The organism is Rhodococcus sp. AC861 (genome assembly GCF_979256035.1).
Genome location: NZ_CEEDMW010000007.1, coordinates 113,979 through 171,032, shown reverse-complemented (window position 1 = coordinate 171,032; position 57,054 = coordinate 113,979). Strand labels below are relative to the sequence as shown.

Below are 57,054 nucleotides of genomic sequence, written 5' to 3'. Positions count from 1 at the left end.
GGACGGCACTCACGTGGCCAACGGCCGGAAGTTCTACTCGACGGGGGCCCTGTTCGCACAGTGGCTGGTCGTCCGCGGGGTCGTCGGCGATGCGGCCGACCCGCAGTCCCAGCACCGAAAGGTGTTGGTGTACATCCCCGCCGATACACCCGGAGTGCGTATCGACGACGACTGGGACGGACTCGGCCAACGCACGACATCGAGCGGAACCGTCACTCTGACCGATGTCGTCGTGCCGAACGGCGCCGTGGTTCCGTACTCGGCGATCTTCGACACCAGCACCACCTACGGCGCCAGGGCCCAGCTCCTGCACGCCGCCATCGATGCGGGAATCGCTCGCGCCGCTGTCGACACGGCGCGCGACGTCGTCGTTCTGGCGCGGCCCGCGGTCGATGCCGGCGTCGACTCCGCGGATCGGGATCCGTTGCTGATCCAGCAGTTCGGCGACATCGAGATCGCGGTGCGCAGCGCCGAAGCCTTGGTGCGCGAGGCCGGAAGCGCCATCGACGACGCCGAACACACCCTCACCGCGGACACCGCGGCGGCAGCATCCGTCGCGACCGCCGCGGCGAAGGTGTCGTCCACCCGCGCCGCTCTCGACGCCACCGCGGCAGTGTTCGATGCGGGCGGAACACGCAGCGCCGCAGCGTCATCGAGACTGGATCGACTCTGGCGCGACGCTCGGACCCACACCTTGCACGATCCGGTGCGGTGGAAGACGCAGCACGTCGGCCTCTACGCACTCACCGGCGCTCATCCACCTCGGCACGGCCTGGTCTGACCGGTGTCGCGAGGAACGGCCGTCCGAACTGGGTACGGACACCGTCGGAGTAGAGCACCGAGTCGGGTGGCCGAGTGGCGAGCGCACCCAGACCGGCGGCGGCGATCAGATCGTCGTCGCACCGCACCAGGGACGCGTCGCGAAGAGGCCACCGTCGGTGGGTATTGGGAACGAAGACGGGTCGCCCGGCGACGGATGTGTGCATTCCCCAGCGGGCGGTCAGGAAGACGGACAGCGGATCATCGGACATGTCGCGCGTTCCCGGAGCCACGACGAAGTCGGTGGTGGCGTTCCGATGCGGCGGCGCGAGACGTCGGGAGCGATACCCCACCGTGCGCTCGGGATCGTCGACGCCGCTGTCGAGGATGTCGATGTGCGACCACCGGTAGCGCACTCCGGCCGCGTTGGTGGCGAGGACGACGGCCGCGCGCGTGGCGTCCAGTGACCGGAAGACCACCCCTCGCCGACCGTCGCCGTCGCGGCTGTACAGGCGGACGTTGATCTCCCCGAACGTGCCCAGGTGCGGAACCGGCCGGCCGTACCCGAGACCGGCACCGACCATCTCGAACCCGATCAGCCCCACGTACGTGTGTCCGTCGTGGATGTCGGGGGTGATGCCGCGCGGCAGCAACGGCGCCACGACATGCGGTTCGACACGCCAGTGCAGGAACACCAGCCGTTCCCACCGTTGGTCCATGACCACCGGTCGCGGAAGGACAGGAGGTCGCGGCCAGAGGTCGACGCTCCGATCAGCCACCGAACAGATTCTTGGCCTTGAGGATCAGCTCGTACACGCCCCAGACGAACGGCACACCGACCCACAGCCACGACACCGCTACGACGGGTACACGTGCACCCTGCTTCGCTTCGCTCATACCTTCGCCTCTTTCGTGTCCGCCGACTGTCCGTCGGTCGCGGCCGATCCCGGATCTTGTGCTGCCGGATCCGGCTCCGAGTACTTCGGATCGACAGGCTTGATCAGTTCGTTCGCGACGAAGCCGACGGCCAGCAACACGATCATGACGACGAAGGCGGGCACGTACCTCCCGGTGCTGCCCTCGTCCCCCATGTCCGCGATCGCGTTGACGATCAGTGGTCCCAGCACACCGGCCACGGACCATGCCGTCAGCAGTCGCCCGTGGATCGCACCCACCTGGTAAGTGCCGAACAGGTCGCGCAGGTATGCAGGAGCCGTGGCGAAGCCGGCGCCGTAGAAGGACAGGATGACCATCGCGCTGACGAGGAAGAGCACCTTGTTCGTGTTCGTGAACAGGGAGATGTAGAGGTACAGGAGTGCACCGACGCCGAGGTACAGGCGGTAGATGTTCTTCCGTCCGACGAGGTCCGAGACCGACGACCACACGAAGCGGCCGAGCATGTTGGTGAGCGAGAGGAATGCGACGAAACCTGCCGCGGCGGTCACCACGGACTCCGGTGAGGTGGGGTCGGGGAAGAAGTCGGTGTAGATGCCGGCAGCCCGCTCGAGGATGCCGATGCCGGCGGTGACGTTGAAGCACAGCACCACCCACAGCAACCAGAACTGCGGAGTCTTGACCGCGCTGGCCGCGGACACGCGGGCCGTGTGCTCACCTGCCGGAGTCTGCGGGGGTGTCCAGCCCGCCGGCGTCCAGTCGTCGGCCGGGACGCGGATCAGTACGACGCCGAGCGCCATGAAGACGGCATAGCCGAGACCGAGGGTGAGGAACGTCGTGGCGATCGAGGAGTCGGTGTTACCGCCGTAGGCGGACAGGAGCTTGGTGGTCAACGGTGACGCGACGAGTGCTCCACCCCCGAATCCCATGATGGCGATACCCGTCGCCATGCCCGGGCGGTCCGGGAACCACTTGATCAGTGTGGACACCGGGGAGATGTAGCCGATGCCGAGACCGATGCCGCCGACCAGTCCGTATCCGACGATGACCAACCAGAACTGGTCGAGGCTCATGCCGAGGGCGGAGATGAGCAACCCGGAGCTGAAGAAGATCAGCGACATCGTCATGGCCCAGCGCGGGCCGTGTTCCTCCACCTTCGTGCCGAGCACGGCGGCAGAGAGGCCCAGCATCACGATGGCCAACTGGAACGGGAGGGCGGTGACGGTCCCGCTCAGCCCCATCGCGGTGTCGGAGGAGATCGCGGCCTTGAACACGCTCCACGCGTAGGCCTGGCCTATCGCCAGGTGGATCGCGAGCGCCGCCGGCGGGACGAGCCAGCGGCTCCATCCCGGTGGCGCGACGATGCGGGCACGTTCGAGTACTGCTGGCATGGAGTAGTCCTTCCGGCACGGATCACGCGCTCGGACGACGACCGCGTACTACGAGGAATGGACCGATGGGACTCGATCCAAACAAGCGCGGCGCCGGGTACGGACTCAGAGCGTGTCGCGGGAGATCTGATCGGAGACCGAATGGGTGTTGTCGGCCGAGATCTCGCGGGTACCGGACCGCGAGATCAGGTCGTCTATCCGGTGGTCCAGACCCACTGCCCTCTGCATCGCGTCCAGGCTCCGGTGCTCGACCTCGGCGACGGAGATCTCGTCGACCACGCGCGACAGCGCCGCGACCCGCTCGATGACCTGGTCCCAGACCGGGATCAGATCGGCGCGGCGGGTGAGCACTTCCCGACGTCCCTCGTCGTCCACGGTGTCACCCTGCGCGTCGAACGCCTCGGTCAACTCGGCATCGAGCTGGGCGAGCGCGACCACGTCCACCGCGATCTGTACCAACTCCAGGCCCGGGTCCAACTGCGCGCGGGCCACCGCGAAGAGGTCCGACCGCCAGATGCGGGACGAGATGATGCGGTCGTGGTAGCGACCTGCCAGGAACAGGATCGTGTCGTAGCGGTCGGCGAACCGGTCGGCATCCGCCCCGGCGAGAGTGCGCACGACGTCCGCGCCGCGAGCGTTCACCGCATCGAGTCGTTCCGCTGCTGCGCCGCCCAGAATTTCCCGGGCCCGCGCCAGTGGTCCGGGGCCTACTCCGAGCGGTGTCGGCGTGTCCGTCAGTGCCTCGAAGAGTGCGGTCCTCTGATCGACGTCGAGATGGATGCCCTCACGACGCTCGCGGCGGATGGCTCTGACTCCCGATGCGTACTGCGCCGAGTTCATGACGAAGCGGGTGCGCAACGATCCCAGTCGCCGTTCGAGCAGGACACGCCGCTGCAGCAGAGCGAGCTTCGTCGGCCCGGTACGCAGGCCGCTCAGCCGCTCGTCGATCCATCGGAGTTCCTCGGTGATCAGGCGCAGCACGCCGAAACCGCCGAGCGCTGGGAATGTCCGACCCGCGCGCAGGCGCGCGAGCGCGGTCTCACGAGTGGTCTCGTCCAGACGGCCGATGGCGATGAGTACCGCAGCCCTGTCCGACAGCGGCTCGGGTCGGTCGGTCGACCGCTCCACCCGTGTCGACTCCGTGATGGTCCGCACCGTGTCCGCTCGGCGTGCACGCTCGTCCGTGGGGTCGCTCGTCATGTCCGACACCTCCTTGCTCTCCACTGTCCCAGACACGGGAGGGTAAGTGGCTGCGCCCGGCCCCCGGAATCCCCGACCCCTAGAATCGTGGAGTGACGAACATCGAACGACTACGCCACCTCGCCGGACTGCACGGCGTCGCCACGTCGTACGAGGGCTGGGACAAAGCCCGTCGTGACGTGCACGAATCCACGCTGCGGTCCGTGCTCGGCGCTCTCGACGTCAGCACCGACAGCGACGACGACATCGAACTGGCGATCTCCGCGCATGCTGATGCTCCGTGGCGCCGCAACCTGCCGCCCGTCGTGGTGGTGACGTCGGACGTCACGAGCGCGGACGAGTCGTCGCGCGTCCGAGTCCACGTACCGCACGGAACGGCCGTCACCGTGACCGTGGAGGTCGAGGACGGAACCACGCGCGACGCCGAGCAGATGGATGTGTGGGTCGACCCTCGGGAGGTCGACGGTGCGCTGGTCGGCAGAGCGACGTTCGCGGTCCCCGAGGGGCTTCCCCTCGGATGGCACACCCTGCGCGCTCGCGGCGACGACGGCCTCGACGAGTCGTGCACCCTGGTCGTGACGCCGGCCCGTCTGTCCACCACCCGGGCCCTGTCCGACCGTCAGCGGTGGGGCGTCCTGGCGCAGCTGTACTCCATAAGGTCCGCACAGTCGTGGGGAATCGGCGACTTCGCCGACCTCGCCGACATGGCGTCGATTCTCGGCGCGGATCACGGCGCCGACTACGTGTTGGTCAACCCTCTCCACGCAGCCGCGCCGCGGCCCCCGATCGAAGCATCGCCGTACCTGCCGACGACGCGACGGTTCTTCAATCCGCTCTACATCAGGATCGAGAACATCCGCGAGACAGCGATGCTCCCGCGTGACAAGTACGCACGGATCCGCGACACCGCGCGTCGACTGCATCGCGCGAACTCCCGCACCGACGACCTGGACCGTGACAAGTCGTTCCGCGCGAAACTGCGCGCGCTCGAAGCGATCTTCCTCGTTCCGCGGAGCGCCTCGCGCCAGGCCGCCTTCGACGAGTTCCGGGAAGCCGAGGGGATCGGCCTGCGGAACTTCGCCACCTGGTGCGCACTGACCGAGAAGCTGTCGCCCGGTGACCCTCGCTGGCAGGACAAGGCGGTCGGCCCCGGCACGCCGTGGGTGCGGCGTCAGCAGGAGAAGCTGGCGCACCGCATCGAGTTCTTCTCATGGCTGCAGTGGATCTGCGACGAGCAACTGGCCGAGGCGCAGGCCACCGCCCACCGAGCCGGCATGGAGATCGGCGTCGTCCACGATCTGGCTGTGGGAGTTCAGCTTTCGGGTGCGGACGCCTGGTCGCTGGGTTCGGCGCTGGCCGACGGGGTCACGGTGGGCGCGCCACCGGACGACTTCAATCAGCAGGGCCAGCAGTGGAATCAGCCTCCGTGGCGCCCGGATCGCTTGGCGGAGTTGGGGTATGCGCCTTACCGGGACATGCTCCGCACCGTGCTCAAGCACGCAGGCGGACTGCGGGTCGACCACATTCTGGGTCTGTTCCGCCTCTGGTGGATCCCCACCGACGCCGACAGTCCCGCCGACGGCACGTACGTCACGTACGACCACGAGGCGCTGATCGGCATTCTCGCCCTCGAGGCGGAGCTGGCCGGGGCAGTGGTGATCGGCGAAGACCTCGGAGTCTTCGAGCCCGTCGTCCAGGACTACCTCGCCGAGCGCGGGGTTCTCGGGACGTCCATCCTGTGGTTCGAACGGGACGAGGACGGCCCCATCGCTCCCGAGAAGTATCGCGAGTTGTGCTTGAGTTCGGTCACGACTCACGACCTTCCGCCCACCGCCGGCTATCTGGCGGGCGAGCACATCGATCTGCGCTCGCGACTCGGATTGCTCGAGCGGGATGTGGAGGACGAACGCGAGCAGGACGAGGCTCAGCGCGAGGAGGTGCTGGATCTCGCGCGTGAACGCGGACTGTTGGCGGACGACGCCGACACGGGCGAGACGGTGTCTGCGCTGTACCGGCTGATCCAGCGCAGCCCGTCGCTCTTGATCGGAGTCGCACTGGTCGACATGGTGGGCGAGCACCGGATCCAGAATCAGCCGGGGACGGACGAGACCCAGTACGAGAACTGGCGAATCCCCCTCGCGGACGGCGCGGGCCGCGCCGTCCGCGTGGAGGATCTGCGACGTGCAGACCCTCTCGTGGAATAGAGGTCAGATCGTGCCGAGCAACGACGCCGATTCGCGGGCGTCGTTGCTCGCCAACAACTCCCGAGCTGTGTCGAGCCCCTCCCACACGTTCCACATCAGCACTCCGCGCACGATCTTGTCGTCGTCGAGGTAGTAGACGACGCCCTCCTTGCCGGGCGTCTTCCAGTCCTCGACCATCGTGAGGTCGGCGCTCATCGTTCCCACGGCCTGGTAGCCGTTGTCGAACACGTCCGAGTAGAAGTACGGCGTGTACGTGTACGGCTCGGTCGATCCCGCCATGATCTTTCCGACGGTCTGTCCCATGCTGTTCGCGTTGTCCACGTGCTCGATACGGCGGCGCCCGAGGAGCGCGTCCGGGTAGCTGGCCACGTCGCCGGCGGCGTAGATGTCCGGGTCCGCGGTCCGCAGGAACTCGTCGACGACGATGCCGTTGTCGACGGCCAGACCTGCATCCTCGGCCAACGTCGTGTTCGGAGCGACACCGAGGCCGAACACCACCGCGTCGGCGTCGATCGTGGAGCCGTCGCTCAGAGTCAGGGAGACCGAGTCACCCTGTCGGCGCCCCGAGTCCACCTTCACGCCGGTCTTGACGGTGACACCGTGATCCTCGAAATCCTTCTGGAAGGCCTGCGCGAGGTCCGCGGGGAACATGTGTCCCCCGACGACGTCGTCGCTGCTGACGAAGGTCACGGTCGCGTCGTTCTGGACCAGCGCTGCCGCCAGTTCGGTACCGATGTATCCGCCGCCGACCACGACGACATGGGTGCCGGACGTCGCCAGTGCGCGCAGTCGCCGGTAGTCCTCGAAGGTGCGGAAGTAGATCACGCGGTCCGACGGCTCGAGATCGAGCTGCCGAGGCGATGCCCCCGTGGCGAGCAGGAGCGTCGAATAGCGGTAGGTGTCCCCCGAGTCGGTGGTCACCGTGTGGGCGTCGCGGTCGATCGCCGTGACCGTCGTCGACAGGATCAGCGTCGCACCGGTATCGGCGGTTCCCAGCGGCACCTCGTCCCGGCCGAAGTCGGAGTCGGTCCACAACTTCTTGCTCAACGCCGGCCGTGTGTACGGACCGTCGGCGTCGGAACCGATGATGGCGATGCTGCCGTTCGAGTCGAGTTCCCGGATGCCTCTGGCCGCGTTGTCCGCCACCATTCCGCCGCCGACGATGACGTAGTCGTAACTGCTCTCGGACACGTGTACCCCTCTTCTGTTCATGCTTCGGTGCGCACGAGGCCGAGATGGGCCGTGCGTCGCCTGAACTGCGGATAGCCGAACGGTCTCCCGGGGAAACGTGCGGTGGTGGGGGCCACGTTCGTGTCGGTACCCCGTGCTGTGATGAGTTTCCGCGCTGGGCCGAGTCCTCACCTCGAACGCTCACCGCGTCGTTCGTCCGGAAGGGATCTCACATGGCTGCACGTGGACCGGGAGGCCCCGCCATCACGGCGGTAGGTCTGACGAAGCGCTACGGGAACGTCGACGCGCTCGACGGCCTCGACCTTGAAGTACCGGAGGGCACCGTGATGGCGTTGCTGGGCCCCAACGGTGCCGGCAAGACCACCACCATCCGCGTGCTGACCACGTTGCTCCGGGCGGATTCGGGCACCGCACACGTCGCGGGGCTCGACGTCGTCGCCGATGCCGCGGAGCTCCGCTCACGCATCGGGGTGTCCGGGCAGTACTCGGCGGTGGACGAGTACCTGACGGGCTTCGAGAACCTCGACATGGTGGGCCGGCTGTACCACCTGGGCAAGAAGCGCAGTCGTGACCGCGCCCGCGAACTGCTCGAACGCTTCGATCTGGTCGACGCGGCGGACCGGCCGGTCAAGGGATATTCGGGCGGTATGCGACGCAGGCTCGACCTGGCGGGTGCGCTGGTCGCCGACCCGCCCGTTCTGTTCCTGGACGAGCCCACGACGGGGCTCGATCCACGTGCGCGGCTCGAACTCTGGTCGGTCATCGAGGAACTGGTCGAGGGCGGGACCACGTTGCTGCTCACCACCCAGTACCTGGAAGAAGCCGATCAGCTGGCCGATCAGATCGCCGTCATCGACCGCGGGCGCGTGATCGAACGCGGCACCGCCGACGAACTGAAGTCCCGAGTCGGAGGCTCGCGGCTCGACTTCGTCCTGGCCGACGAGGCAGACCTCTCGACCGCCGCGTCGGTGATGGAGCGGTTCGCCCCCGGTCAGGTCACACAGGACGCCGCGTCCCGGCACCTGACCGTCGGCGCCGAGGACGGCACGACGACGTTCGTCGACGCTCTGGTGCTTCTCCGTGAGAACGGGGTCACTCCCGTGGACGCGTCGCTGGGCAAGCCCAGCCTGGACGACGTGTTCCTTTCCCTCACCGGACACGACTCGAGCCGACCCGACACCACGAACCCCGCGACGACGAAGGAGTCGAGATGACCAGCTCCGCAGCAGTGGCACTCAGCGACGGAGCCACCATCGCGAGGCGAAACCTGATCAAGATCAAGCGGGTACCGGACCTCATCGTGTTCACGCTGCTGTCGCCGATCATGTTCGTCCTGGTCTTCGCCTACATCTTCGGATCGGCCATCGAGATTCCCGGCATGTCGTACCGCGAGTTCCTCATCGCAGGCATTTTCGCGCAGACGGTGATCTTCGGGTCCACGTGGACGGGACTCGGGCTCGCCGAGGACATGCAGAAGGGCATCATCGACCGGTTCCGCTCGTTGCCGATGGCACCGTCCGCAGTCCTGGTAGGGCGGACCAGCAGCGACATCATCATCAACGTCATCAGCCTGGTGGTGATGTCTCTGACGGGCCTTCTCGTCGGATGGCGTATCCGGTCGTCGTTCTGGGAGGCAGTCGGCGGTTTCGCCTTGCTCCTGCTCTTCGCCTACGCGCTGTCGTGGGTGATGGCGGTGATCGGTTTGTGGATCCGGACACCGGAGGTGTTCAACAACGCCAGCTTCATCGTCATCTTCCCGCTGACCTTCATCGCGAACACGTTCGTGCAGAGTCAGGACCTGCCGGGCATTCTGCAACCGATCGCGGAATGGAATCCTGTCTCTGCCATCACCCAGGCCAGCCGCGTGCTGTTCGGGAACACGAATCCGACCATGCCGCCTCCCGATGCGTGGCCGCTCCAGCATCCGGTTCTGGCCACTCTGGGCTGGTCGATCCTGATTCTGGTCATCTTCGTGCCCTTCGCGATCAACCGGTACAAGAATGCTGTCAGCCGCTGATCCAGCATCGGCTACTGCAATCACGGCCCGATAACCGCGCAGTCGTGTAATACCTTTGATTCGTGACGGCTACATCTTCTTCCGGTGTCGTGGCTGCGGAATCGTCCGCGGCCGCGTCTCGTCGTCGCCCGTCCGTCCGCACCGCGGCAGCCCGCGTACGCCGCGCAGACGTCGCGATCCCGGCCGTCGCCTTCCTGCTACTCGCCCCGCTGTACTCCGCGTTGTCCGTCGTCGGCCAGCATCAACTCCGCACGTCGGGCTTCGACCTGGGGATTTTCGTCCAGCAGATCGCGTCGTACTCTCGGCTCGAGGCGCCGACGTCGGACCTCCTCGGCACGGGCTACAACACGCTCGGCGACCATTTTTCCCCGATCACCGTCCTGCTGGCACCGTTCTACCGCCTCGTCCCGAGCCCCGAGACGCTGCTCGTGGCTCAGGGAGTTCTCTTCGCGCTCGGCGTCGTGCCGCTCACTCGCTGGGCTCTGCGCAGCCTCGGGAAGACCGCGGCCGTCGTCGTCGCGCTGGGGTACGGGTTGTCCTGGGGACTGCAGTCGGCCCTCAATTTCGATTTCCACGAGATCGCGTTCGGCGTGCCACTCATGGCTTTCGCGATGGCCGCCCTGGGCGAAGGTCGATGGCGCACGGCGCTGGCGTGGACGCTGCCCCTCGTCTTCGTCAAGGAGGACATGGGCCTGACCGTCATCGTCATCGGCGCACTCGTGGCGTGGTGGACGACCGGTCGAACCCGCGTCCTTGGGCTTGCAACGGCGGCGTGGGGTGCAGCGTGGACCGTTCTGGCCGTCGGAGTCATCATTCCGATGCTGAGCGCGGACGACGAGTACGGCCAGGGCTCCAAACTCCCACCTCTCGGCGAAGGCATCGCCGATACGACGCACGGCCTGGTCAGCGGTGATTCCCGCGCTGCCACGGTGTTGCTGCTCCTCGCGATCACCGGGTTCGCTGCGCTGCGATCACCGCTCACACTCGTCGCCGTTCCGACGGTCGCGTGGCGGTTCCTCAGCGACAACACCAACTTCTGGAAGCCGATCTTCCACTACAACGCCCTCTTGATGCCCATCCTCTTCGCCGCACTGATCGACGCGCTGGTGCGAGGCCGGCGGGACATGCATCTGTCGAAGCGAGCCGAGCGCGTCGTGTTGGCGACCGTCGCCCTGGTCGCCGTGGTCGCGCTACCGTTCCAACCACTCGCGAGACTCGCCCACTCCGACGGCTGGCGGGTCGACCCCCAGGTAGTCACCATGCAGTCGATCTCGAAGCAGATTCCGCCCGGTGACCGTGTGGCGGCCTCGAACAACCTGGTCCCTCAGCTGGTGTCGGATCACCCCGTCACCGTGTTCCCCCAGCGAGCCACCGACTCCACGGTGCCCGACTGGATCGTCGTCAACATGGGTCGACCCCCCGGCTGGCCGAAGGATCGCGCCGGGGACAACACGGCCATCAGTGCCGCGCTCGCCGACGGCTACCGCGTGGTGTCGGACGTGAACGGCATCCTGCTCCTGCGTCGATGACGCGCTAGCGACCCGGCACAGGGTTCGTCCAGCCGGGATTCGTCCGGTCGGAATTCGGCGAGCTGCTGCGGTCGGACGACGGGTGCACCGACTGTGCGCTGGTGTCCGCCGTCGACGGGGGCGGCGACGGGTTGCTCATCGTTGCCGCGCGACCCGCGTCCTGCGGCACGGTGTCCGTGTCGTCGTCACCGGGCGGCGGCGACGGAGGGTCCATGGGATCGCGGTCGGGGTCCGGCCCGGAATGGGGCGTCGGTCCGCCGGAATGCACCTGAGGCGTGGCCGGGAGTGGGGCCGGGCCCGGTCCGGGAGCCGGCTCGGGCCGGTCCGGTTCGCGACGGCGCTCGGGCTCGGGTGTCACTGCTGCCGGCGCTGTCTCCGGCGCCGGCTCGGGCACCACGACGCGTTCTTCCTCTGCGGGAACCACCGGCGCGGGAGCCGCCGGGGCGGCATCGGTCGGCGGGGTAGCCGTCGGCGGGGCAGCGGTCGGCGGTGCAGCGTCGACGGGAGGCGCGGGGGCTACTGCTGCCGGGGGCGGGGTGATGCCGGGGATCTCGAACGGCAGCGGCGGCAACTGCCAGACGAAGGGGGCGGGCGCCGTGCCGTTCTGAACTGCGGCAGCCTGCTCCTCCCGTCGCTCCTGACGGGCGTCGGCGTCCCTCTTCTCCTGCGCCTCGGCCTCCGCGGCGGCCTCGTCCGCTGCCTTCTGCTCCTTCTCGCGCGCTGCGTCCTCCGCGGCAAGTTCCTTCGCCGACAGGTCTTCGCGGCGACGCTTCTCCGCCAACTTCTCCGCCGACGTCATCGACGCGTCGGGCGAGGTCGAGGTCGGCGCGGCAGACGCCGTGGGCGCGAGCGTGACCGACGCGCACGTCAGCAGGCCCCACGTCCCGACCACCATCGCGCCCGCCATCAGTCCTGGCACGACACCCGGTCGACGTGTGGTGGGAAGGCGGTGCGTCATGACTGGTGGTCTCTTTCGACGAGAGGTCGGAGGGATGGCGTACGGGCGGTCACGAGGGAGGACACACGCCCGTGCAGTCGATCTTGCGCACGATCTCGAACCCGTCGACACCGTCCCTGACGGTGAACTGCTGGTCGTACCGGAAGTCGCGCCCGTCGGGAAGCGTCAGGGTCAGCACGGCGTCGAACACCGAGGCATTCGCCGTCGCCGTGATGTCGATGCGGTGACGAATCGCCGGGTCGACGGCGTCGATGGAGCGTTGCAGGTCGGCGACGGCCGACGCGTCCCCACCGGTCTCGGACAGATCCCACAACGCCGCGGCGGCCGTGGCATCTCGGTCGCGGTAGTACAGATCGTCGTAATGGGTGATCACCGCGGGTCCGCTGGCCCGTGTCGGGTCCACTGCCGGAGCGGCAGGTGTCGACACCGACTGCGATGTGGTGGCGGCAACCGGGTCGGCCTGCCGCAGCATCACCGTCGCAGCGAGACCTCCGACCACGGTCAGTGCTACCAGCGCTGCGAGAACGGGAAGTCGGCCCGACCGTCGCCGGCGGACGGTGTCGGACGAGCGTGCCCGCAACGTCGCCGTGGTGACGTCGAACGACGACGACGGTGCCGCGACATTCGACAGGGTGTCACCGGACCGGTCGATATCGTGATCCTCGCGCCGAACGGGTCCCCGCGGACGGGTGACGACAGCGGCGACGTGCGACCACGCGCGGCGGACGTCGGCATCGGTCTCGCGGCGATCCGGCGAGGCAACCGGAGGCACGTCGAGCACGGTCCGGACTCCGGCTTCTCCGAGTGTCCGGCGGATGTCGGTGGATCCGGGACTCGACATCGACTGTGTCGCATCGTATTTGACGACGATGACGCGCTCGGTCCAGTGAGCGTGTCCGGATTCCCTCAGCTCGTCGAGGACGGTGACCACTCTCTCGGCGGCGTCCTCGGCGTGGGGCATCGGAAAGACGACGACGTCGGCCCCGTCGAGGAGACGCAGGAACGACGGCTGGCCATGACGGGCGTGAACGACCACGGTCTGACGATGGTGCGTCAGCACGGTGAGGACATCTTCGATCTCGAGGTCGCCCAGCGGGGGTGCGTCGGCGGACAGGACCTCGTGCCCGCGCGCGCCGTGGTCGAGATAGAGGGACAGCGCGCGGGGGTCGCATTCGGGCGACAGGAGATCGTCGGCGTTCGCGGCGATACGGCGGGCGGGCGAGTCCGACTGCTGCTCACCGGCGAGATCCCACGCGACGACACCACCGGGGCGATGCTCACCGACAGCGGCGGCCAACTCGCGGAGCGTGTCGACGCTCCAGTTCCCGTGCAGACCCAGTTCGGCGACCACGATGCGATGCCGAACCGGGAGAGCGCCGGCGAGGATCCTCGAGTCGTTCCGATCGATGCCCGAGTCGGCAGAACCGGACGGACTGGCCAGTGAGGCGAATCTGCGCACGCGGTCGTGCCCGGCGCCGCGAGGAGACTCCCTGTCGAGAAATGTCGCCATCAGAACCCGGACGCCGACGCCTGAGGGCCGAGCGCGGAAACGTTCGATCGACCGTGAATATGCGTCATCCGCCGAACCCCCGTCCCGTTCCCACCCCTGTAACGGTCTCCCCGACCGCAGTCGTGGAGAATATAGCGCACGCGAACGACGTGTGGGCCGGCTCGCGATCTACGAACGAGCGGCGGGTGTGGGCGCGTCTCCGAAAGGAACGGATGGTTCTCTGCGTAGGCCGCTCGCGCGAAGCACCCGGCGACGAACTCCGGCTCGAACCGCGGCCTCGCTCCCGATGATGCGCACCGTCGACCGGGACCGCGTGATCGCCGTGTACAGCAGCTCTCGGGTGAGCAGGGACGACATCTCGTCGGGGATGATCACCGACACGGTGTCGTACTGGCTTCCCTGGCTCCGGTGAATGGTCATCGAATAGACGGTCTGGGCCGCGGACAGCCGACTCGGGTGCACCAGGAACGGATCCGAGCCGCGAGCGAAGGCCGCGACGATGCCACCCTTGCCGTCGTCGACGACTACTCCCGTGTCTCCGTTGTAGATCCGGTTGTCGTGGTCGTTGACCGTCACCAGCAGTGGCTGACCGCGGTACCACTGCGAGGAGTCGAGAAACGTTCCGCTGTCGGCTCCGACTCGATCCATCGCCCACCGAGCCCAGTGGTCCACACCGAACGGGCCCTCCCTGTGCGCGCACAGAAGTCGGTGTCCCTCCATGGCCGCCAAGGCGCCGCCGGCATCGCCCTTCCGGGCCGCGTCGGTGACCTCCCGCGCGGTGCTCACCACGTCGTGCTCCAGGCCGCCCAGCTCGGATGCGGGCCCGAAGACGACAGCAGGGTCGCCGCGTTCCAGCAACCGCATCACCTCGTCCTCGTTCCCATCGCGCACCGCGACCGCGAGGTCGGCGATGGCTCCACCGAATCGGCGACCACGACTCAGCCGCACGATGCCTCCGGCCAGACGCCGAATCTCCCTCTCGGACAACGCACGTTCCAGCGAATCCGCCGCGGCCGGCACCGAGTCGATGTCCGATCCGACCAGATCCGACACCACGGCGGACACGGTTCCCGACACGGGCCGCGCCACGAGGTCGGCGAGCACGGCTCCCGCGTCGACAGACGTCAACTGATCCGGATCTCCGACGAGAATGACGCGGGTGTCGGCGCGTACCGCTTCGAGGAGTCGACTCATCAACGTCGACGACACCATCGACGTCTCGTCGATCACGACGACGTCGTACGGCAACCGGTTGTACGCGTCGTAGCGGAAGCGGCTGCGGCTTCCGGGTTGCCATCCGAGCAGACGATGCAGCGTCATCGCAGTCGTCGTCCCGTCGAGTCCGAGCTCGAGGGATTGTTCCGACACCGATTCCTGCAGACGAGCCGCGGCCTTGCCGGTCGGTGCCGCCAACCCGATGCGCAGTCCCGGACCGTGCAGGGATGTCAGCAACGCCAGGATGCGGGCGACAGTGTGGGTCTTCCCGGTTCCGGGGCCACCCGCGATGACCGTCGTCCACCCTGTCGCGGCCAGTGCGGCGGCGATGCGTTGGCGGTCCGGTGCCGTCGCGTCGGGGAAGTAGCGGTGCAGCGCCGTCCGCACGGCATCGACGTCGACCGTCGGCGCCGACATCGCACGTTCGGCGAGGACGTCGCGAATCATCTTCTCCTGCAGGAAGTAACGCTGGAGGTAGAGCAACGGCCCTTCCGCGGTATCGATCAGGATCACGGGACGCAGCGGTCCGGTGCTGCCACCGACCACGAGCGGACTGACCCGCAGAGCCGCGACCACGGCCGCATCGTCCGGCCACGGCAGCGCCTCGACATCGACGCCGTCGTTCACGGTCACGTCGCGCAGTCGGTTCAGGTCGAGACACACCGATCCCGCACGCACCGCTCGCACGACGAGTGCGACCGCGAACAGCACCAGTTCGTCGGGCTCGTCGCCCAGGATTCCCAGGCGCACGGCCACGTGGACGTCCGCCGCCGTGAAGGCTCCCGCGTCGTTGAAGTCGCGCAGGACTCCCCTGCCTCGCTGCGCGATGCCGCCGGCCGTCATGACGACACCCCGGCCAGCAGGTCGGATGTCTCGGCCACCAAGTCGGCCGAGGGATGCCATTCGAAGACGCCCCGCCGCGGCGGGGTATCGGGTCCGATCATCGCGCGCACGAAGTGGTACTGCACACCGCCGAGATGGGTACGCGGATCGTAGTCGGGCATTCGCCATCGCAGATATCGATGTACCGCAACCGAATACAGCAACGCCTGCAAGGGATAGTGGGACTCCATCATCTCGGCCGCCATGGCGGGAACAGTGAAATCGTCGACGGTGAGGTCGCCGCTCTTGATGCGGTTCGTCTTGTAGTCCACGACGACGAATCGGGGATGCGCACCGTCCTGCACCCTCAACACCGTGTCGATGCTTCCAGTGAGGTAGCCGCGAAGCCGGCGGTCGTCCAGTCGCCGCATCCGCTGTGGGTAGGGCGCGAGGACATGGTCGGGTTCGAGGTGGCGAGCCAACAGGTCGGCGATCGAGTGCACGGTCACGACGGCGGACGCGGGGGCGTCCCCACCGGTCAGGGGCAGTTCGAAGTCCATCTCGGCGAGCCGGTCGGCGGGCGTGAAGTCCGCCAGTGTCCCGAAGCCGAGAGGGGTCCGCAGAACCGAGGTCAGGGCCGTGGCCAGATGAGCAGGGTCGAGGTCGGCCCCGTGTGCATCCGCCGCCTCGAGGCACCGACGAAGCACCTCCTCGTCGAGGTCGGGTGCCGCCGTGTCGACGTATTCGAGGATCTCGTGGACGAGTGTTCCGAATGCCGCGCCGGCCGGGAGACCGTTCATCGGCGACGGAAGACCGGTGGACTCGGCGGTGGCGAACGGATCGTCGGTCGGCTCGTCACCGATGGTGACCTCGTCCGACTCCGCGGCCTGCTCGTGGGCACCGGCCGTCAACGCGGAATACGACGTGCGTCGCCACGATGTATCCAGAACCCGGTCGTAGGACGCCGCCGCGAGCGGTTCGCTCTCGCGCGCGAGTACGCGCGCCGGACGCTCGATCACAGGTACGCCGACCACCTGCTCGACCACCATCGACGAGCCCGCGCGGGTCTGCAGAGCGGTCAGCGTCGCCGCGTCGTCGACCAGTTTCACTTTCGGCTCGGGCTCCGAGACGCCGGGCGCGCGGCCCAGCAGCAGCCGGTGCAGCGGAGACGTCTCGGTGGTGGCCGTCGGCGCCCACCACAGCACGATGCGCGACTTGGCACGAGTGAGCGCCACGTACAGCAGTCGTAGCTCCTCGCCGTCGGCCTCTTTGTCGTGCACCTGCTTCCGTGCGTGATAGCCGGGATGTTTCACCCCGCCGACATCGAGGATGCGACGGCCGTTCTCATGGAACAGCAGGGACGACGGCGTGAACGTCCCGAAGGGGCTCCAGGAGTACGGGATGTAGACGACCGGAAACTCGAGTCCTTTCATGGCGTGGACTGTCGCGATCTGGACGGCCTCGGCATCACTGTCCAACCGGCGGCTGCGGTCGGGAACGGAACCGCTCGACGGTTCCCGCACACGATCGCCCAGCCACCTGGCCAACGACGCCACACCACGCCCGTCCTCGAGCGACTGCCGCTGGAGGAGTTGAGCGATGTGGCGGAGGTCCGTCAGGTCGCGCTCCCCCGTCTCGGTGGCCAACAGACGTTGCTGCAGGCCCATGGTCGACGTGAGGTTCTCGACCATCGCCGCGAACCCGGCACGGGCGGCCAGTCCACTCCATTCACGGAACCGCGCACTCAACTCGGCCGTCGCGGAGTCGCCGCGGTCGTCCAGGTGCTGCGCCGTCCACCCCACCAGAGGGGACAGGGCGGCGCGCCGCACGACGTCGGCGCGATGCGGCTGCTCGAGCGCCTGCACGACACGCAGCCAGTGTCCCGCGGCATCGGTCTCGAACACGGACGAGCCACTGGAGAGCACCGAGGGAACACCCGCTCTATCGAGCGCGGAGCGCACCATGTCCGCCTGGCGTCCTGTCCGCACCAGCACGGCGATGTCTCCGGGTGCGATCGGGCGGATGCCGTCGCCGTCGTCGAACGTCGTCCCGCTGTCGAGGAATTCGACGATGTCGCGCGCCACGTCGTCCGCGATCCGGACACGGACCTTGTCCGTCGCCGGCAACCCCCTCCCGTTGAGAGGACCCGATCCGGAGCGCCCGAACACTCTGAGCCGCAACGGAACCAGTGGACCGTCGGGACCGGTGAGCCGGCGCTCCGAGTGCGAGGCAGTAACCGGCGAGACGACGATGTCGGGATGACCGAGCGCAGCACCGCCGTACAGATGGGCGAGTGAGTCGATCAGCGCGGCGTCACTCCGCCAGTTGGTGGACAAGGCCATGTGCCTGTCGGCGACCGCGACGGCATCGAGGTAGCTGAGCACCTCGGCCCCTCGGAACGCATAGATGGCCTGCTTCGGGTCGCCCACCAGAATCAGGGCTCCGTGACCGTGGAACGCGCGCCGCAGGATCGTCCACTGCAGCGGATCGGTGTCCTGGAACTCGTCGACGAGGACAACACTGAACTTCTCCCGCACGCGCGCGCACGCAGCGTCCCCGTGGATCGGGTCCGTGAGGACGTCGTGGAGCAGGACGAGAAGGTCGTCGAAGTCGCGCACACCCAGGCGACGCTTGCGGCGCTCGACCTCGGCCCGGGCCGCGCCGGCGAGACGGACGCGTTGGCCGCCGACGGTGTCCGCCGAAGCGTCGGGACTCAGTTCGGCACGGCGATCTCGCACGGCGTCCCGCGCGATCGATCTCGCGTCGGCGAGTGTCATCGGGGGTGACCCGTGCTCCCTGCTGTAGCGGCTGAGATAGAGATCGTCGGCAACGTCGACGACCACGTCGTCCACCGATTCGACGAACGTCGCAGTCGGCTCACGCTCACCGGCGATTCCCAGCCCGTCCAGCATGCGCTGGCAGAAGCTGTGCGTCGTGGCGATGGTTCCGGCATCGAACTCCGACAGCGCGGTGAGCAGACGTCGACGGCGTTCCTCCACCACGACGTCGTCGGCATCGGCGAGATAGGCCACCAGTTCGTCCCGATCACCGCGTGCCGACGCCGGATCGGCCAACGACGCGGCAAGTCCGGTGAAGCGGTCGCGGGTGCGCTCGCGCAGCTCGCGGGTGGCGCCTCTGCTGAAGGTCACCAGAAGCACTCCTGCATTATCGGTGATGCCCTCGGCCACGTAGCGTGCGGCGAGTCCGACTATCGCATAGGTCTTTCCGGTTCCCGCGCTCGCTTCGAGCACCGTCGTGTCGAGCGGAAGGGGGCCGGTGAGGTCGAAGGAACTCATGACACCTTCTCGTGGTTCAGGAGCGGAGACCAGAGACGGCGTGCCAGCACACCGAACCGCGTGGTGTCGGGCGACCACGTCGCTTCCTCGTCGGTGGGTCTCGCTGCCGACAGGACCGAGAAGTCCACCCCGGCGCCGTGCACCAGCACGATCCCCGCATCGGTCACGTCGCCGAACTTGCCCGAGAATTCGTAGCGGGCGGCATCCAGCGCCATCTCCTCGCTGACACCTCGCGCAGCCTTGTTCGCGTACGCCTCACCGGCTTTGAGCGCGGCGGGCAGCGGTTCGCGCAGTCCACGTTCACGAAGGTCCACCAGGTCGGCGAGGACGCGCCGAGGGTCGTCGGGCGCATGCAGGAGCGAGCGTGCCACCGGGCGAGACGACCTGCCTCGCGCCGTCGTGATCGCCGTCCAGTCCGAGACCTGATGGGGCGGCGACTGCGCCGTGACCGCGAGCAGGTGCACCCATGCCTCGAGGCGACGCTTCGGAGCCATCCGTGAATAGCTCGTGCGGGCGATGGTGGTGCCGTGAACGCCCGGCACGGTGCCCGTCAACCGTCGGCCGTCGCCGAGGTCCACCACGATGTCGACGGATTCCGGTGGCCCGGTGTGCACGTCGGCGGCCGCGGTCGCGATGGGAACCACGGCCTCCTCGATCGCTGTCAGCAGGCGGACTCCCTGCTCGAACGGGGGCAGCGTGCCGCGTCGCCACTCCGCCGCCTTGAAGTCGGTGATGTCCACACCTTTCAGCAGTGCCGTCAGCATCCGCTCGCCGATGTTCCACGTCGTCAAGGCATCCGGATCTACGGCGAGCGCGTCCTCGACATCGTCGTTCGACTCCGACAGTCCGATGGTCAGGCGCTGGCGCAGGAACGCGGTGACCGGGCTCTGAGCGAAGGAGACCAGCTGCGCGAGATCGATGTCGGACGAGGGCTTCGCCGGCAGTGGCCGGTCGAGGAAACCGACACGCTCGTGCGGTGCCCGCGTGGCCGCGACGGCGCCGGCCAGTGCCGCGGTGTCGAACCCGAAGGGATTGCGCCCGTCGAACAGCGAGGCATCGAACGGCTGCAGCGGATGCCGAGTCACCGGGTCGACACCGGCTGTGACAGCGACGACGTCGATGAGCTCCGCCAGCGGAATGGCAGGCGGCTCGTGCGCTCCGGTCACCGGGTCCGCGCCCGTATGGAAGAGCACCAGCGTGTCGCCCGCCGACATGACCGCGTCGAGAAGCAGTTGGCGGTCCTCGCTGCGGACGTCGCGCTCACCGATGAGGGGATCGCGGCCCAACGCGTCGTCTCCGTCGAGGTGACCGGCGCGGGGAAATACCTCGTCGTCCAGCCCGAGCAGCACCACGACCCGGTGGGGCACGGACCTCATGGGGACCATCGTGCACACGGTCAGCTCGCCGGTGCGAAAGTTCGACCGGGTGGGCCTGCCGGCGAGCCTGTCCCGCAGCATGGCGCGGACATCGGCGATCACGAGCGGTACGTCGTCGCCGTCCTGGAATGCGGACGACAACTCTCTCGATGCGTCGACTCGCTGCCAGGAGTCGGCCGGGCGGACATCGGTGAGCAGGTCGACGACGGACAGCAACCGCTCGCGCCACACGCGTCCGGGATGCTCCCCCTTCATCTCGTGCAGAACCTTCGACACCCGGTCGACGAGTTCCGCATAGCGGCCCACCAGGTCGATGTCGTTGCCGTCGACGTCGTCCACGGGGAGGGCCAGACCCAACCAGTCCCCGGTGGTCTCGTCCGCAGCCACGCCCAGCAGCAACCGATCCATCGCGAACTTGAAAGTGTTCTGAGGAAAGTCACGGAGCCCGAACGCGGTGCGCTGCAGTGTGTCGATTCCCCACCGCGCACCCGACACCCGCGTCCATTCCCGTAGCCGCTCGAGGTCCTCGTCGGCGAAGCGGAAGCAGGTCCGAACTGCTTCTGTCGCAGCCAGATCGAGCATCTGCGTGGCGGTCACTCGGCCGCCGGCCATGTCGATCGTCGCGGCGACGACATCGAGAACCGGATTGGTGCGGCGCAGCCCCCGATCGGCGAGCCGAACGCGGAGGCCGTGGGCCGGGTGGACCGGCCCGTCCTCCGTGGTGCCCGTATTGCCGAACGCTGCTCGCACCAGCGGTGCGAACGTCTCGACATCCGGGCACATGATCAGAACGTCCCGCGGCTCCAGCGTCGGGTCGTCCTGGAAGAGGTGCAGGAGGGTGTCCCGGAGTACGTCGACCTGACGCGCGGGCCCGTGGCAGGCGTGGATCCGGATGCTGCCGTCCATGCCGGGGACGGCCGGTGCTGCGGGTGCACGATCGGCGACGATGTCCCGCTGCAGGCGGCCGAGCACGGTGTCGGGCAGGTCCGCTGCAGGAAGGTGGTGGTCGGAATCCGCCAGCGGCACGAGGAGCGGCTGCAGTTCGCGGACGTCGCGAGCGAGGCTGACCAGGAGCGGATGCCCCGTCGTGATGGGAACCCGGCTGTGCGACCGGCGCGCGTCCAGCGGGGTATCGGCCGGTGCGGCACCGGACCACAGGGCCGGGCTGGGGTGCGGAAGCCACAGGTGGACGTCGCGCCGAACCGCGACCGCGCGAAGAACGAGCCGTTGCATCGTGGACAGTCGCGTGGCGCCGAACAGTGACAGACGGGACGGCAGGCCTATCTCGTCGGGTCGCTCGGCGAGTGCGTCGCACACCTCGTCCAGACGCTCGGCCGGGCTCGGAACGGCGACGGCATCGCGGATCTGCCGCCACAAGAGGGCCTGCCACGCGAGGTCGGGAGCAAGGGGGGCGCCGGCGCCGTCGGTGTCCCGGCCGTGCGCCCAGTCGAGGATCATCTGCGGGCGTTGCGCCTGATAGGAGCGGAACAGTGACGAGACGTGCGACGCCGTGGACCAGCGCCGGCCGCGGCGGTGATCGTCCGGCGCGGCGCCGACGCCGCCGATGCTGTTCGCGAGCACCGCACACCACGACTCGCCGATGCATGCGTCGATGACGCGCAGAGTCGTCCACAGCAACGGACCGGCGGCCCAGGGGTCGGAGTCGACGCTCACTCCGGACATCACGCTCACGGCGTCCTCGACCAGCGCCGACGGTGACGGGAAACTGATGTTGGCCGCGATCCCGTCCGATCCGGACTGCGTTCCCAGAGCTCCGGACAGGCTCTGCTGCAACCACCGCTCGACACCCTTGGCGGGGACGGACACCACCTCGGGCGTGAACGGGTCGGCGAGCGGCTCGCGCAGCAGGTCCGCCAACCCGGCCGCCAATGTGCTCGCGCGTTCGGCGCGGTGAAGCACGAGCACGTCGATCTCCCCTCGGGTCGGTTCCGGACCGACCGTAACGCGTGCCTCCGACACCCGACCGTTGACAACCAGTGTGCCGTGGTTCACACTTCACCTGTCAGACAGCCTGACAGGAACCGAAGGAGATCACCGTGGCCGCCACGCGTACGGAACACGACCTGCTGGGCGACCGCGAGGTGCCTGCCGACGTGCTCTGGGGAATCCACACGCTGCGCGCCACGGAGAACTTCCCCATCACCGGACGACCGATCTCGTCGAACACGAAACTGATCCGCGCGCTCGCCGCCGTGAAGTACGCGGCCGCTGCGGCGAACATGGAACTGGGTCTCCTCGACCAGGTGCGTGGCGACGCCATCCTGCAGGCCGCCCGGGAGATCCTCGACGGTCTGTGGCACGACCAGTTCGTCGTCGACGTGATCCAGGGCGGCGCCGGCACGTCGACCAACATGAACGCCAACGAGGTGATCGCCAACCGCGCACTCGTCCTCCTGGGCCACCGCCCCGGCGAGTACACCCACCTTCACCCCAACGAGCACGTCAACCTCGGACAGTCCACGAACGACGTCTATCCCACTGCCTGCAATATCGCGACGATCCTCGCGGTGGCCGAACTGTCCGAGTCGATGCGCATCCTGCAGGACGCCTTCCGCGCGAAGGCGGAGGAGTTCCGCACCATCGTCAAGATGGGCCGGACCCAGTTGCAGGACGCCGTGCCGATGACACTGGGCCAGGAATTCGGGACGTTCGCCGTCATGATCGACGAGGACCGGGCCCGGCTCGAGGAAGCCTCGATGCTGGTGCACGAGATCAACATCGGTGCGACGGCCATCGGCACCGGTCTCAACGCCGCCCCCGGCTATCGCGAGGCGGCCGTGCGCCATCTCCGTGAGATCACGTCGCTCCCTCTGATCAGCGCGACCGACCTCGTGGAGGCCACCCAGGACGTGGGGCAGTTCGTGCATCTGTCCGGGGTGCTCAAGCGGTGCGCCGTGAAGCTGTCGAAGGTGTGCAACGACCTTCGACTCCTCTCCTCGGGACCGCGTGCAGGGTTCGGCGAGATCGACCTGCCCGCAGTTCAGGCGGGCTCGTCGATCATGCCCGGCAAGGTCAATCCCGTGATTCCCGAGGTGCTCAACCAAGTGGCCTTCCAGGTCATCGGTCAGGACGTCACCATCACCATGGCGGCCGAGGCAGGTCAGTTGCAGCTCAACGCATTCGAGCCGATCATCATGGAATCTCTGACCTCCGGGATGACTCATCTCGGCGCGGCCTGCCGGACTCTCGCCGACAAGTGCGTCGTCGGGATCACCGCTCATGCGGCCCATCTGCGGGACAGCGTCGAGCATTCGATCGGACTCGTCACCGCCCTCAATCCCCACATCGGCTACCAAGCCGCCACCGAGATCGCCAAGGAAGCACTCGAGAGCGGACGCGGCGTCGCCGAGCTCGTACTCGAACGAGGCCTTCTCACCGCAGACCGACTCGAAGAACTCCTTCGCCCCGAGCACCTGGCGAACCTCCAGAACTGAGGACACCATGACGATTCCCACCACCGAGCACCAGGGCGCCGACGAGGCCCTCCACGCCGCCGAGAACGACGGCTATCACAAGGGTTTGAAAACGCGGCAGGTCCAGATGATCGCCATCGGCGGCGCGATCGGAACCGGCCTCTTCATGGGTGCAGGTGGGCGTCTGGCGCAAGCCGGCCCGGCACTCGTCATCGCCTACGCGGTGTGCGGATTCTTCGCATTTCTTATTCTGCGCGCACTGGGTGAACTGGTTCTGCATCGTCCGACGTCCGGGTCGTTCGTCTCCTACGCCCGTGAATTCTTCGGTGAGAAAGCAGCATTCGTCTCCGGATGGCTCTACTGGCTGAACTGGTCGATGACCGCCGTCGTCGACGTGACCGCGGTGGCGCTCTACATGAACTTCTTCGGCCGCTACTGGGACCCGATCGCCTCGGTCCCGCAGTGGGTCTTCGCGCTCGCCGCACTCGTGCTGGTTCTGTCCCTGAACCTGGTGTCGGTCAAGGTCTTCGGCGAGCTGGAGTTCTGGTTCGCCTTGATCAAGGTCGTCGCCCTGGTCGCATTCCTGTGCATCGGGCTCTTCCTCCTCGTGAAGGGGACACCGAACCAGGAGCAGGGCTTGTCGATGATCGCCGACAACGGCGGTCTGATCCCCAACGGTCTGCTGCCCGCCGTCGTCATCATCCAGGGCGTCGTGTTCGCCTACGCCTCCATCGAACTGGTCGGCACCGCCGCGGGCGAGACGCCGAACCCCGAGAAGGTCATTCCGAAGGCGATCAACACCGTCATCATCCGTATCGCCGTCTTCTACGTGGGGTCGGTGCTCCTGTTGTCGCTGCTTCTCCCCTACTCCGCCTACCGGGCCGGTGAGAGCCCGTTCGTCACGTTCTTCGGGTCGATCGGCGTCGAAGGTGCCGACACGGCCATGAATCTCATCGTTCTCACCGCGGCCCTGTCGTCTCTCAATGCCGGTCTGTATTCGACCGGACGCATCCTGCGGTCCATGGCCGCTGCCGGAAGCGCGCCGCGGTTCGCGATGAAGATGAGCAAGGTCGGCGTGCCCTACGGCGGGATCCTGCTGACGGCAGCGGTTACTCTGCTCGGAGTGGTGCTCAACGCCGTCGTTCCGGAGCAGGCTTTCGAGATCGTGCTGAATCTCGCGGCACTCGGCATCGTCAGCGCATGGGCCATGATCGTGCTGTGCCAGCTCAAGCTCTGGCACCTGTCGAAGGAGGGCGTGGTGGCGCGGCCGTCCTTCCGGTTGTTCGGCGCCCCGTACACCGGCATCGCCACCCTGGTCTTCCTGGTGGTCGTCCTGATCCTGATGGGCTTCGACTACCCGATCGGCACCTGGACGCTGGCGTCCCTTCTCGTGATCGTTCCCGCGCTGGCCATCGGCTGGCGCGCGGCGCGCCCGGGCATCGAGCGGCTCGCCCGCGAGCGCGCTCGTGCGGGAGGGGGAACGGTCGCCCGATGAGTTCACCCGCACTGCCGACGGTCGCCGTCCTGACCACCGGTGGAACCATCGCCAGCCGCGTCGGCCCCGACGGTGTCAGCACCACGGGCCGTCACGCCCACGACGTCCTGGTGGATGCCGGACTCCGAGTGGGCGTCCGGGTCCGAGTCACCGACGTCCTGTGCGTCGACAGTGCCGCGATGTCGCTCCTCGACTTGTACACGGTCCGCGGCGCCGTCACCGAATCACTGCGTGACGACGCGGTGAGCGGTGTCGTCGTCCTGCACGGCACCGACTCCCTCGAGGAGACGGCGATGCTGATCGATCTCTCCCACACCGACGTTCGCCCCGTCGTGTTGACCGGCGCTCAGCGTACCGCGGATCACGTCGAGAGTGACGGCCCGCACAACGTCGAGTCGGCGCTCCGGGTGGCCGCCGATCCCGAGCGACGAGGGCACGGTGTGCTCGTCGCCTTCGGTCCGCGCGTGCTGCGCGCCCGCGGGGTACGCAAGTCGCACACGACCGCACTAGACGCATACTCCGGAACACCGGCGATAGATCCGACCGCTCGGGAGACGCTGCCGGACAGTCCGATCGACGGGATCCGGGTCGACGTGGTCGCGCTCTACCCGGGTGTCGACGGACTCGTGATCGACGCACTGCGGTCCGCCGGCACCGACGGAATCGTCCTGCAGGCGATGGGCGCGGGCAACGCGAACGCCGCGGTCGTCGACGCGGTGCGCCGGTGCACCGATGCCGGTGTCCCGGTGATGCTGTCGACACGAGTGCCGTCCGGCGGCGTCGTCACCACCTACGGCGGCGGGGGCGGGGGCGCCGACCTCGTGCGTGCGGGCGCGGTATCCGCGGGCGACCTCAGCCCCGCTCAGGCACGAAATCCTGCTGTGCGCGTTGCTGAGCAACCGCCTACCCGTCACAGCGGACCTGGCCTCGATCAGTACTGCTCGGTGACCATCACCGCAGTCGTCCCGTTCTCCAGCGCCTCGAACACGTGGGGCACGTCGCCGGGATACGACAGGTAGTCCCCCTGTCCCAGTTCCTCGGTCGCGTCCACCGGCCCGCACACCGCCCGGCCGGACGACACCACCACGTGTTCGATCACCCCGTGCATGTGCGGATCGGACAGCCGCGGCGTCCCCACCTCGGCCGTGAGCAGGTACAGGTCGCGGCGTGCGGTCGGTGGGCAGGACGACAGCAGTGTCGCGGTGTAGTCGGACGACTCCGCCGCGATCGACGGACCCTCACCGCGTCGCACCAAACGAACTTCCTGCCGCGGCGGTTCCACCAGGCGCGCGAAGGGCACGTTCAGGGTCACGCTCAGCGCCCACAGTGTTTCGACGCTGGGATTTCCCGTTCCCGACTCGAGCTGAGAGAGGGTCGACTTCGCGATACCCGCGCGTCGGGCCACCTCGGCGAGAGACAGTCCCGTTCGTCGACGCTCCCGCACGAGGGACGCAGCGATCGCGGCGATGGGTGCGCTGTCGGACATGACTGCATGATGCCACAGTGTTCGTCACACACTGCGCTCGTTCGTCTTGACGAACGGCCTCGCGACCGTTCACCATGAGCACCATGCGTTCGATATGGCGAACACCTCTGTGGCTCACGCTCCGGGACGATCCCGACGTGGCGGTGCGGGACATCGCCGTGGTGTGCCTGGCCGACGCCCTGGTCGGTGCCTCGCTCGGGGCGATCGCCGTCGCGTCCGACCTGCCGTGGTGGCTCCCTTGCCTGCTGTCGATCGCGGTGTTCGCCGGAGCCTCACAGTTCGTCTTCGTCGGAGTACTGACCAGCGGGGGCAGCGTTCTGGCCGCAGTGTCGAGCGCACTCCTCATCAACGGCAGACTGCTTCCGCTCAGCTTCTCGGTGGCACCGCTGCTCGGTGACCGACCTGCCGCACGATTGCTCGGTGCCCATCTGGTCACCGACGAGTCGGTCGCCTTCTCGATGGCCTCGACCACCAGGCGGGGCAGGACCCTCTCGTTCTGGTTCTGCGGGGCGTTCCTCTTCGTCGCATGGAATCTGGGTGTGCTGGCCGGGGTGGGCCTCGGCGCCGGTGTGGAGAGCGCGGAGTCACTCGGACTCGACGCCGCCTTCCCTGCCGTACTTCTCGCCCTCGTGATGCCCTCCCTGCGCGATCGGGTGACGCGAATCGCCGCGGGCGTCGGCGCCGCCGTCGCCGTCGCCGCGGGCGTCGTGGTGCCCGCCGGTGTCTCCGTGGTGTTCGCCCTGATCGCCGTCATGCCGTTCGTCCTGCGACACGGGCGTAGAAAGGATGCGCCGTGAACACCGCGGCCATTCTCGTGGGCGTTGCCGCACTCGCCGTCGGAACGTTCGCGCTACGCCTGATCGGAATCGCGCTACGCGGCCGGAGAGAGCTGTCCGCGTCGGCCGAGAGGTCGATGACCACCGCGGTCGCCGTCGTCTTCGTCGCCCTCGTCGCCACCTCGACGTTCCCCCGCGACGCTGGCCTCGCACTACCCGTGGGCGTCCTCGTGGCCGCGTTACTCGCATGGCGCAGAGCACCTTTCGTGCTCGTGGTCGTCGCTGCAGCGGCAGTCACCGCGGGTCTGCGATGGCTCGGCGTCAGCTGATTCGGGCACGGGCGTAGCATCGTCCGAGTGCCTTTGCTCCTGACCTCGCGTCGCTACGTCGACCTTCGCCTGCAGGCCAGCGCCATCTGTCGATAGACCGTGTTCCTCCCCGGTCTACTCGTCCAACGCGCACCCTTTTCGGCCGTTGTCGTCCTCGGCCGCCCCCAGCATTCTCGGAAGGCTCCACCATGTCCGCGCCCAGCGCTGCCCCCACCCGTCGACTGCCGCACTGGCTCACGTCGTTCGGGCCCCAGATCGTCGCCGGGTTGATCCTCGGCGTCGTCATCGGCCTCATCGCTCGATCCATGCCCGACGCCGCCGACGGTAATCCCAACTGGCTCGTCGAAACCGTCTCGACCATCGGATCGAGCTACGTCAAACTGCTCACCGTCGCCGTGGTCCCCCTCGTGTTCACGGCCATCGTCAGCTCCATCGCCAACCTGCGCGCCGTCACCAACGCGGCACGTCTGGCGGGCCAGACCCTCCTGTGGTTCGCCATCACCGCGTTCATCGCCGTGATCGTCGGCATCATCATCGGACTTGTCGCGCAACCGGGTTCGCGAACCGGCGTCTCGCCGGATCTCGGGAAGGAACCGTCGAGCACAGGGTCGTGGTGGTCGTTCCTCACCGGCCTCGTCCCCAACAACTTCCTCGCCCTCGGCGCCCGCACCACCCAGACCGAGGGTGCGCTGAGCACCACATTGAACTTCAACATCCTGCAGCTGCTCGTCGTCGCCGCGGCCATCGGCATCGCCGCGCTGAAGGTCGGCAAGGCTGCCGAGCCGTTCCTGACCTTCAACGCCTCTCTGCTCGCGATCGTGCAGAAGGTGCTGTGGTGGATCATCCGGTTGGCCCCCATCGGCACGGCGGCGCTGATCGCCAACGCCGTCGCCACGTACGGCTGGGACGCGATCGGCTCGCTGGGCGTGTTCACGGTGTCGGTATACGTCGGACTGGCCATCGTGTTCTTCGTCGTCTACCCGATCATCGTTCGGGCGCACGGTCTCTCGATCCGGAACTTCTACTCCGGCGTGTGGCCCGCGACGCAGCTCGGCTTCGTCTCCCGCTCGTCCATCGGCACTCTGCCGCTGACCCAGCGCGTCACCGAGCGCAACCTCGGTGTGCCCCGCGAATACGCATCGTTCGCGGTTCCGCTCGGCGCCACCACCAAGATGGACGGCTGCGCCGCCATCTATCCCGCGATCGCCGCGATCTTCGTCGCGCAATTCTACGGCGTGAACCTGACGCTCACCGACTACCTGCTGATCGTGGTCGTGTCCGTCGTCGGCTCCGCCGCGACGGCCGGAACCACCGGTGCCACCGTCATGCTCACCTTGACTCTGTCGACTCTCGGGCTCCCTCTCGCCGGCGTCGGCCTGCTGCTCGCCGTCGAGCCGATCGTCGACATGGGCCGCACTGCCGTCAATGTCACCGGCCAGGCGTTGATCCCGGCCATCGTCGCCAAGCGCGAAGGGATTCTCGATCAGGAGCGATTCGACGCACCGCGCAACGGCGATCCGTTCGTCGACGACGTGGAGCTCGCGCGCTAACTCACGAACAGCGGGCCGCGCACGAAGCCCACGATCAACACCAGTAGTCCGCCGATCTCGGTGGCCGCGAGCGCATACATGAACGCGTGCGTTCCCGGCACCGGGCGGACGAACTGGTTGTCGGTGTCGCGCAAGAAGCCGTGCACCACGTAACTGACGATCGCGGCGACGAAGAAGAACACGACAGCCCCCGACGCCACCAGATTCACCCACGTCGGCCACGCGCCGAAGTGCACCAGCGGCACCAGCACCAGGGTCGCGAACGAGTACATCAGCGCAGCGCGGTGAGCGATGTCGACGTAGGGATGAGCCTGCCCGTTCTCGGACGTCGCCATCTGGCGGAACTTCCACACGCCGAGGACCAACGCGGCCAGCAGGATCAGTGCCGACACCAGGATCAGCAGCGTCGTGTCCCAGTCGACCACGCGGTACGTACGGAGCGTCACGCAAGCATTCGATCACGGTGAGGCAGAATCCCCACCATGCGCAGCACGACATCCATGCACAGCTCCGTCGAGGAGTACCGCGCGCGGTGGGACCACTTCGTCGCGGCCACGGCTGCCCTGTCGTCGGCGGTGGAGAAGTTCGTGTCCGACGCCGACATCGATGTCGATGCCGTGGAAGCCCGGACCAAGTCGGTCGAGTCTGCTGCCGGAAAGTTCGCGCGGTTGCGTCCCGACGGTTCGCTCGAGTTCACCGACCCGCTGGTGGAGGTCACCGACCTCGTCGGGATCCGTGTCATCACGTACCTGACCTCGGACATCGACAGGGTGGTCGACGCGATATCGGACAAGTTCGTGCTGCTCAAGACCATCGACAAGTCGTCCCTGGCGCAGGAGTCGGGGGTGTTCGGCTACGCCGGAAAGCATCTGATCATGAGCGCCGACGGCGACCATGTTCCGGCCGGGTGCGAAGCCTTCGTGGGGCTCGGCTTCGAGGTGCAGATCCGCACGGTGCTGCAGCACGCGTGGGCCGAGATCGAGCACGACATCCGGTTCAAGAACTCACGCACGCAGGGCTCGCCCACGATCGATCGCGCGTTCACCCTCGCTGCCGGCCTCATCGAATTGGCGGATGCGCAGTTCGAACTGGCCGATCGTCATCACACCGAGAAGATCGCCGAGTTGCGTGCTGCCGATGCTGCACGCGGGATGGATCTCGAATTGACGGCCGAGCAGCTTCGGTCCGTCGTCACCGATCTGCTTCCCGACTACACCCCCAGTAAGAGCGGCCACTACGAGTGGTTGTTGACGCTGGTGAACGCCAACGGCATCACCACGGGTGCGGAACTCGAGGAGGCGCTGAACCCGTCGCGCGTCGAGTACGTCACGGCCGCCATGGACTACCAGTACCGACCTGGCCAGGTACGCATGGTCGACGATCTGCTGCTCGACCGTTTCGGCGAGGCACACATCGCTCGGACGTCGTCGCTCACCACCGAGCGTGACCGCCCGGGCAAACTGCGATACCGCTTGAGCAAGCTGCAGGCCCAGTCCGGCTGACGGATGTCGCATCGCTCTGGTATCCCTACTGCGTGACGACGCCACCGAACGACGCTCTGTCCACCATCACCGTGCGCGGCGCTCGGGAGAACAATCTGCGCGACGTCGACATCGACCTTCCCAAGCGGCAGCTCATCGTCTTCGCCGGGGTCTCGGGGTCCGGCAAGAGTTCGCTGGTCTTCGACACCATCGCCGCCGAAGCGCAGCGGCAGATCAATTCGACGTTCAGCGCGTTCGCCCAGACGTTCCTTCCGTCCTACGGGCGACCCGACGCGGACCTCATCGCCAATCTGTCGGCCGTCATCATCGTCGACCAGAAGCGCCTCTTCGGCAGCCCGCGCTCGACCGTCGGGACGATCACGGACATCGGCGACTGGCTGCGCATGCTGTGGTCGCGTGGAGTGACCCCGTCCATCGGCTACGCGAACGCGTTCTCCTTCAACGACCCGGCGGGTATGTGCCCGGAGTGCGAGGGACTCGGTGAGGCGAAGGTCGTCGATCTCGACGAACTGGTGGACCAGTCGAAGTCGTTGCGAGAGGGACCGATCAAGCATCCCGACTTCCTTCCGGGTAAGTGGCCGTATCGCCTCTACGCCGATTCGGGCCTGTTCGACCTCGACGTCCCGATCGAACAGTTCTCGCCGCGCGAGCGTCACCTGTTCTTCGATGCGGCTCCCGGCGAGGTCGAGATGAACAATCCCGATGCCGTCTTCAAGACGTACGAGGGGCTGCTCTCGCGGTTCCGACGCAGCTACCTCTCCAAGGATGCCGACGCCCTGAAAGGGAAGTCGAAGGAAGCGTACGACCGCATCGTCACACGCGGAGTGTGCCCGTCCTGCAACGGCACTCGACTCAACGAGGTCGTCCACAACGCGAAGCTCGAAGGCATCTCGATCCCCGACGCATTCGCCATGCAGGTGTCGGACCTCGCGGACGTCATGGACGGCTGGACTCTGGGGGACCTCGACGGCCCACGCCGGGAAGTGGTGACCCAGCTGCGTCGCCTCGTCGATCTGGGCCTGGGGTACCTGAGCCTCGACCGGGCGACTTCGACGCTGTCGGGCGGCGAGTCGCAACGCATCAAGATGGTGCGCCACCTCGGCGCGACTCTCAACGACATGCTCTACGTCTTCGACGAACCCACCACCGGTCTGCATCCGCGCGACGTCCACCGCCTGAACGAGATGCTGATCGCCCTGCGGGACAAAGGCAATACCGTGCTGGTGGTCGAACACGACTCGGAAGTGATGGCCATCGCCGACCGTATCGTCGAGATCGGCCCGGGCGCCGGTAAGCACGGCGGCACCGTCATCTTCCAGGGCACCTACGACCAACTCCGCAAGGCCGACACGCGCACCGGGCGAGCGCTGCGGCGAGACGGTCGCGGCCTCCGCTCGCCGCGCTCGCCGTCGGGATGGATCACGATCTCGAACGCCGCCAGCCACAACCTGAAGAACGTCTCGGTCGACATTCCGCTCGGTGTGCTCGTCGCGGTCACCGGGGTTGCCGGATCCGGCAAGTCCAGCCTGATCCACGGGCACCTCCGTGATTCCCGCGCCGACGCCGTCGTCATCGACCAAGCACCGATCCGCGGATCGAGGCGGTCGTCTCCCGCTACCTATACCGGCCTGCTCGACCCCATCCGCGCGCACTTCGCCAAGAAGACCGGGCAGCCCGCCGCGTTGTTCTCCCCCAATTCCGACGGCGCGTGCCCCGACTGTCAGGGCACCGGGATGATCTTCACCGATCTCGGCTTCACCGATCCGGTGTCCAGCACGTGCGAGACCTGTCAGGGACGACGCTTCCGTAGCGGCGCCATCAAGCACACTGTCGACGGGGTGTCCATCGCGGACGTGTTCGACATGTCCGTCGACGAGGCTCAGGAGTTCTTCACGGTCAAGAAGGTGCGCGACGTACTGCGCCGGTGCAGTGATGTCGGTCTCGGTTACCTGTCCCTCGGCCAGAATCTGACGTCGCTCTCCGGCGGAGAACGTCAGCGGCTGAAGCTGGCCTCGGAACTGGTGGGCAATTCGCCCGTCCTCGTCCTGGACGAACCGACGACCGGACTGCACTCCTCGGACGTGGACAACCTGGTAGGACTGCTGTCCGGCATGGTCGACGAAGGTCGCTCCGTCATCGTGATCGAACACAACATGGATGTCGTGGCGGCCGCCGACTGGGTCATCGACCTGGGACCGGACGGTGGTCACGACGGCGGCGAGGTGGTCTTCACGGGCACGGTGAACGACCTTGCGGAGACCGATACCCACACTGGCACCTACCTCGCGCGAGCACTGCGAACCTAAAGGGACGGTAAAGTGACGCCATGAGCGACATCGTCACTGCCGCCCCCGCCACGGAACTCGGCGGACTCGCCGGATGGGCCGTCGGCCTGATGGAGAGCATCGGCGGTCCGGGTGCCGGTCTCGCGGTCGCCGCCGAGAACTTCTTCCCACCGCTACCCAGCGAGATCATCCTGCCGCTCGCGGGCTTCACCGCGTCGCAAGGCGGGTTCAGTCTGTTCAGCGCACTGTTCTGGACGACAGCGGGCTCGGTGATCGGCGCGATGGTGCTGTACTGGCTGGGGCTGAAACTGGGACGCGATCGGATGTACGCGGCCGTGAACCGCATTCCCTTCGTCGACACCGACGACCTGGGCAAGGCGGAGCAATGGTTCGAGCGTCACGGCCGCTCCGCGGTGTTCTTCGGTCGCATGATCCCGGTCGTCAGATCCGGCATCTCCGTACCGGCCGGCATCTCGCGGATGCCCGTGGCGCAGTTCGTGCTCTACACGACCCTCGGCAGTCTGCTTTGGAACTCGATCTTCGTTCTCGCCGGCTACTACCTCGGCGAGAACTGGCACTACGTCGAGCAGTACGCGTCGGTGTTCCAGTACATCGTCATCGGCATCGTCGTCGTACTGCTCGCGGTCTTCGTGACCAAGCGAGTGCGTCGACGACGGTCGTCCGACGTCAGCTAGGCCCCATCCCCGCCGCGAGTACGTCCATAACGTCGCTGTACGGCCCGTGCCGACGACACTATCGACGTACTCGCGGGGTGGGGAACGGTCCTACTGCGCGAGCGTGGCCGCAGCCTGAGCCCACAGGAAGTACTTGTTGGTGCCGAGATCGCGCACCGTGGTGATGTTGAAGGCAGCCTTCAACTTCTCCGCATCGCCGTCGCTGACGCCTTTCAGGGCCGCGACCGGCGCGTCGGCCAGTTCGTCGATCGACTTGTCCGCGTATGCCTTGTCGAACTTGTCGGCGATGCCTGCCATGACGTCCTCCTCGTGTCGGTGCGCACCCTGCGCACCGCGGTCGACACTACGACGATCGACCGGCCCCGACCTGAGAGTGCGCTGACAGACTCAGCCCAGCAGCGCTGTCACCGACGCGAGGTCGGCAGCGACAGCCGCGCAGTCCCGGTCGAACTCCTCGTCCGTCATCCCGAGCTGCCGGACGGTGAAGACCACCTCGGCGCCGTCGGGGTGGGCCAGGACGCGTAGCGGATTGTTGACCACGGTCCCGTCGGGAAGCGTCACGTCGTGATCGAGTACGCCGAACGTATTGCGAGGCGCAAACCGCACCCGAACGGTTCCCATCGGCGACTCGGCCAGGAGGTCGTCGCCGTTACGGGTGAATCCGGAGGCAAGACCGGCGGCCCAGGCCGGCAGGTTGTCGACGTCGGCCAGGTAGTCGTAGACGACGCTCGGATCGGCGGGTATCACGGCGCTCACATGACGGCTGATCATCGTAGGAGCGTAGCCACGCAGCAGGCTCTCCGCGAGTACGTCCACAGTGTCGTGATCAGCGGCGATGCGACGACACTATGGGCGTACTCGCGGAGCTCGAGAGGCCGTCACGTCAGGTCGGCGCGCGTCCAGGTGTTCACGAAGCCCGTTCCGCTGCGCACGAAGAGCTGGGTGACGGGGCACCGACGCTCCACCTCGGACACGAAGTGGTCGAAGGCATCGCCGGTGGCGTCCGTCTCGACGGTGGCCTCGACGGTCACGGTGTCGAAGTTGGAGTTGCCCTCCACGCCCTTCACCAGCACGGCGGTGTCCAGGTCACCCTGGATTCGGAAGGTGAACCTGCCCAGCGTGATGCCGAGGTCCTTCGCGACCAGGTTCGCGGTGACCTGGTTGCACGACGTCAGCGAGCCCAGCGCGAAGAACAGCGGGCTCGGGGCGTCGTCCTTTCCGCCGAACGCGGGGTAGGCGTCGGTGTCGAACTCGTGGCCGGCATCGCCCTGCACGACGAGGTGCTGGGCGACACCGGTTCCCGAGGCGTCGACGACGAACGGGACGACCGATGTGCGGATGGTGGAAGTCATGGTGTCGACGTTCGCGCACACCGAACGCGGTGCACAGGATTGCGATCAGCGTGATTCCCGACCCATCCGGTTACCCCCACCGCACCGATCCGTCCAGAGCGACGGAATCAGGTACTCCGTTTCGGCACTGCGCGGCTCCGCCCCGAACCCGGCAGACTGAGACGACACCGCCACCTGGACAGGAGCCACTACCGTGCCCTCATTCGATCGCGACGTCGCCATCGTCGGAGCGGGCCCCTCGGGCCTCGCCGCTGCCACTGCACTGCGCAAGGCGGGACTGAGCGTCGCCGTCCTCGAGGCACGTGACCGCGTCGGCGGCCGCACGTGGACCAAGGACATCGACGGAGCGATTCTCGAACTCGGTGGCCAGTGGGTCTCCCCCGATCAGACCGCGCTGATCGGTCTGCTCGACGAGCTGGGACTCGAGACCTTCGATCGCTACCGCGAGGGCCAGTCGGTCTACGTCGATCCGGCAGGCACCGCCACGCGCTACACCGGCGAGAACTTCCCCGTCGCCGAGTCGACAGTGAAGGAGATCGACCGCCTCATCGAGATGCTGGACAAGCTCGCAGCGGAGATCGGTCCCGAGGAGCCGTGGGCGCACCCGCTGGCCCGCGAGCTCGACATCGTCTCGTTCGAGGGCTGGCTCGCGCAGCAGTCGGACGACGCCGAGGCCACGGCCAACATAGGCATGTTCATCGCCGGCGGCATGCTGACCAAACCCGCCCATGCGTTCTCCGCGTTGCAGGCGATCCTCATGGCCGCATCCGCCGGCTCCTTCACCAATCTGGTCGACGACGGTTTCATCCTCGACAAGCGCGTGGTCCGAGGCATGCAGCAGGTGTCGGTCAGCATGGCCGAACGCCTCGGCGAGGACGTGCACCTGAACGCTCCGGTCCGGACCGTCCGATGGTCCGAGGACGGTGTGACCGTGCTTGCCGACGGCGATCTCCAGGTGACGGCGCGGAAGGTGATCATCGCCGTCCCGCCGAACCTCTACACCCGCATCTCGTACGACCCGCCCCTCCCCCGCCGCCAGCATCAGATGCATCAGCACCAGTCGCTCGGCCTCGTCATCAAGGTGCACGCGGTGTACGACACTCCGTTCTGGCGCGAGGAAGGGTTGTCGGGCACCGGTTTCGGCGCGAACCAGATCGCCCAGGAGGTGTACGACAACACCAACCACGAGGATTCACGCGGCACGCTCGTCGCCTTCGTCTCCGACGAGAAGGCCGACGCGATGTTCGAGTTGAGCGCCGAGGACCGCAAGCGCACCATCCTCGAGTCCATCGCGACCTACCTCGGACCGAAGGCACTCGAGCCCGTCGTCTACTACGAGTCCGACTGGGGCACCGAGGAATGGACCCGCGGTGCCTATGCCGCGAGCTTCGACCTCGGCGGCCTGCACCGCTACGGTCGCGACGCCCGTACGCCCGTCGGCCCTATCCACTTCTCGTGCTCCGACATCGCCGCCGAGGGTTACCAGCACGTCGACGGCGCGGTGCGCATGGGTCACCGCACCGCCGAGGTCATCTCGGGGCTGCTGGAACGCTGAGTCAGGTCCCGCGTGCGATGAGGGCGAGCAACAGCTCGGCACGCACGCGGGCATCGTCCAGATCGACCCCGATGGTCGACTCGATACGAGCAATCCTGCTGCGCAACGTATGTCGGTGAACACCCAGCGTCGAGGCCGCCGACTCCCAGTGCCCGTTCGCGTCGAGAAACGCGCGTAGCGACGCCACCAGATCGGTCCCGTTGGCGGTGTCGTACTTCTCGAGCGGGGACACGGTGGCCTCGCCGACGGTAGCCAGCGCTTCTCGCGTCGACGCGTGCGCGAGAAGCACTCCGCCGACCAGGGAGCCGAACTCGACGGGATCCGCACCTGCGGACGCGGACGACGCCGCGAGTCGAGATTCCTGCACCGCCTGCTCGAGACTCTCCACCGGGTGCGGCGCGCTCATTCCTACGCGGAGCCTCCTGCGTTCCGACACGTCCAGCGACGCCAGCGTGGACTGCACGAAAGTCTTGTCGTCCGATCCGCGCACCACGAGGGTGACGCGGATCTTCCAGCGCTGACCGAACACCTGGCGCCCTGCCTCGGTGGAGCGCGCGGACATTGCCGCCAGGACCCGTTCGGCTCGGGTGACGGTATCGGCGTTCACGGTGACCGCTCGTACCGTTCCGTCGCCGCCCGCAGCCGACTCGATCTGCGACCACACCGGCGCCAGTCCGTCGAGATCCGACAGAACCAGGCTCAGCGCCACCGAATTGAGCTTGTCCTGCGCGGACTGCACCCGGGCCGGCTTCTCGAAATCGAGAGCCAGCAGCGATGCCGCATGCCCCACCAGGATGTGATCGACGTTCCCCAGCACGGGGCCCACCACGGCGACATGACCGTGGGTGGCGGAGCCGATCGCGATGCGCTGCACACTGATCGACACGCCTGCCTTCGTCATGGCGACCCGGCTGGCCACCGAACCCTTCTCCTCGGTCAATGCGCGGATGTCGTCGAGTACGCCGATACCGCTCCCGCGAGGGTGATGCTCGAGCACTCTCCCCATGTCGTCGAGAAGCACCACGGCGGACGATGTCGCCGACGCCAATTCGCGGACGATCGCGGCCGCTCCTCCCGCCACCACCGCTCGGGTCATCCGCGGCTGAGCACGCGACGCGCGAACCACAGCGTCGTACTGCTGCTCGGCGAGGCGGTTCATCACCAGTTTGACCACCGCGGCGAACGGCGTCGGCAACGGAACCTCGAGAATCGGCAGACCCAGCCTGTCGGCGGCCTCGACCAGATCGGACGGCACCTCCGAGAACGAGAGTCCCGTGCCGAAACCCACCGCCGCGACACCGGCGTCGTTCAATGCCTCGAGATATGCCACCCGCTCCGGCGTGGTGAGCGGCAGCCGGAGCCCCGTCGTCAACAACAGCTCGCCGCCCGACAACCATCGGAACGGGTCGGACAACTCGGTCGTGTGCGCGAAGGACACCTCACGATCGAGGCCGCTCGCACCTGCGCGCAGCTCCATCGCGAGCGCTTTCTGCGCCAACACCCAGTGGACAGACACCGTCATGATCCGACCCGCCTTCCTCCGCCCGTGAATCACAGCGAACACCAGGTAGGCCGCAATGGACAAGTCGGAGTGCCCACGCCCCCGGGAATCATCGTTTTGTCCGCTGCCCCCACGCGCCGTCGAGCGCACACTGATCGAACCACCAGCGCCCACAACCGAGAGGGACCGATGTCGCACGACGTGCTTCGGAACTACATCGACGGCCAGTTCGTCGTCAGCTCGTCCACCGAGACCCTGGACCTGATCAGTCCGGTCACCGAGGAGGTCGTGGGCGTCTCACCCATCTCTACCGAGGCCGACGTGAACGACGCCGTGGCCGCCGCGGAGCGCGCCTTCGCGAGCTGGGGGAAGACGACCCCGAAGACCCGTCAGACGGCACTGCTGAAGCTCGCCGATGCGCTCGAGGCACACTCCGACGAGCTCGTCGAGGCGCAGAGCCGCAATACCGGGCAGCTGAAGCAGGTCATCGCGGACGAGGAGGTGACGGTCGGCGCGGACCAGCTGCGCTTCTTCGCCGGTGCCGCCCGCATGCTCGAGGGCAAGTCCGCCGGTGAGTACATGGAGGGCTTCACCTCATACGTCCGCCGTGAGCCCATCGGCGTCGTCGGGCAGGTGACCCCGTGGAACTACCCGCTGATGATGGCGATCTGGAAGATCGGCCCAGCTCTGGCCGCCGGCAACACGATCGTTCTCAAGCCGAGCGACACAACACCGGAGAGCACGCTGGTGCTCGCGAAACTGTCGAAGGGCATTCTTCCCGACGGTGTCCTGAACGTGGTTCTCGGAAACGGTGCTACCGGCGCCACCCTCGTCGGGCACCCCGCCCTCGGGCTCGTGTCCATCACCGGGTCCGTGCGCGCGGGAATCGAGGTGGCCGTGGCTGCCGCCCGTCAGCTCAAGCGAGCCCATCTCGAACTCGGTGGGAAAGCTCCGGCCATCGTCTTCGGAGACGTCGACATCGACAAGACGGCCGGCGGTATCGCCGAGGCAGCGTTCTTCAACGCCGGCCAGGACTGCACAGCCGCGACGCGTGTGCTGGTGCACGAGTCGATCCACGACAAGCTCGTCGACGCTCTCGCCGAGAAGGCACGCGAGCTGACCCCGGGCAGCCCCGACGACGCCGACGCGTTCTACGGCCCGCTGAACAACGTCCGCCACTTCGAGTCCGTGACGACGAAGATCGCGAACCTGCCGGCCCACGCCTCGATCGTGACCGGCGGCAACCGGGTCGGAGACACCGGCTTCTACCTCGAACCCACGATCGTCACCGGAGTCGAACAGAAGGACGACATCGTCCAGGAGGAGACGTTCGGTCCGGTTCTCACGGTGCAGTCGTTCACCGACGAGGCGGACGCGATCACCAAGGCCAACGACGTGCGCTTCGGACTGGCGTCCAGCCTGTGGACCAACGACCACGGCATCACCCAACGGGTCAGCGCTGCACTGGACTTCGGCGCAGTCTGGATCAACTGCCATATCCCGCTGGTGGCGGAGATGCCGCACGGCGGCTTCAAGTACTCCGGCTACGGCAAGGACCTCTCGGCGTACGGAGTCGAGGACTACACGCGACTCAAGCACGTCATGAGCTCCCACGACTGACATTCCCTGCTCTCCGAAGGACTTCACCATGGACATCACCTACCGCCTTCCTCAGAAGCGCGCCCTTCTCACCGAACTCCCCGGACCGCGTTCGCAGGAACTGACAGCCCGTCGCCGTGCCACCGTCGCCGCCGGCGTCGGTTCCAGCGTCCCCGTCTACGCAGCCGATGCCGACGGCGGCGTGATCGTCGACGTCGACGGCAACTCGATGATCGACCTCGGCGCCGGCATCGCCGTCACCAGCGTCGGCGCCTCCGATCCCGCTGTCGCGGAGGCCGTCCGGGAGCAGGTCGGTCACTTCACGCACACCTGCTTCATGGTCACGCCCTACGAGGGATACATCGCGGTGGCCGAGCAACTGGCCGCCCTGACGCCCGGTGATCACGAGAAGCGCAGCGTCCTGTTCAACTCGGGCGCGGAAGCCGTCGAGAACGCGATCAAGGTCGCGCGACTGGCGACCGGCCGCGACGCCGTCGTGGCCTTCGACCACGCGTATCACGGACGCACCAACCTGACGATGGCGCTGACGGCGAAGACCATGCCGTACAAGACGAACTTCGGGCCGTTCGCGCCGGAGATCTACCGGATGCCGATGTCGTACCCCTACCGCGACCAGGCCGGCCTGACCGGTGAGCAGGCCGCGCTGGCGTCGATCGACCGCATGGAGAAGCAGATCGGCGCCGACTCGTTGGCCGCCATCATCATCGAGCCCATCCAGGGCGAGGGTGGCTTCATCGTTCCCGCACCCGGCTTCCTGCCGACGCTCCAGGCCTGGGCGCGGGAGAACGGCGTCGTCTTCATCGCCGACGAGGTACAGACCGGGTTCTGCCGAACCGGGTCGTGGTTCGCCAGCGACGACGAGGGCATCGTCCCCGACATCATCACGATGGCGAAGGGTATGGCCGGCGGAATGCCGTTGTCGGCCATCACCGGCCGCGCAGATCTCCTCGATCTCGTCCATGCGGGCGGGCTCGGCGGAACGTACGGCGGCAACCCGGTGGCCTGCGCGGCCGCCCTCGCCGCCATCGATACCATGAAGTCGCTCGACCTGTCCGGGCGCGCTCGGCACATCGAATCGGTCGCGATGCCGCGTCTGCGTGCCCTCGCGGAACAGACCTCCGTGATCGGCGACGTGCGTGGGCGCGGCGCCATGTTGGCCATCGAGCTGGTGGTTCCGGGGACCGATACACCGGATCCCGCCATCACCAAAGCCATTGCGGCGCACGCACTGGCGGAGGGTGTCGTACTCCTGACGTGCGGCACGTACGGCAACGTCATTCGGCTGTTGCCCCCGCTGGTCATCGGCGACGAACTGCTCGACGACGCGCTGACTGTCCTCGAGACCGTCGTCCGGAAGCTGGCAGCACAGTGACCGACAGGGCTGCATTACTCGCGAGCATCCCCACCGGTCTGTGGATCGACGGCGCCTTCGTCGACGCCGCAGACGGCGGCACGTTCGCCGTGCAGGATCCCGCAACCGGTGACGTCCTCGCACACGTCGCCGACGCCGGCGAGAAGGATGCTCTGCGCGCCCTCGACAGTGCAGCTGCGGCGCAGGACGACTGGGCGGCGACCGCGCCCCGGACACGGTCGCTGATCCTGCGCACGGCGTGGGAGAAGGTGATCGAACGAACCGAGGATCTCGCGCTGCTCATGACACTGGAGATGGGCAAGGCACTCCCCGAGAGTCGGGGCGAAGTGACGTACGGCGCCGAATTCCTCCGCTGGTTCAGCGAGGAGGCAGTACGGATCCAGGGCCGTTACACGCAGTCCCCGTCGGGCGCCGGTCGCATCCTGGTGACCAAGGTCCCCGTCGGCCCCGTTCTGGCGATCACACCGTGGAACTTCCCGCTGGCCATGGGAACTCGCAAGATCGGTCCGGCGCTCGCGGCGGGCTGCACCGTTCTCGTCAAGCCCGCCGAGGACACCCCGCTGACCATGCTGTTGCTCGCACAGATCATGTCCGAGGCCGGGGTGCCACCAGGGGTTCTGTCGGTGCTGCCCGCCTCGAACGCGGCGGGAGTCACCGAACCGCTCCTTGCCGACGACCGTCTACGCAAGGTCACCTTCACCGGTTCCACCCGTGTCGGCAAGATCCTGATCGAGCAGTCGGCGAGAAACGTGCTGCGTACGTCGATGGAACTCGGTGGTAACGCACCGTTCGTAGTCTTCGACGATGCCGACATCGATGCCGCCGTCGACGGTGCGATGGCCGCGAAGATGCGGAACGGCGGCGAAGCCTGCACGGCCGCGAACCGCATCATCGTCGCCAACAGTGTCCGTGAGGAATTCACGGTGAAACTGACCGAACGTATCGCCGCTCTGACGGTCGGTCCGGGCTCGGAGGACGGCACGAACGTCGGCCCCCTGGTCAACGAGAAGCAGCGTCGCAACGTCGAGTCGCTCGTGGACGACGCCGTCGCCGCCGGTGCCCGTGTGCGGACGGGCGGCAACGTCGTGGACGGGCCCGGGTGGTTCTACCGCCCCACCGTTCTCGACGAGGTGCCGGCCCATTCGCGCATCGTCCGCGAGGAGATCTTCGGTCCGGTCGCCGCCATCACCGGGTTCGACGACGAGCAGGACGGTATCGACGCCGCGAACGACACGGAGTACGGCTTGGCCGCGTACATCTACACCCGCGATCTCGATCGGGCACTCCGGGTCTCGGACAAGATCGCCTCCGGCATGGTCGGCGTCAATCGCGGCGTCGTGTCCGACGTCGCCGCACCGTTCGGTGGTGTCAAGCAGTCCGGCCTGGGCAGCGAAGGCGGCACCGAGGGCATCGACGAGTACCTCGACACCAAGTACGTCGCGTTCCAGTAATTCCGCCCGACACCCAGGGAGCTCTCCAATGCGGTTGATCGTCGGTTATCTCGCCACCCCCAGCGGGGAGGACGGGCTCGTGCTCGGAGTGCAGCTCGCTCGCAGTCTCGATGCGACGCTGGACATCTGCATGGTGCTGCCTCCGGACCGGGCCGTCCCCGCCGAGGCACACTTCGAGGACCTTTTGGCCGCGAAGGGCCGTCGATGGTTGGCGGACGCCGCAGCAACGGTGCCGAGTGACATCAGGACCGAGGTGCACCTGAGTTTCTCGGAGTCCTTCTCGGCCGGACTGCTCGACGAGGCTGCCCGCCTCGACGCCGACGCCATCGTGGTCGGCGGCGCCAAGGACGGGTTGCTCGGGCGACACTCGCTGGGAAGCGTGTCGACGGAACTGCTGCACTCGGCCCCGATTCCGCTGGCGCTCGCGCCCTTCGGATATCGCAAGTCCGAGGCCGAGCGTATCCGCGAAGTGACTGCCGCCCTGGGCACTCGACAGGGTGCAGATCTGGTGCTGCGCACCGCAGTTCGTTCGTGCGAGCGAATGCACACGTCCCTTCGGCTGCTGTCTCTGGTTCCGCTGGACGACATGTCGGGAATGGATGTGCGTCGCGACACCGGCAACGAGGCTCTGGCGATCGAGCATGCACGGACGCTGCATGATTCGGCTCGGAAGGGTCTGCCCGACGGATTGACCGTGACGTCGTCGGTCGCGGACGGATCGACCGTCGAGGCCGCCGTCGAGAGTCTGAGCTGGGAAGACGGCGACGTGGTCGTCGTCGGCTCCAGCCGTCTGGCGCGGCCCCGACGTCTGTTCCTGGGATCGACGGCATCGAAGATGCTGCGCGTTCTTCCCGTTCCCATGGTGGTCGTCCCGGCCACCGAGTTCCTTCCCGAGACCGGCAGTTCCGACAGCACGGAGGCTTCCTGATGAGCACCGAGATCACCTCCTCGAAGGGACTGGCGGTCGGCCGCATCGGCACCCTGTCCGGAGCCGTACTGGGCATCTCCTCCGTTGCCCCGGGGTACACGCTCACCGCGAGTATCGGCCTCATCGTCGCGGCCGTCGGTTTGAAGATGCCCGCCATTTTCATCGCAGGATTCATTCCAATGTTCCTCACCGCGTACGCTTACCGCGAGCTCAACTCCGATTCACCGGACTGCGGCGCGTCGTTCACGTGGTCCACCAAGGCGTTCGGTCCGTACGTGGGTTGGATGTGCGGTTGGGGCATGGTGATCGCCACCATCATCGTGCTGTCCAACCTGGCGGCCATCGCCGTGCAGTTCTTCTATCTGTTCATCGCCAAGCTCTTCGACGCTCCGTCTATCGCCGATCTTCCCGGCAACAAGCTGGTCAATGTCGGCACGACGGTGGTGTTCATCGCGTTGGCCACCTGGATCGCGAGTCGCGGCATCACGACCAGCGAGAAGCTGCAGGTCGCGCTCGTCGGGTTCCAGATGGTGCTGCTTCTCGCCTTCGCCGTCGCCGCGCTGGTGCATGTCGGCGCGGGTGATGCACCCGCCGGCCTCTCGTTCGACCTCGGCTGGTTCGATCCGTTCACCGGTCTGACAATGGGCGCCTTCGTGATCGGTCTGACCGGCTCGATCTTCGCGTTCTGGGGCTGGGATACGTGCCTGACCCTCGGCGAGGAGTCGAAGAACCCCAAGAAGACTCCCGGACGTGCCGGATTGCTCTGTGTGGCAACGATTCTTCTGACCTACCTCCTCGTCGCGGTCGCGGCGATGATGTACGCCGGGGTGGGCGAGGACGGCCTCGGACTCGGCAACCCGGACAACGCCGAGAACGTGTTCGGCGCTCTCGCCGACCCGGTGCTGGGCAGTTGGGGCGGCATGCTGCTCTATCTGGCAGTGTTCGTCTCGTCCATCGCCAGCCTGCAGACCACGTTCCTCCCCGCTGCGAGAACGTCTCTCGCGATGGCGTCGTACGGAGCGTTCCCGAAGAAGCTGGCCGAGGTCAGTCCCCGGTTCCTGGTGCCGTCCGTCTCCACGGTCGCTGCCGGAGTCATCACCGCCGTCTTCTACACCGCCGTGACGTTCCTGTCCGAGAACACCTTGATCGACACCATCGCCGCGCTCGGCATCATGATCTGCTGGTACTACGGCATCACGGCCTTCGCCTGTGTCTGGTACTTCCGCCGCACGCTGTTCGCCAGCGTCCGGAACACGGTGTTCCGCCTGATCTTCCCGCTCGTCGGCGGGTTGATTCTTCTCGCGGTGTTCGTGGTCTCGCTCGAGGAGAGCATGGATCCGGAGAACGGGAGCGGCGCCGAGATCGGCGGCATCGGACTGGTGTTCTTCCTCGGCTTCGGCATCCTCATCGTCGGCGCCGTCCTGATGATGGTCATGCGGTTCCGGTCGCCGGCCTTCTTCCGCGGCGAGACGTTGACCACCGAGACCGAGGCACTGAGGGACGAATCCGACCTCGTCAGCTGACGCGAGCTCGCAGGCCTGCCACCAGGACACCGAGCCCGAATTCGAAGGACGCGTCCGCGCGGCCCGGAGCCGACGTCGCGAGCGCAGCGCGCAACGCGACGTCGGCTTCGTCCGATGGTGCCCAGACCTCCTCCGGCGCAGCGAGATCAAGCGCCGATCCGAGCACGAAACTGTCGACGGCCGTGATGGCGTGGAGCACGTCTGACGGCGGGAATCCCCCGTCGGTCAATGCAGTCGCCAAGGCGTTGTACATGTCGAACGCCACCGCGGCGCGGACCGTGTGCGCGGTGAACAGCGGGATCACCCGCGGGTGCCGTGCATAGTTGCGTCGATATTCGCGGGCGATACGCGTGACCGCCTCACTCCACGAGTCGACGTCATGGGGAATCTCGATGCCCGCCATCAGCCGGGTGCGCATCAACTCGACGATCGCCGCACGCCCGGACACGTGGTTGTACAGCGACGACGGCCGCACCGACAGCTTCTCGGCCAACCCGGGCATCGTGAAGTCGCCACGCTGATCGACGAGGGCCAGGGCGGCGTCGGTGATGAGGTCGGCGGAGAGCAACCGGGTGGACGGGCGCGGCATCGGAACTTCCTTCCTCTTGCGTCGAGGGCGTCGTCACACCATACTTAACGAATCACATTCGTTTTACGGACGAGGACCCCGATGTTGACCATCACCGCCACGACACCACCCGACTCTCCCGCGCGGACTCGCGACACCGAGCGTGCGCCCGTCCGTATCGCCGTGGTCCAACACCGGTGGCACGAGGAGACGCAGGCCGAACTCGAGGAGGGCATCGCCATCGCGGCGCGAGAGGGCGCAACCATCGCGTTCCTCCCGGAACTGACTCTGAGCCGGTACCCCGCGTTCGTACGGGGCGACCGCACTGCAGCCCGCGACGCGGAGGATCTGCTGACCGGGCCGACGTTCGCGTTCGCAGCGAATGCTGCAGCGCGCCAAGGGATCGTCGTCCACGCGTCGCTGTACGAGAAGGACGACACATCCGACGACGGTCTCGGATTCAACACCGCCATCCTGGTCTCGCCGGACGGCTCGCTTCTCGCTCGCACACGCAAGCTCCACATCCCGGTCACCGCCGGGTACTACGAGGACACCTACTTCCGCCCCGGACCGGCCGCCGATCCCTACCCCGTTCATCACGCGGCGAACGTCGCGCTCGGCATGCCGACGTGCTGGGACGAGTGGTTCCCCGAGGTCGCCCGGGCGTATTCCCTTGCCGGAGCCGAGGTGCTGGTCTATCCGACGGCCATCGGCTCCGAGCCCGACCATCCCGCCTTCGATACCCAACCACTGTGGCAGCAGGTGATCGTCGGCAACGGCATCGCCAACGGCACCTTCATGGTGGCGCCCAACCGCTACGGCAACGAGGGTGCGATCACGTTCTACGGGTCGTCGTTCGTCTCCGATCCCTACGGGCGCATCCTGGCTCAGGCGCCGCGCGACGAGTCGGCAGTTCTGGTCGTGGATCTCGACCTCGACCAGCGACGCGACTGGTTGACTCTCTTCCCGTTCCTGGACACCCGTCGCCCCGACACCTACGGCACGCTCACCGAACCTGTGAGAACCACACGATGACGTGGCGGATGCCGGCGGAGACCGCGCCCCACGAACGCACGTGGATGGCCTTCCCCAGCCCCGGATATTCGCTGGGCGACTCCCCCGAAGAGCACCACGAGGCCCGTTCGACCTGGGCGGCCGTCGCACACGCCGTCGCCGAGTTCGAACCGGTGACCGTGGTGGTGGACCCGCGCGAGACCGACACTGCACGAACGTATCTCGGAGCGGACATCACCATCGTCGATGCACCACTCGACGATGCATGGATGCGCGACATCGGTCCCACGTTCGTCCTTGCCGACGACGGGACCCTCGGCGCCGTCGACTGGACGTTCAACGGGTGGGGCGCACAGGACTGGGCATCGTGGGGGAACGACTCCCTGATCGGCGCGCTGGTCGCCGCGGAATCCGGCGCGACACTCGTCTCGTCCACCATGGTCGGCGAGGGCGGTGGACTCCAGGTCGACGGCGCCGGCACAGTCCTGGTCACCGAGACGGTGCAGCGCGATCCCGGCCGTAATCCCGGGTGGTCGAGGGTCGATGTCGAGACCGAGCTGACTCGTACACTCGGAGTCGACCGTACGGTGTGGTTACCGCGAGGCCTCACGCGCGACTCCGAGACCTACGGCACGCGTGGTCACGTCGACATCGTTGCGGCATTGCCGTCTCCCGGAGTAGCGCTGGTGCACGATCAGCGCGATCCGGCACACCCCGACCACGAGATCAGCCGCGAAGTCACCGACATCCTGACCGCTGCCGGCATGCGCGTCGTCCCGGTGCCCGCACCGGAAACCCTGCGCGACGACGACGGGTTCGTCGACTACAGCTACATCAACCACTACGTGGTCAACGGTGGCGTCGTCGCGTGCAGTTTCGACGACCCGAACGATGCCGAGGCCGTGCGCATCCTGTCCGAGGCGTACCCGGGCAGGCGCGTCGTCACCGTCGACGCGCGCCCATTGTTCGCCCGCGGCGGGGGCATCCACTGCATCACCCAGAACCAACCCGCGGCTGTCGTACCCCTGCTCTAACTTCACGTCACCGACAACCCGGGGGGACGGGAATCATGGGCGAATATCGACGGGGACGACGCACGCAGATCGACAGCAGAGTGGCGCGAGACCTCGGCGTGGAATACGGGGGCCGGTGGTATCTCGAGTCCGTCGGCTACTGCGATTGCGGAGACGAGGAGTGCCTCGGCGACACGCTGTACTGCGAGAACCGTGTCTTCGCCGACGAGTCTGCGATCGACCGCGCACTGGGGCGCGTAATTTGGCCGTCATGAGCAGAGCGCGCAGGTCGCACGTACCCAGAATCGTCGGGCGACTCGTCCTCGGCGCGCTTCTCGTGTTCGCCGGACTGAGCCACCTGTTCTGGGCGCGTCAGGAATTCGCGGCGCAGGTTCCCCCGTGGGTTCCGGTGGACACCGACGTGGTCGTGCTGGCGTCCGGAGTCGTGGAAATCGTGCTGGGACTCTGCCTGATACTGCTCCCCCACCGAGCGCCGGCAGTGGGATGGGTCGTCGCTCTCTTCTTCGTCGCCGTCTTCCCCGGCAACATCTCGCAGTTCGTCACCCACACCGACGCCTTCGGGCTCGATACCGACCGAGCGCGCGCCATCCGGTTGGTGTTCCAGCCTGTGCTCGTCGTGTGGGCTCTGTGGTGCACGGGAGCGTGGGCGGCGTTCCGTCAGAGGCGTTCCACCGCACGCGCAGTCAGCCGCTGAATCTCCGCCGAGTACGCCACCAGAGTGACCAGATCGACCGACACGGGAGCGGTCGAGACGGCGCGTACCTGTTCCGCGACCGCCACCTCCACTGGCCATCCGTAGGCGCCGCCCGAGATCAGGGGGAATGCGATCGAGGTGGCGCCCAAGGACTGCGCGAGGAGGAGCGACCGCTCGTACGCGGCGCGCAGGACGGCCGACCGGTCTTCGCGTGCGGAGTACCTCGGGCCGACCGTGTGGATGACCCATCGAGCCGGCAACCGTCCTGCGGGCGTCGCGACGGCGGCGCCGGTGTCCAGACCGTTCGGCAGCGTCGTGGCGCGGATAAGCTTGCAGGCTTTCAGGATCTCCGGGCCACCGGCCCGATGGATCGCACCGTCCACCCCGCCGCCTCCGAGGAGCGTCGAGTTCGCGGCGTTGACGATGACGTCTGCTCGTACGGCGGTGATGTCTCCGGTGATCACATCGATGACGGTCATGCTTCTGCTCCTTCTACGAGACGCCGAGCGAGGTCGACGAGGTCCGCGCCGCTCCGTCCCGGGTACCCGTGCAGCATCGAGATCCACGCATCCGGTACCGCTGACACGCCCCATCGTGCTCCGAGCAGTCCACCGGCGATCGCCGCCGTGGTGTCCGTATCGCCGCCCGCGCGAACGCACTTCTCCAGTGCTGCGGTCAGCTGGTCGTCGTCTTCCTCCGTGGTGGAGATCGCCCACCAGGCCGTCTGCAACGCGTGCACCACCCAGCCGTTGTTCGCGAAGTCGGCAGGCGTCCCCTTCTCGGCGGCGTCCAGCAGGGGTGCCCAGTCACCGGCCGAGGCGCGGATCCCGTCGTAGTTCCCGTACAGAACGGCGTGTCTGATGCCGGCCGTCCACAACGCGCAGGCCTCACCGGCCTGTGGATCCGAGTGCGTGAGCGCACTGATACGGACGGACGCGTCGGCAAGCGCATCGGCGTCGCCCAGGAACGCCAGGGCCACCGGCGCAGTTCGCATCAACGATCCGTTGCCGCCTGTCCGACCGGCAATTCCCGAAGCAACCGTGGTCATCTCCGCCGCGGAACCACTGCGCGCCGACAGCACGGCGCGTGTCTGGTTGCCGACATCCGCGGGTTTCGTGTCGATCCACGCGACGAAGTTCTCCGCGATGCCGTCCAGTCCGCGGCCCTCCACCAGTGCGTCCGCGATGCACACCGCCATGGAGGTGTCGTCCGTCCATTCGCCCGGTGCCCAGTCGAACGGTCCTCCGCCGATCATGTCGATCACGGTGTCCGGCGTCGGGTACCCGAATTCGTATCCGGCACCGAGCGCATCGCCGGCCGCGGTTGCCACGAGTACGCCCTGCGCACGAGTCATCTGTTCACTGGTCAGCTTCATGCCGAACCCCTTTGCTCGATTGTGCGCTAACCATAACGCATGACTGCGCTAAGCTGCAACCCATGACTACCGACTTGACCTCCTATCCGCGACCCTCCGTCGCCGTGGACGTCGCGGTCCTCACCGTGCACGGCGGGGCAGTCAACGTCGTCGTGGTCGAATCACACTGGGGTGCAGCCCTACCGGGAACATTCTTGCACTCGGGCGAGACCTTGGCCGACGCGGCACGGCGCGCACTGGCGACAAAGGCCCACATCGAGGGTCTGCACTTCCACCAACTGCGGATGTTCGACGACCCCGCCCGCGATGACAGAGGGTGGGTCCTGTCGATGGCGCATAGCGCGGAAGCGTCGCTGGACTCGCTCCCGGCCGACACCGACCTCGTCGCGGTGCACTCCGGCGCGCCCGTCGAGCCGATGGCTTTCGACCACGCCGACATGGTGTCCGCGGCGGTGAGCGACATGCGCGCCAGATACGCCGTCTGCCCCGACCCCTCCCACCTGCTCCCCGACAGGTTCACCCTGCTGCAGCTACGCACGCTGTACGAGGTGGTGTTCGACCGGCCGCTGCGCAAGGACACGTTCCGTCGACACGTCATCGACTCGCTCACCGGCACGGGCGACACCACCTCCGCCGCAGGTGGGCGCCCGGCCGAACTGTACGAGCGTCGGCCCGATGCGACGTTCCCCAGTTCTATCGCAGCACTTCTGCTGTAGGTCGTCGGCTCACCCCGTGATGTCGGAGCGTGTGCGCCCACCAGAAGGCGGCCGACCCCAGCTGCACCACCACCAGCGGCCACACCATCGGGGAATGCAGCATCACCGGCAGCCACGCCACGCCTACGCCGGTGACGACGAGTAGCGCCGCTCGACGCCTCTGCACGATCATGACCGCCAGCACCATGTGGCCGACTCCCGCAATCAGGAAGAGCAGCGCCCACGCCTCGGTCAGTGACGCCACGAACGCCGCACCCGGCGACGCCTCCGCACTCGCGAATGCGGCCAGAGCACTGACGAAGATCGCCCCGAACCCCACCACGGATGCGATGGACGCGACCGCCACCTGCGTCGCGAACGCGACAAGTATCGCCAATGGTGTTGCGTTGCTGAGTGTTCGGATACCGGTGTCCACATGTGTTTCAGTCATGACTTCCCTCCGTCGTCGGTACAGCCTTCGACGTGGGGCGGCCCGAAACGGTTCCGCTCGGCTGTGCGGTGACCGGCGCGGTCCCGCCGCGCGCAGCGCGCACCGCCGGGCGTTGTGATGCGCGCAGCGCGCGGTGGTGTGCGCACATTGCAAAGTGCTCCGAGCGACGGGCGCAGCGCGCAACTCGCGGAACCGTCTCACCGATCGGTGCGTCCAACCCCTTGTGCAGCGAAACAGTGGAGCGATAGTCGCGGCGAGCGTAGCAATCGCTGCCCTCATCGTCGGTTGCGGCGAGGTCAGCGGCACTGCACAACCCGTGAGCAACGAACTGTTCGATCCCTGCGCCGTCGTACCTGATGAGGCCATCCGTGCGGCGGGAGCTGACCCGGCCACGAAAGATATGCGCGACGGTCCCGATACCGAGCACTGGGACTACTGCACATGGTCCGGTGACTGGTTCTACCTCGGCGTTCAATCCACCACGCGAACGATGAGCGAGCTCGCGACGAATGCGAACTACATCAATCCGCACGCGACAACACTGAGCGGTCGCGCCGGCGCCGTCACTTATCAGTTGGACGGTGGCGTGAATGCGCGCAACTGTTTGGTGGCGTTTCCATGGTCGAGAGGGGTAGTGACTGTATTAGTCGACCAAAAGCTGTCTTCAGCAGTGCAGCGGGATCTGTGCGCCACCGCGCTTGCTGCTTCCTCCGCTGTCGTACCTTACTTACCTAGCTGAAAGTCGGGGTCATATGTCGGACCATCTAATTGCTGACCGTGCACAAGCAGCCAAATGCGCTACGGCATGCCATAACTATATGGACGCCCTGGACGAGATCGCTTTCACAGTGCAGCAGTTCAACATGTCCGGCGGGTTCGGGACGCTTCCGTCGGGAATCGCCCTAGCGCAGAAGTATTCGAACCTCACCCACGGCCCTGAGGGCTCTCTGGCGTCGATGCTCGCCGCTCACATCACCGTCGCCACGAATCTTCGCGAGGCCTTCCTCGCTGCCGGCGCAGGCTACGAAGCGACCGAAGACGCTGCGGCATCGCGCATTACGCAGTCGGGTCCACGCTGACGCAATCGCGTCTGACTACGCGCCGCGAACGCCGGGTGCACACCCCCTGCACCAAGCGCACACCCCTTACCGCGAGCAGCAAAGGGGGTGCACTCACCAGAACCCGTGTGCACACCCCCTGCAGCCCCAGCAAAAGCACCCAGCACGGAGCCGGACGCAGAGCGCACACCCCCTGCACCAAGCGCACACCCCTCACCGCCAGCAGCAAAGGGTGTGCACTCACCACAACCCGTGTGCACACCCCCTGCAGTCCCAGTAAAACCACCCAGCACGGAGCCGGACGCTGAGCGCACACCCCCTGCACCAAGCGCACACCCCCTACCGACTGCAGCAACGGGTGTGCACTCACCACAACCCGTGTGCACACCCCCCGCTGCCCCAGCAAAAGCACCCAGCACGCAGACGAACGTCAAGCGCACACCCCCTGCACCAAGCGCACACCCCCTACCGCCAGCTACGAAGGGTGTGCACTCACCACAACCCGTGTGCACACCCCCTGCAGCCAGCGAAACGCTACTCAGCCACAGCACTCACAGTGAAGGGCTCCACGGGCACCCCACCGCGCTTGTCGAACTGGCTGTTCACGACCAGCAGCTGGTCGTCGACGTCTGCCACTGTCGTGGGGTAGGCGAAGCTGGGGTCGGTGATCTGACCCGTGACTCGGCCGGAACGTCCGTCGTCGGCAAGGTCCACGGTGGCGATGAGGCTGTCGCGGTTGCGGACGACATAGAGCGTGTCGTCCTCCATCTCCATGCCGTCGCCGTTCTTCAGCGTCTCCCCGCCGAGGTCGACCTGGGTCACGGCCTTGGACGGATCGACGCGGTAGAGGTTGCCGGTGCTGGACTGCACGATCACCAGCACGCCGTCGTCGTCGGCTTCGACGATCCCGTTGGCGTTGAAGCCCTCTCCGTAGGCGAAGGGCGATCCGGTGAAGTCGACGAACGACTCGAGCCGGCCGTCACCGGATGCATCCGCCGGGATGCGCCACAGGTTGGGGCTGCGGGAGTCGGTGATGTACGCATCGCCGTTGTCCGCGATGACGACATCGTTGAGGAACGTGGCGTCCTGTCCGAGTCCGTTGGTGAACTTTCCGCGGAGCTCGCCGGACTGCGCGTCGTAGATCCACACGGTCCCGGTGGCGCCGCCGGCCACGATCAGCCGGTTGTCGTCGACGTCCAACCCGGCCGCTCCCGTACGGCCGTCCTGGCCGCCGGGCAGGAACGGGGCGACATCGGGCGTGCCGACGGTGCCGCGGAAGACAGCACCGTCCGAGGTCGAGGTGACGTAGAACGTGTCGTCGTCGGCGGTGATGCCCTCGGGAAACACGCCTGTTCCCGGCAATGTGTAGACGGTCGCTGCACTCGCGGGTGCACTGGACGAGGCAGAACTGGACGAAGAAGGCGCAGGTGCAGCAGCAGTCGGCGCCGTCTCCTCACTCGACGAGCATGCGGTGAGGACGAGGGCGGTAGCGCCTGCGAGAGCGACAGCAGCGGACAATCTGGTGCGGTTCATGACTCCACCATGCCGCAAAAGTCCGAAAAGCGTGATCAGGCGGAGTTACGGTCCGATCGCGGGGTGTTGTCGATCGCCACTTCGAGGTATTCGCCGAGTTGTTCCTGCAGGTTTCGATCCAGCGTTCGGCCGAGCAGAGAATGCACGGAATCCACTGCGAGAGTGCGCATGATCTGCAACATCCGGGTAGCGCGGAGGACGTCCTCGCCTTCGGGAATCCAACCTTCGCCGTACCGCGCAACAATGTGATGCTTCACAGTCGAGATCATGTCTTTCGAGATTCCGTCGACGGCGGCGTACATGCGCTCGTGAATGTCCATGAGCTCGCGGATCCCGAATCCGTATTCGGCCAGGGAGGTGAACCCCTGCAACAGTTTCGGATCGGTGAAGGTGCACCGGTCGCCCTCTATGCGCGCGAGGCCGTAGGTGACGAGGCGGGCCAGTTGCTCCCCGTCCGGGTCCCCCAACGCGTCGCGAGCTTCGGTGACCGACAGGGACATCTCATCGTCGGTCGTCGACCACGGCTCGGTCAAGGCGCGCTGGAGGCCGAGGACCTCGGTCAGGTCCTTGCCGCTTTCCCACCCGTCGATGAAGTCGCTGATGTGGGTGGTCGTGTACCCGCGTTGCAGGAGGATGTCGATCAGACGCAGACGCGCGAGATGCGTGTCGTCGTAGATGCCGAGGCGACCGCGTTTCTGCGGCGGTGGAAGCAGCCCTCGCTCGCGGTAGGCACGGACGTTGCGCGAGGTCGTGCCGGCCGCACGGGCGAGTTCGTCGATGCGGTACTCGGTCATCGACGAACTCCTCCCGTGCAGCGTTTCCACCAGACTAACGTGCCCCGACAACCTCGCCTGCCGACGTCGGGAGCGGCTCACTACCGCTCGTTGCCGCGGTCACCGAGTAGTCGGCCATGACGACCGTCTCGAGTTGCTTGACGTACTGGGTGGCGAAACCGGGGAACATGGTCGCGTTGAACCCGTCCTCGGTCAGGTACCAGCTCGAGCAGCCCGAGTTCCAGGTGGTCTTCGTCAGTCGCTGCTGCAGGTCCGCGTTGTAGGCGGCCTGCACCCCGGCGCGGACGTCGAGCACGAAATTCTGGTTGACCGCCGTGGCGATGGCGTCGACGAGGTAGTCGATCTGCGCCTCCATGTAGACCAACGCGGAACTGTGGCCGGGGCCGGAGTTCGGTCCGAACGTGAAGTACATGTTCGGGTAGCCCGACACCGCGATCGACTTGTAGGCGTGCGCGCCCCTGCTCCACTCCTCCCCCAGCACTCGACCGTCGCGGCCGGTGATGGGAATCGGTGAGCCCGTCTTGGAGACGTCGAATCCAGTGGCGAACACGATCGCGTCGAACTGGTGCTCGACACCCTCGACGGTCCGGATGCCCTTCTCGGAGATTCCCGCGATGGGCCAGGTGACCAGTGTGCAGTTGTCCTGTTGCAGAGCCGGGTAGTACTTGCTCGTCATGAGCAGTCGCTTGCAGCCGGCACGGAACTCCGGCGTCAATTGACGACGCAGCCACGGGTCCGACACCTGGGAACGCAGGTGCAGCTTGGACACCCCTTCGACGACGCGTGTCAGCGGCGAGTTCCAGACCACGCCGAGGGCGACGGACTCGTGTCCCCAGAACCACGCCTTGCGGGCGAGAGCCTGGCTGCCGGGGACGGTGCGGTAGATCGCCCGGGTGAGTCCACGCGTACGGAAGTTGGTGCGCGGCAACACCCAGCCGGGCGTGCGCTGGAACACCTTCACCGACTCGGCGATCTTCACCAACTCGGGAACGATCTGCACGCCACTGGCGCCGGTGCCGACGACGGCGACCTTCTTGCCCGTGAAGTCGTACTCGTGATCCCACCGAGCACTGTGGATCATTTTGCCCGCATACGTCTCGACGCCGCGAATCTTGGGCAACGACACGTTGGCCAGCGGACCCGACGCCATGACCACGGTTCGCGCGAGCACCGGTGGCCGGCCGTCGACGGTGATCTCCCAGAGCGAGCGCTCCTCGTGCCACGTGACATCGACGACGGTGTGGTCGAAGCGCAGGAACTTGTCCAGCTCGAACTTCTCGACCATCGAGTCGATGTAGCCGAGGATCTCGGCGCTGCCCGAGTACGTGTGCGACCAGTCGGGATTCGGGGCGAAGCTGTAGGAGTAGAGCCGCGACGGGATGTCGCACGCAGCACCGGGATAGGTGTTGTCACGCCACGTTCCACCGGGGCGGGTTCCTCGTTCGAGGATCGCGATGTCTCGAATGCCGCGCTGCTGCAGGCGGATAGCGGCACCGATTCCGGCGAAGCCACCGCCGATGATCGCGGTCGACAGGATCTCGGTCATGCGACGGGCTCGTAGGTGAGTTCCTTGGACCACGTCGGCTGCGGACGCAGCAGACGCTTCGGGTACTTGGCCGTCAGCGTCACCATCGAGTCGGCGAACTTGTGGTACGGGTGGTCGCGGTTGATGACGACGCTGCCGTGCCAGCTGATGAATCGGTACATCGGCAGGCGCTTCGGGAACTCGCTGCGCTCACCGACCTTCTTGAAGCGCTTCATCGCGGTGTAGAGGCGTTCTTCGTCGACGCCCATCTCGACGATGTTGTCGCGCATCTTGTTCAGCAACGGGATGTATCGCAGGGTTCCGATGAGGAGCGACGGGTGCATCCATGCCCCGACGGTCTCGACGAGGATCCGCCGCATCTTGGCGTGGCCGAGGAGGTCGATCACCTCGAAGTCGACGGCGAGGTGGCGGGACTCGTCGGCGTTGATGCGCTTGAACACTTCCTGGCACACCGGGTCGTCGATCTCGTCGACGATGAACTTCACCAGCGCTCCGTCGAGTGCGACCTCGAGCATCGGGATGACGGTGCCCAGCACGGCGAGCGGTGTCTGGTCGGAGTACTTGTCCAGCCAGTCGATGATCAGCTTGACATTGACGTTTGGCTGCGGAATCTCGTCGTTCTCGAGCATGCCCCACCGACGCATCAGCGCCAGTTCGGCATTGGCGTGCTTCTGCTCCTCGGCGTGGAAGTAGCGGTAGATCTCACGCAGCGTCTCCGTCGGCGCCTTCCGTGCCATGGCCGCGAAGCCGCGGGCACCGACGTTCTCGATCCACATGAGGTCGGAGAGGAAGGGCTTGAGTTTCGCGTGCTGCTCCGGCGGGATCATCTCCGCGCCGGGCGCATCCCAGTCGATGTCGGCAAGGGACCACTGTCGGTCCTTGATCTTGTCCAGCATTGCGTCGAAGTCGAAGGCCATCGTCATACTCCTGTCGAGGTGGTAACAGCGGAAAGGGCTTGTGGGGCGGGATCGCCGGGGAGAAGTCGGTCGAGAAGACCGGCACCTCGGGTGTAGAGCGTGGGGACGAGACGCTTGAGCAACCAGATCGCCTTGGCGTCGATCTGCGGCACGACGTAG

General features: G+C 67.0%; 52 protein-coding genes (2 of these 52 running past the window's edge). 27 read left to right on the top strand and 25 right to left on the bottom strand.

Going from position 1 to position 57,054, the window contains the following annotated elements:
- Positions 1-781 carry the 3' portion of an SfnB family sulfur acquisition oxidoreductase gene (locus AC0IX4_RS21050; RefSeq protein WP_471830930.1) on the top strand. It extends 422 nt beyond the left edge of the window, so 781 of the gene's 1,203 nt are visible here — the last part of the coding sequence; its start codon lies off the left edge, out of view; the stop codon is at positions 779-781.
- Here the strand turns inward: AC0IX4_RS21050 and AC0IX4_RS21045 are convergent.
- The 4 genes from AC0IX4_RS21045 to AC0IX4_RS21030 form a co-directional block, all read right to left on the bottom strand.
- Positions 744-1,538 carry a YqjF family protein gene (locus tag AC0IX4_RS21045; RefSeq protein ID WP_471830928.1) on the bottom strand — a complete coding sequence of 265 codons (795 nt, stop codon included), beginning with the start codon at positions 1,536-1,538 and terminating at the stop codon, positions 744-746. The genes AC0IX4_RS21050 and AC0IX4_RS21045 overlap by 38 nt on opposite strands.
- Positions 1,531-1,656, bottom strand: coding sequence for an MFS transporter small subunit (locus tag AC0IX4_RS21040; RefSeq protein WP_268793326.1), 126 nt, complete (start codon positions 1,654-1,656; stop codon positions 1,531-1,533). The genes AC0IX4_RS21045 and AC0IX4_RS21040 overlap by 8 nt, the downstream gene beginning before the upstream one ends.
- On the bottom strand, positions 1,653-3,044 hold the full coding sequence (locus AC0IX4_RS21035) for an OFA family MFS transporter (RefSeq protein WP_471830926.1): 1,392 nt from the start codon (positions 3,042-3,044) through the stop codon (positions 1,653-1,655). The genes AC0IX4_RS21040 and AC0IX4_RS21035 overlap by 4 nt, the downstream gene beginning before the upstream one ends.
- 105 nt (positions 3,045-3,149) lie before the next feature.
- Positions 3,150-4,244 (bottom strand): hypothetical protein, encoded by a 1,095-nt coding sequence (locus tag AC0IX4_RS21030; RefSeq protein WP_471830924.1) that lies wholly within the window; start codon positions 4,242-4,244, stop codon positions 3,150-3,152.
- 92 nt (positions 4,245-4,336) lie between these two features.
- Between AC0IX4_RS21030 and malQ the strand changes: the two genes are divergently transcribed.
- Positions 4,337-6,448 carry a 4-alpha-glucanotransferase gene (gene malQ, locus AC0IX4_RS21025; protein ID WP_471830922.1) on the top strand — a complete coding sequence of 704 codons (2,112 nt, stop codon included), beginning with the start codon at positions 4,337-4,339 and terminating at the stop codon, positions 6,446-6,448.
- Positions 6,449-6,451: 3 nt separating this feature from the next.
- On the opposite strand, the gene AC0IX4_RS21020 is transcribed toward malQ, so the two are convergent.
- Positions 6,452-7,639, bottom strand: a complete 1,188-nt coding sequence (locus tag AC0IX4_RS21020; protein ID WP_471830920.1) for an NAD(P)/FAD-dependent oxidoreductase — start codon at positions 7,637-7,639, stop codon at positions 6,452-6,454.
- 212 nt (positions 7,640-7,851) lie between these two features.
- Here AC0IX4_RS21020 and AC0IX4_RS21015 point away from each other — a divergent pair, with 212 nt between their 5' ends.
- The 3 genes from AC0IX4_RS21015 (at position 7,852) to AC0IX4_RS21005 (ending at position 11,185) form a co-directional block, all read left to right on the top strand.
- On the top strand, positions 7,852-8,853 hold the full coding sequence (locus AC0IX4_RS21015; protein ID WP_471830918.1) for an ATP-binding cassette domain-containing protein: 1,002 nt from the start codon (positions 7,852-7,854) through the stop codon (positions 8,851-8,853).
- Positions 8,850-9,656 carry an ABC transporter permease gene (locus AC0IX4_RS21010; protein WP_056073170.1) on the top strand — a complete coding sequence of 269 codons (807 nt, stop codon included), beginning with the start codon at positions 8,850-8,852 and terminating at the stop codon, positions 9,654-9,656. Before AC0IX4_RS21015 ends, AC0IX4_RS21010 begins: the two co-directional genes overlap by 4 nt.
- Before the next feature lie 62 nt (positions 9,657-9,718).
- Complete coding sequence (locus tag AC0IX4_RS21005) at positions 9,719-11,185, top strand: DUF2079 domain-containing protein (protein WP_471830916.1); 1,467 nt, start codon at positions 9,719-9,721, stop codon at positions 11,183-11,185.
- Between the two features lie 4 nt (positions 11,186-11,189).
- Here the strand turns inward: AC0IX4_RS21005 and AC0IX4_RS21000 are convergent, their stop codons facing one another.
- From AC0IX4_RS21000 to recC, 5 genes are all read right to left on the bottom strand, one after another.
- Entirely contained in the window at positions 11,190-12,143 is a 954-nt protein-coding gene (locus AC0IX4_RS21000) for a hypothetical protein (protein WP_471830914.1), read from the bottom strand.
- Positions 12,144-12,192: 49 nt separating this feature from the next.
- On the bottom strand, positions 12,193-13,653 hold the full coding sequence (locus AC0IX4_RS20995; RefSeq protein WP_471830912.1) for a DUF8176 domain-containing protein: 1,461 nt from the start codon (positions 13,651-13,653) through the stop codon (positions 12,193-12,195).
- 168 nt (positions 13,654-13,821) lie between these two features.
- Entirely contained in the window at positions 13,822-15,711 is a 1,890-nt protein-coding gene (gene recD, locus AC0IX4_RS20990) for an exodeoxyribonuclease V subunit alpha (protein ID WP_471830910.1), read from the bottom strand.
- Positions 15,708-18,986 (bottom strand): UvrD-helicase domain-containing protein, encoded by a 3,279-nt coding sequence (locus AC0IX4_RS20985; RefSeq protein WP_471830908.1) that lies wholly within the window; start codon positions 18,984-18,986, stop codon positions 15,708-15,710. The genes recD and AC0IX4_RS20985 overlap by 4 nt, the downstream gene beginning before the upstream one ends.
- On the bottom strand, positions 18,983-22,288 hold the full coding sequence (gene recC / locus AC0IX4_RS20980) for an exodeoxyribonuclease V subunit gamma (RefSeq protein ID WP_471830907.1): 3,306 nt from the start codon (positions 22,286-22,288) through the stop codon (positions 18,983-18,985). Before recC ends, AC0IX4_RS20985 begins: the two co-directional genes overlap by 4 nt.
- A 131-nt stretch (positions 22,289-22,419) precedes the next feature.
- Between recC and AC0IX4_RS20975 the strand changes: the two genes are divergently transcribed.
- Genes AC0IX4_RS20975 through AC0IX4_RS20965 form a run of 3 tightly spaced genes read left to right on the top strand, consistent with a single transcriptional unit; the run spans position 22,420 to position 26,310 of the window.
- Positions 22,420-23,817 carry an aspartate ammonia-lyase gene (locus AC0IX4_RS20975; RefSeq protein ID WP_042575562.1) on the top strand — a complete coding sequence of 466 codons (1,398 nt, stop codon included), beginning with the start codon at positions 22,420-22,422 and terminating at the stop codon, positions 23,815-23,817.
- A 7-nt stretch (positions 23,818-23,824) separates the two neighbouring features.
- Positions 23,825-25,291 (top strand): amino acid permease, encoded by a 1,467-nt coding sequence (locus tag AC0IX4_RS20970; protein WP_471830905.1) that lies wholly within the window; start codon positions 23,825-23,827, stop codon positions 25,289-25,291.
- A complete protein-coding gene (locus AC0IX4_RS20965; RefSeq protein WP_471830903.1) occupies positions 25,288-26,310 on the top strand; it encodes an asparaginase in 1,023 nt (340 codons plus the stop codon). The genes AC0IX4_RS20970 and AC0IX4_RS20965 overlap by 4 nt, the downstream gene beginning before the upstream one ends.
- Here AC0IX4_RS20965 and AC0IX4_RS20960 read toward each other — a convergent pair.
- A complete protein-coding gene (locus tag AC0IX4_RS20960; protein ID WP_471830902.1) occupies positions 26,223-26,777 on the bottom strand; it encodes a helix-turn-helix domain-containing protein in 555 nt (184 codons plus the stop codon). The two genes, AC0IX4_RS20965 and AC0IX4_RS20960, sit on opposite strands and share 88 nt — an antisense overlap.
- Positions 26,778-26,851: 74 nt before the next feature.
- Here AC0IX4_RS20960 and AC0IX4_RS20955 point away from each other — a divergent pair, with 74 nt between their 5' ends.
- From AC0IX4_RS20955 to AC0IX4_RS20945, 3 genes are all read left to right on the top strand, one after another.
- Positions 26,852-27,574 (top strand): AzlC family ABC transporter permease, encoded by a 723-nt coding sequence (locus tag AC0IX4_RS20955; protein WP_471830900.1) that lies wholly within the window; start codon positions 26,852-26,854, stop codon positions 27,572-27,574.
- Positions 27,571-27,882 (top strand): AzlD domain-containing protein, encoded by a 312-nt coding sequence (locus AC0IX4_RS20950; RefSeq protein WP_471830898.1) that lies wholly within the window; start codon positions 27,571-27,573, stop codon positions 27,880-27,882. Before AC0IX4_RS20955 ends, AC0IX4_RS20950 begins: the two co-directional genes overlap by 4 nt.
- A gap of 188 nt (positions 27,883-28,070) precedes the next feature.
- Positions 28,071-29,432 (top strand): dicarboxylate/amino acid:cation symporter, encoded by a 1,362-nt coding sequence (locus AC0IX4_RS20945; RefSeq protein WP_471830896.1) that lies wholly within the window; start codon positions 28,071-28,073, stop codon positions 29,430-29,432.
- Here AC0IX4_RS20945 and AC0IX4_RS20940 read toward each other — a convergent pair.
- Complete coding sequence (locus AC0IX4_RS20940) at positions 29,429-29,878, bottom strand: hypothetical protein (protein ID WP_471830895.1); 450 nt, start codon at positions 29,876-29,878, stop codon at positions 29,429-29,431. The genes AC0IX4_RS20945 and AC0IX4_RS20940 overlap by 4 nt on opposite strands.
- Before the next feature lie 36 nt (positions 29,879-29,914).
- On the opposite strand from AC0IX4_RS20940, the gene AC0IX4_RS20935 reads away from it, so the two are divergent.
- From AC0IX4_RS20935 to AC0IX4_RS20925, 3 genes are read left to right on the top strand one after another with little or no spacing between them, the layout of a single operon-like run.
- Entirely contained in the window at positions 29,915-30,934 is a 1,020-nt protein-coding gene (locus AC0IX4_RS20935; protein ID WP_052493321.1) for a GTP pyrophosphokinase, read from the top strand.
- Positions 30,935-30,966: 32 nt separating this feature from the next.
- Entirely contained in the window at positions 30,967-33,240 is a 2,274-nt protein-coding gene (locus tag AC0IX4_RS20930; RefSeq protein WP_471830893.1) for an ATP-binding cassette domain-containing protein, read from the top strand.
- 20 nt (positions 33,241-33,260) lie between these two features.
- A complete protein-coding gene (locus tag AC0IX4_RS20925) occupies positions 33,261-33,914 on the top strand; it encodes a DedA family protein (RefSeq protein WP_471830891.1) in 654 nt (217 codons plus the stop codon).
- 90 nt (positions 33,915-34,004) lie between these two features.
- Here the strand turns inward: AC0IX4_RS20925 and AC0IX4_RS20920 are convergent, their stop codons facing one another.
- The 3 genes from AC0IX4_RS20920 to AC0IX4_RS20910 all read right to left on the bottom strand — a co-directional run bounded on the left by AC0IX4_RS20920 (position 34,005) and on the right by AC0IX4_RS20910 (position 35,266).
- A complete protein-coding gene (locus tag AC0IX4_RS20920; RefSeq protein WP_471830889.1) occupies positions 34,005-34,211 on the bottom strand; it encodes a hypothetical protein in 207 nt (68 codons plus the stop codon).
- 90 nt (positions 34,212-34,301) lie between these two features.
- A complete protein-coding gene (locus tag AC0IX4_RS20915) occupies positions 34,302-34,685 on the bottom strand; it encodes an SRPBCC family protein (protein WP_471830887.1) in 384 nt (127 codons plus the stop codon).
- Between the two features lie 107 nt (positions 34,686-34,792).
- Positions 34,793-35,266 carry an OsmC family protein gene (locus AC0IX4_RS20910; RefSeq protein ID WP_471830885.1) on the bottom strand — a complete coding sequence of 158 codons (474 nt, stop codon included), beginning with the start codon at positions 35,264-35,266 and terminating at the stop codon, positions 34,793-34,795.
- A 193-nt stretch (positions 35,267-35,459) separates the two neighbouring features.
- On the opposite strand from AC0IX4_RS20910, the gene AC0IX4_RS20905 reads away from it, so the two are divergent.
- Positions 35,460-36,821, top strand: coding sequence for a flavin monoamine oxidase family protein (locus tag AC0IX4_RS20905; RefSeq protein ID WP_042575572.1), 1,362 nt, complete (start codon positions 35,460-35,462; stop codon positions 36,819-36,821).
- A 1-nt stretch (position 36,822) separates the two neighbouring features.
- Here the strand turns inward: AC0IX4_RS20905 and AC0IX4_RS20900 are convergent, their stop codons facing one another.
- The gene (locus tag AC0IX4_RS20900; RefSeq protein WP_471830883.1) at positions 36,823-38,343 is read right to left on the bottom strand and encodes a PucR family transcriptional regulator; all 1,521 of its coding nucleotides are present in this window, start codon (positions 38,341-38,343) and stop codon (positions 36,823-36,825) included.
- 168 nt (positions 38,344-38,511) lie between these two features.
- Here AC0IX4_RS20900 and AC0IX4_RS20895 point away from each other — a divergent pair, with 168 nt between their 5' ends.
- The 5 genes from AC0IX4_RS20895 to AC0IX4_RS20875 are packed head-to-tail and all read left to right on the top strand — an operon-like array spanning position 38,512 to position 45,216.
- Positions 38,512-39,942 (top strand): gamma-aminobutyraldehyde dehydrogenase, encoded by a 1,431-nt coding sequence (locus tag AC0IX4_RS20895; protein ID WP_471830882.1) that lies wholly within the window; start codon positions 38,512-38,514, stop codon positions 39,940-39,942.
- Between the two features lie 28 nt (positions 39,943-39,970).
- On the top strand, positions 39,971-41,314 hold the full coding sequence (gene gabT, locus AC0IX4_RS20890; protein ID WP_471830880.1) for a 4-aminobutyrate--2-oxoglutarate transaminase: 1,344 nt from the start codon (positions 39,971-39,973) through the stop codon (positions 41,312-41,314).
- Positions 41,311-42,765 carry an NAD-dependent succinate-semialdehyde dehydrogenase gene (locus AC0IX4_RS20885; protein ID WP_471830879.1) on the top strand — a complete coding sequence of 485 codons (1,455 nt, stop codon included), beginning with the start codon at positions 41,311-41,313 and terminating at the stop codon, positions 42,763-42,765. The genes gabT and AC0IX4_RS20885 overlap by 4 nt, the downstream gene beginning before the upstream one ends.
- 28 nt (positions 42,766-42,793) lie before the next feature.
- Complete coding sequence (locus tag AC0IX4_RS20880; RefSeq protein ID WP_471830877.1) at positions 42,794-43,693, top strand: universal stress protein; 900 nt, start codon at positions 42,794-42,796, stop codon at positions 43,691-43,693.
- Positions 43,693-45,216 carry an APC family permease gene (locus tag AC0IX4_RS20875; protein WP_056073219.1) on the top strand — a complete coding sequence of 508 codons (1,524 nt, stop codon included), beginning with the start codon at positions 43,693-43,695 and terminating at the stop codon, positions 45,214-45,216. Before AC0IX4_RS20880 ends, AC0IX4_RS20875 begins: the two co-directional genes overlap by 1 nt.
- Here AC0IX4_RS20875 and AC0IX4_RS20870 read toward each other — a convergent pair.
- Complete coding sequence (locus AC0IX4_RS20870; protein WP_056073222.1) at positions 45,209-45,805, bottom strand: TetR/AcrR family transcriptional regulator C-terminal domain-containing protein; 597 nt, start codon at positions 45,803-45,805, stop codon at positions 45,209-45,211. The genes AC0IX4_RS20875 and AC0IX4_RS20870 overlap by 8 nt on opposite strands.
- An 81-nt stretch (positions 45,806-45,886) precedes the next feature.
- Between AC0IX4_RS20870 and AC0IX4_RS20865 the strand changes: the two genes are divergently transcribed.
- From AC0IX4_RS20865 to AC0IX4_RS20850, 4 genes are read left to right on the top strand one after another with little or no spacing between them, the layout of a single operon-like run.
- Positions 45,887-46,819 (top strand): nitrilase-related carbon-nitrogen hydrolase, encoded by a 933-nt coding sequence (locus AC0IX4_RS20865; RefSeq protein WP_471830875.1) that lies wholly within the window; start codon positions 45,887-45,889, stop codon positions 46,817-46,819.
- Entirely contained in the window at positions 46,816-47,832 is a 1,017-nt protein-coding gene (locus tag AC0IX4_RS20860) for an agmatine deiminase family protein (RefSeq protein WP_471830874.1), read from the top strand. The genes AC0IX4_RS20865 and AC0IX4_RS20860 overlap by 4 nt, the downstream gene beginning before the upstream one ends.
- A gap of 35 nt (positions 47,833-47,867) precedes the next feature.
- A complete protein-coding gene (locus tag AC0IX4_RS20855; RefSeq protein WP_471830872.1) occupies positions 47,868-48,086 on the top strand; it encodes a hypothetical protein in 219 nt (72 codons plus the stop codon).
- On the top strand, positions 48,083-48,526 hold the full coding sequence (locus AC0IX4_RS20850; RefSeq protein ID WP_471830871.1) for a DoxX family protein: 444 nt from the start codon (positions 48,083-48,085) through the stop codon (positions 48,524-48,526). The genes AC0IX4_RS20855 and AC0IX4_RS20850 overlap by 4 nt, the downstream gene beginning before the upstream one ends.
- On the opposite strand, the gene AC0IX4_RS20845 is transcribed toward AC0IX4_RS20850, so the two are convergent.
- Together AC0IX4_RS20845 and AC0IX4_RS20840 are read right to left on the bottom strand one after the other, a co-directional pair.
- On the bottom strand, positions 48,490-49,005 hold the full coding sequence (locus AC0IX4_RS20845; RefSeq protein ID WP_471830869.1) for an O-acetyl-ADP-ribose deacetylase: 516 nt from the start codon (positions 49,003-49,005) through the stop codon (positions 48,490-48,492). The genes AC0IX4_RS20850 and AC0IX4_RS20845 overlap by 37 nt on opposite strands.
- Positions 49,002-49,901, bottom strand: coding sequence for an ADP-ribosylglycohydrolase family protein (locus AC0IX4_RS20840; protein WP_471830867.1), 900 nt, complete (start codon positions 49,899-49,901; stop codon positions 49,002-49,004). Before AC0IX4_RS20840 ends, AC0IX4_RS20845 begins: the two co-directional genes overlap by 4 nt.
- 62 nt (positions 49,902-49,963) lie before the next feature.
- On the opposite strand from AC0IX4_RS20840, the gene AC0IX4_RS20835 reads away from it, so the two are divergent.
- On the top strand, positions 49,964-50,617 hold the full coding sequence (locus AC0IX4_RS20835) for an NUDIX hydrolase (RefSeq protein ID WP_471830865.1): 654 nt from the start codon (positions 49,964-49,966) through the stop codon (positions 50,615-50,617).
- On the opposite strand, the gene AC0IX4_RS20830 is transcribed toward AC0IX4_RS20835, so the two are convergent.
- Positions 50,595-51,047 carry a hypothetical protein gene (locus tag AC0IX4_RS20830; RefSeq protein ID WP_471830863.1) on the bottom strand — a complete coding sequence of 151 codons (453 nt, stop codon included), beginning with the start codon at positions 51,045-51,047 and terminating at the stop codon, positions 50,595-50,597. The two genes, AC0IX4_RS20835 and AC0IX4_RS20830, sit on opposite strands and share 23 nt — an antisense overlap.
- Before the next feature lie 316 nt (positions 51,048-51,363).
- On the opposite strand from AC0IX4_RS20830, the gene AC0IX4_RS20825 reads away from it, so the two are divergent.
- Together AC0IX4_RS20825 and AC0IX4_RS20820 are read left to right on the top strand one after the other, a co-directional pair.
- Positions 51,364-51,786, top strand: a complete 423-nt coding sequence (locus tag AC0IX4_RS20825) for a DUF3558 domain-containing protein (protein ID WP_471830862.1) — start codon at positions 51,364-51,366, stop codon at positions 51,784-51,786.
- 79 nt (positions 51,787-51,865) lie between these two features.
- On the top strand, positions 51,866-52,126 hold the full coding sequence (locus AC0IX4_RS20820) for a hypothetical protein (protein ID WP_471830861.1): 261 nt from the start codon (positions 51,866-51,868) through the stop codon (positions 52,124-52,126).
- Positions 52,127-52,639: 513 nt separating this feature from the next.
- On the opposite strand, the gene AC0IX4_RS20815 is transcribed toward AC0IX4_RS20820, so the two are convergent.
- The 5 genes in view from AC0IX4_RS20815 to AC0IX4_RS20795 are tightly spaced (at most 35 nt apart) and all read right to left on the bottom strand, a layout consistent with a single transcriptional unit that may run on beyond the window.
- Positions 52,640-53,638, bottom strand: a complete 999-nt coding sequence (locus AC0IX4_RS20815; protein WP_471830859.1) for an SMP-30/gluconolactonase/LRE family protein — start codon at positions 53,636-53,638, stop codon at positions 52,640-52,642.
- Between the two features lie 35 nt (positions 53,639-53,673).
- The gene (locus tag AC0IX4_RS20810; RefSeq protein WP_042575589.1) at positions 53,674-54,432 is read right to left on the bottom strand and encodes a MerR family transcriptional regulator; all 759 of its coding nucleotides are present in this window, start codon (positions 54,430-54,432) and stop codon (positions 53,674-53,676) included.
- A 34-nt stretch (positions 54,433-54,466) separates the two neighbouring features.
- Complete coding sequence (locus tag AC0IX4_RS20805; RefSeq protein ID WP_471830857.1) at positions 54,467-55,978, bottom strand: flavin-containing monooxygenase; 1,512 nt, start codon at positions 55,976-55,978, stop codon at positions 54,467-54,469.
- The gene (locus tag AC0IX4_RS20800) at positions 55,975-56,895 is read right to left on the bottom strand and encodes a hypothetical protein (RefSeq protein WP_042575591.1); all 921 of its coding nucleotides are present in this window, start codon (positions 56,893-56,895) and stop codon (positions 55,975-55,977) included. The genes AC0IX4_RS20805 and AC0IX4_RS20800 overlap by 4 nt, the downstream gene beginning before the upstream one ends.
- A 2-nt stretch (positions 56,896-56,897) precedes the next feature.
- On the bottom strand, positions 56,898-57,054 hold the final stretch of the coding sequence (locus tag AC0IX4_RS20795) for an SDR family NAD(P)-dependent oxidoreductase (RefSeq protein ID WP_471830855.1). The gene runs 713 nt beyond the window's last position; only the last 157 of its 870 coding nucleotides appear in the window; its start codon lies off the right edge, out of view; the stop codon is at positions 56,898-56,900.

Coding starts and splice junctions, on each gene's coding strand:
- AC0IX4_RS20925 (WP_471830891.1), top strand. CDS start 33,261: ATGAGCGACATCGTCACTGCCGCCCCCGCCACGGAACTCGGCGGACTC.
- AC0IX4_RS20970 (WP_471830905.1), top strand. CDS start 23,825: ATGACGATTCCCACCACCGAGCACCAGGGCGCCGACGAGGCCCTCCAC.
- AC0IX4_RS20815 (WP_471830859.1), bottom strand. CDS start 53,638: ATGAACCGCACCAGATTGTCCGCTGCTGTCGCTCTCGCAGGCGCTACC.
- AC0IX4_RS20955 (WP_471830900.1), top strand. CDS start 26,852: ATGAGCACCATGCGTTCGATATGGCGAACACCTCTGTGGCTCACGCTC.
- AC0IX4_RS21000 (WP_471830914.1), bottom strand. CDS start 12,143: ATGACGCACCGCCTTCCCACCACACGTCGACCGGGTGTCGTGCCAGGA.
- AC0IX4_RS20820 (WP_471830861.1), top strand. CDS start 51,866: ATGGACGCCCTGGACGAGATCGCTTTCACAGTGCAGCAGTTCAACATG.
- gabT (WP_471830880.1), top strand. CDS start 39,971: ATGGACATCACCTACCGCCTTCCTCAGAAGCGCGCCCTTCTCACCGAA.
- AC0IX4_RS20995 (WP_471830912.1), bottom strand. CDS start 13,653: ATGGCGACATTTCTCGACAGGGAGTCTCCTCGCGGCGCCGGGCACGAC.
- AC0IX4_RS21015 (WP_471830918.1), top strand. CDS start 7,852: ATGGCTGCACGTGGACCGGGAGGCCCCGCCATCACGGCGGTAGGTCTG.
- AC0IX4_RS20835 (WP_471830865.1), top strand. CDS start 49,964: ATGACTACCGACTTGACCTCCTATCCGCGACCCTCCGTCGCCGTGGAC.
- AC0IX4_RS20805 (WP_471830857.1), bottom strand. CDS start 55,978: ATGACCGAGATCCTGTCGACCGCGATCATCGGCGGTGGCTTCGCCGGA.
- AC0IX4_RS20870 (WP_056073222.1), bottom strand. CDS start 45,805: ATGCCGCGCCCGTCCACCCGGTTGCTCTCCGCCGACCTCATCACCGAC.
- AC0IX4_RS20850 (WP_471830871.1), top strand. CDS start 48,083: ATGAGCAGAGCGCGCAGGTCGCACGTACCCAGAATCGTCGGGCGACTC.
- AC0IX4_RS20960 (WP_471830902.1), bottom strand. CDS start 26,777: ATGTCCGACAGCGCACCCATCGCCGCGATCGCTGCGTCCCTCGTGCGG.
- AC0IX4_RS20810 (WP_042575589.1), bottom strand. CDS start 54,432: ATGACCGAGTACCGCATCGACGAACTCGCCCGTGCGGCCGGCACGACC.
- AC0IX4_RS20855 (WP_471830872.1), top strand. CDS start 47,868: ATGGGCGAATATCGACGGGGACGACGCACGCAGATCGACAGCAGAGTG.
- AC0IX4_RS20945 (WP_471830896.1), top strand. CDS start 28,071: ATGTCCGCGCCCAGCGCTGCCCCCACCCGTCGACTGCCGCACTGGCTC.
- recD (WP_471830910.1), bottom strand. CDS start 15,711: ATGACGGCCGGCGGCATCGCGCAGCGAGGCAGGGGAGTCCTGCGCGAC.
- AC0IX4_RS20935 (WP_052493321.1), top strand. CDS start 29,915: ATGCGCAGCACGACATCCATGCACAGCTCCGTCGAGGAGTACCGCGCG.
- AC0IX4_RS20985 (WP_471830908.1), bottom strand. CDS start 18,986: ATGAGTTCCTTCGACCTCACCGGCCCCCTTCCGCTCGACACGACGGTG.
- AC0IX4_RS20920 (WP_471830889.1), bottom strand. CDS start 34,211: ATGGCAGGCATCGCCGACAAGTTCGACAAGGCATACGCGGACAAGTCG.
- AC0IX4_RS20910 (WP_471830885.1), bottom strand. CDS start 35,266: ATGACTTCCACCATCCGCACATCGGTCGTCCCGTTCGTCGTCGACGCC.
- AC0IX4_RS20830 (WP_471830863.1), bottom strand. CDS start 51,047: ATGACTGAAACACATGTGGACACCGGTATCCGAACACTCAGCAACGCA.
- AC0IX4_RS20965 (WP_471830903.1), top strand. CDS start 25,288: ATGAGTTCACCCGCACTGCCGACGGTCGCCGTCCTGACCACCGGTGGA.
- AC0IX4_RS20840 (WP_471830867.1), bottom strand. CDS start 49,901: ATGAAGCTGACCAGTGAACAGATGACTCGTGCGCAGGGCGTACTCGTG.
- AC0IX4_RS21030 (WP_471830924.1), bottom strand. CDS start 4,244: ATGACGAGCGACCCCACGGACGAGCGTGCACGCCGAGCGGACACGGTG.
- AC0IX4_RS20895 (WP_471830882.1), top strand. CDS start 38,512: ATGTCGCACGACGTGCTTCGGAACTACATCGACGGCCAGTTCGTCGTC.
- AC0IX4_RS20800 (WP_042575591.1), bottom strand. CDS start 56,895: ATGGCCTTCGACTTCGACGCAATGCTGGACAAGATCAAGGACCGACAG.
- AC0IX4_RS20860 (WP_471830874.1), top strand. CDS start 46,816: ATGACGTGGCGGATGCCGGCGGAGACCGCGCCCCACGAACGCACGTGG.
- AC0IX4_RS20875 (WP_056073219.1), top strand. CDS start 43,693: ATGAGCACCGAGATCACCTCCTCGAAGGGACTGGCGGTCGGCCGCATC.
- AC0IX4_RS20900 (WP_471830883.1), bottom strand. CDS start 38,343: ATGACGGTGTCTGTCCACTGGGTGTTGGCGCAGAAAGCGCTCGCGATG.
- AC0IX4_RS20915 (WP_471830887.1), bottom strand. CDS start 34,685: ATGATCAGCCGTCATGTGAGCGCCGTGATACCCGCCGATCCGAGCGTC.
- AC0IX4_RS21010 (WP_056073170.1), top strand. CDS start 8,850: ATGACCAGCTCCGCAGCAGTGGCACTCAGCGACGGAGCCACCATCGCG.
- AC0IX4_RS20865 (WP_471830875.1), top strand. CDS start 45,887: ATGTTGACCATCACCGCCACGACACCACCCGACTCTCCCGCGCGGACT.
- AC0IX4_RS20880 (WP_471830877.1), top strand. CDS start 42,794: ATGCGGTTGATCGTCGGTTATCTCGCCACCCCCAGCGGGGAGGACGGG.
- AC0IX4_RS21040 (WP_268793326.1), bottom strand. CDS start 1,656: ATGAGCGAAGCGAAGCAGGGTGCACGTGTACCCGTCGTAGCGGTGTCG.
- AC0IX4_RS21035 (WP_471830926.1), bottom strand. CDS start 3,044: ATGCCAGCAGTACTCGAACGTGCCCGCATCGTCGCGCCACCGGGATGG.
- AC0IX4_RS20845 (WP_471830869.1), bottom strand. CDS start 49,005: ATGACCGTCATCGATGTGATCACCGGAGACATCACCGCCGTACGAGCA.